Source organism: Colwellia sp. BRX10-9 (assembly GCF_014077405.1).
Lineage (GTDB): Bacteria > Pseudomonadota > Gammaproteobacteria > Enterobacterales > Alteromonadaceae > Colwellia_A.
Window position 1 is genome coordinate 57,672 of record NZ_JACGVV010000014.1, and the last position, 47,932, is coordinate 105,603.

Below are 47,932 nucleotides of genomic sequence, written 5' to 3' on the forward strand. Positions count from 1 at the left end.
ATATCGCCGGTTTGTTTTCGCTCGACTAAATTTATTTGATGTTTAATTGTACAGCTTGAGCTGTCAATATGACCACTGAGTGCACCAATTTTTAATAGATGATAACCAAAAAATTTTGGCCACCACGGCGCTAACACTTGTTCAATTTCTTTAACAATGACCTCGCCGTTTGGTAAAGCTTGCCAAGATTTTGGGTAATGGGGTTGTCGATAGCCCAAAGCAGGTTTCATCAGTTAGATACGCCTTTTTAGTTCGTTTACGGGTATACTACTTACTCTACCTTCATTGAGGACGATTTAACGTGCAAAGTCAAACACTAAAGCCAATTTTGATTACGGCAATCCCCGCTTTTACCGACAATTATTTTTGGGCAATAACCTCTCATGAAGTAAACGTGACCGATAATAAAACGCTAAAACCCATTGCTCTGGTCGATCCCGGAGATGCTAAACCTTGCATTACTTATTTAGAGGAAAATAATTTACAGCTATGTGCTATTTTAATCACCCATCATCATGCTGATCATACCGGTGGTGTTGCTGAGTTAAAGAGCTACTGTAAAAATAAGAACTGGCCACTTACTGTTTACGCGCCTGAAAATGAAAAGATAACCAATGTTGATGTACGGGTAGTCGCTAAGCAAATCATCGATATTCCTGCGCTTGAAACTTCTTTTGAAGTCATTGATCTCGCTGGGCACACCTTAGATCATATTGGTTATTACACTGGTGATGCTGTTTTTTGTGGTGATACTTTATTCTCAGGCGGCTGTGGACGGATATTTGAAGGGTCACCAAAACAGATGTTGAGCGCTTTAACCCGTTTAACCGACTTACCCGATCGAACACATGTTTACTGCGCGCACGAATACACTTTAGCCAATTTAAAGTTTGCTTTAGCGGTTGAGCCAAATAACGCTGAACTCGTTCACTATTACAATCAAGTAGTAGAACGACGAGCAAAAAATATTCCCACCATTCCTAGTTCTATTTTACTTGAGAAAAAAATCAATCCGTTTTTACGTTGCCAACAACAAGAAATCATCGAAAGCGCTGTTGATTATAGTGGTAAAAACTCAATAAATACCTTAGCAACCTTCACCGTTATTAGGCAGTGGAAGAATGAATTCTAAGCCGAGAACACTTTGACTAATGTATTAGCCACGCTTGAATAAGCAGGCTAAATAAGTGAAACTAACCTTAAGTAAAATAATATAGTGCCTACATGAAATTTATCTTAAAAACATCAAACAAATCACCTGCTAAAAAATATACTTTTGCAAAAGCTCTACCGCTATCATTTTCTGTTGCTTTCTCGGTCATGCTAATGGGTTGTCAAGCGACGTCAGTGCAAAATAGTGATGGCGCTCAAGCAACAGATATTGACCAACGGATGATCGCTAGCACTGCTGAAATTAATCAGGCGATATTAGCCGATGAAAACATTGACATTATTCATCCGGTTGCGGATGTAGAATTTACCTTAACTGACCCAGAAATTGTTGATGATATTTATGTATCCGATGATATCTGGCAACGTATTCGCACTAAATTTACCTTTGAAATTCCAGAAGATAAACGCCTTACGCAGCAACGCAATTGGTTTGTAAAACATCCTGAATATCTTGACCGCGTAGCAAAACGTGCTGAGCCCTTTATTTTTTATATTGTGCAAGAACTTGAAAAAAATGATATGCCGCTAGAAATAGCGCTTTTACCTATAGTTGAAAGTGCTTTTGATCCCTTTGCATACTCTCATGGTCGTGCTTCAGGTATGTGGCAATTTGTTCCAGGAACCGGCAAGCGATTCAATATGAAGCAGAACTGGTGGTATGACGGACGCCGTGATGTCATTGCATCAACACAAGGTGCGATTCAATATTTAAAATATTTAAACAAATTTTTTGATGGTGATTGGTTATTAGCGCTCGCTGCGTATAATTCTGGTGAAGGTCGCGTAAAACGCGCAATGAAAAAAAATGCTCGTAAGAATTTACCAACAGATTTTTGGTCTTTAGATTTACCCAGAGAAACTAGAGCTTACGTACCAAAATTACTTGCGTTGGCCGATGTAATAAAACGTCCTGAAGATTTCAATATTAAACTTTACGAAATTGAAAACAAGAGTCAGATCACCAATATTGATATAGGATCGCAGTTAGATTTAGCAAAAGCGGCTAAGTTAGCTGATTTATCTTTGGCTGAATTACAGCGCTTAAACCCTGGATTTAATCGTTGGGCAACTGACCCTGATGGCCCTCACAGTTTATTGATACCTAACCATAAAGTCGCTAATTTTGTGAAGAAGCTTGCTGAACTTCCCCAAGAAGATCGTTTAGCATGGCAGCGTTATAAAATTAAAGAAGGTGATAACTTAGGTGAAATTGCCCATAAATTTAATACTGATATCAAGTTAATTAAACAGGTTAATAATATTAGAGGCACACAAATTCGTGCGGGCAAACATTTATTAATTCCTGTAGCGACGCAGTCGCTCGACAGTTATGTCTTTTCTCAAAAGCAACGGACGGCGACAACTAAAAACCGTCAACGAAGTGGAGAGAAAACAACACACCTTGTCGTAGCAGGCGATACTTTATGGGATATAGGACAAACCTATAAGGTCAGTAGCCGAAGTATTGCAAAATGGAACGGTATGGCGCCACGCGATGTTTTAAAACTTGGCCAGAAACTGGTTATTTGGCAGAAAAGCGCTGTGGTTGAAGACAATTTAGCCAGCACAACGTCTTACCAGCCGCCAGAGCAGGCAATAATGCGAAATATCACCTACAAGGTAAGACGTGGTGACTCTTTCGCACGTATTGCCAATAAATTTAGGGTCTCAATTAGTGATATTGAACGCTGGAACAGTTTAAATCGCAAAAAATATTTACAACCTGGTCAAATGATAAGATTGTCGGTTGATGTGACTAACAATATTTAATCAATAACATTTGATGGTTAATAAAACGCTATTGACTGCAGTCTTTAGCGTTTTTTTACATTAAAAACGGCTCTTTATAACCATATATAAGTTATTCAGCAAAATAGCACTTGATAATATTTTTATAGCTGTCACAGTGGCCCTATCGTATAAACGATTAATTTTATACGTACCTCACAATTTGTTAATAATTTAAAGGAGTAGCGCTTCAATGTGTTCGATCTTTGGTATATTAGATATAAAAACAGGTGCAGACGCACTTCGTCCGAAAGCCCTAGAATATTCTCGTTTATTACGTCACCGTGGTCCTGATTGGTCCGGTATTTACAGCAGCGAACATGCTATTTTAGTGCATGAACGTTTATCAATTGTTGATACTGAGCATGGTGCTCAACCATTATATAACGAAGACAAAACAAACATTCTCGCTGTAAATGGTGAAATTTATAACCATAAAGCCCTAGCAGCAAACTTAACGGTAGATTACCAATTTCAAACTGGCTCAGATTGTGAAATTATTCTGCCACTATATAAAGAATTTGGCGTCGAATTTATTGATAAACTTCAAGGCATGTTTGCTTTTTGTTTATACAACGAAACTGATAACTCTTACCTTATAGCACGCGATCATATCGGCATTATCCCACTTTACACTGGCTATGATGAAGACGGTAATTTTTATGTTGCCTCTGAAATGAAAGCATTGATGCCTATTTGTAAAACAGTGAGTGAGTTTCCTCCTGGCCATATTCTTGACAGTCGTGTTGGCAAGTTACAAAAGTATTATAAACGTAACTGGCAACAATATTCTGCGATTAAAGATAATACCACCAGTAAAACAAAAATTCGTGAAGCGCTAGAAGAGTCGGTTAAAAGTCATTTAATGACTGATGTACCTTATGGTGTTTTATTATCGGGTGGTTTAGATTCATCGCTAATATCGGCTATTACGCAAAAATTTGCCGCTCGCCGTATTGAAGATAATGACTTAGCTGAAGCTTGGTGGCCAAAGGTTCACTCCTTTGCTTGTGGTCTTGAAGGCTCACCAGATTTAATTGCCGCGAAAACAGTAGCAGACAGCATAGGCACTATTCATCACAGCGTAGTGTTTACTGAGCAAGAAGGTATAGATGCCTTACAAGAAGTTATCTATCACTTAGAGACTTATGACGTCACTACTATTCGAGCTTCTACCCCTATGTACTTAATGGCGCGTAAAATTAAAGCCATGGGTATAAAAATGGTACTTTCAGGTGAAGGCGCTGATGAAATTTTTGGTGGTTACTTATATTTCCATAAGGCGCCTAACGCACAAGAGTTTCATGAAGAACTTAACCGCAAGTTAGACAGATTACATAAGTTTGATTGCTTACGTGCCAATAAATCTATGTCAGCTTGGGGTATTGAAGCCCGAGTGCCATTTTTAGATAAAAACTTTATGGATGTTGCCATGCGCATCAACCCAGAAGATAAAATGTGTGGCAATGGAAAAATGGAAAAAGCGATTTTACGTGAGTCGTTTGAAGGTTATTTGCCTAAAGAGATCTTGTGGCGTCAAAAAGAGCAGTTTTCTGATGGCGTTGGTTATTCTTGGATTGACGGCTTAAAAGCGCATGTTGAGTCTCAAGTGACCGATCAGCAACTTGCAACGGCTAACTTTAAATTTCCAGTGAATACACCAGACAGTAAAGAAGCCTACTTTTATCGTACTGTTTTTGAAGGTAAGTTTCCACTTTCCTCAGCAGCCGACTGTGTTATTGGTGGCAAATCTGTTGCCTGTAGTACTGAAGAAGCATTAGCATGGGATGAAAGTTTTCAAAATAATGCTGACCCTTCAGGTCGAGCGGTAATGAGTGTTCATAACGATAGTTACTAGCATTTATCCTTAAAATATTATAAAACCGATAAGTTTGACTTATTGGTTTTTTTTTCAATTTTTTATCTCATTAAAATAATGATATTAATTTGAATACATAGAATTATAATTGTGTAGAATAACCAATAAGATAAAAATGATATAAATAGTACTAACAGGAAAATATTTTGACCAAGCAAATCGACCATAACATGCCGAGTATCACGCCTGATAAAGATCAGGTCGAGGCATTCAAAAATACTCGAACTTATTCTCCCGCTTCAGCTAATTCGGTTGATAATACATCACCTCAGCCTAAAATAGTAAAGCCACAAAAAACACCTAATTCGCCACCAATAAAAATAGCTAAAGCGGCTATTATTTTTATCTATTTATTTATTGCGGGTGCTGGCTATTGGCTTTATCAAGAAAATATTAAAACAAATGCCATTATAGCTTCAGCAGAGCAACGTATTGCCGACTTAGAGCACCAACTTTCCGCTACAGGCGAAGAAATGGGTGAATCTGCAGTAGAGATGAAAGTACGCATAGAAACACTCGGCAAGACCAGTGATAAACTGTGGGAAGAAATGGACAAGCTCTGGGCTTCTGCTTGGCGAAGAAACCAATCTCAAATTAAGACTTTACAAAAAGACAATAAATTATTGACTGATTTATCGGTAACTCAAGGTAAAACACTTGTGGCAACAAACACCACAGTAAACGAGGTCAATAATAAGCAAGTAGCTACTGAGTTCTCAATAGACGCGCTAAAAGAAAAGTTGACTGAAAATATTAAAAATTTATCGCTGGAGTTATCCGCTATAGAGTCAAACTCTCAACGTCGTGATAAACAGCAAATAGCCCTGGCGAGCCGTGTCACTCAACTCAGTGAGCAGAATAAAAAATTATTATTAAAAGTTGAAAGTTTAGAAGCACTAAGCAACATACCTGCGAGAACAGCACCTCCTTTCGTTGAAGGTTCTTAGCACCGTAATAATAAGCAAGAGTAGGTTAATTGCTATTTAATAACCTACTCTTACCTACCCCTTGTCGACTAAAATCTAAACTGACTCTCTAGCTCGCTTACACCTAAGCCACTGCATTTTTTAACTTTTATTTGCACAGGAATACGTTCTTTAAGCGTATCTACATGACTTATGACACCAATCATTTTGCCACTAGCATTTAAACTGTCTAACGCATCAAGTGCCACTTCGAGTGTATCGTTATCAAGTGTGCCAAAACCTTCATCAAGAAAAAGAGAGTCGATACTGGTTTTGGCGCTGACCAAATCAGACAAAGCTAACGCCAACGCCAAACTCACTAAAAAACTCTCACCGCCAGAAAGTGTTTTGGTGTCCCGTACGCTATCTGCTTGCCATGTATCAAGGACTTCAAGGGTTAATGCCTCCGATTGTTGGCACTTAAGTTGATAACGAGCATGTAAGCGCTCGAGCTGTTGATTCGCTAAATAAACGAGATGAGCGAGCGTTAATCCTTGAGCAAACTTTCTAAATTTCGCGCCATCTGCCGAACCAATTAAGCCGTTTAAATGGGCTAAATCATCAACATCTTTTTGTAAAGCCGTTATTTTTTCAAGTAAACCTTGTTGTTGTTGGCGTTGAATGTCGTCTTGTTTTAATGTTTGCCCTAATTGTCCTAGTTGTATCTGCGCTTGTTTCAATTGCTCTTTACATGCTGCCAATTTTTCCGTGATCGCCAAGGTGCTAAAATCAGTCACACCTGCTTGTTGAATCGCAGCTTGCTCAATAGTCAATTGTTGAAGTTGTTGCTGATATTGTTCAAGTAATGTTTGTGAACGCTGTTTTTCAAGGGTAATACTGTCTGACACTTGCTGAAACACATCTTGTTTATCAGGGGGTAATAACGCATTGATAAAATCAACTTCTTGAGAAAAATCACTTTTAGATAAGGCGTTTTGCCACGCTGAAGTCAATAATTCAACTTCTTCATTAAGCTGTGTTAATTGCTGTTCAGCGCTTTTTAAAAGACCTTGTTGGTGTTGGTGCGTTTGCATGCATTGCTGAAAAGTTTGTTGTAATTTATCAAGCTCATCAGCTACCGCATTACGCTTAGTGGTGATATCCGCTCTGACTTGGCTAATGGTTTTTTCTTCAAAAAGAGTAAAGCGTTGCTGTTGAGCTTGTTTAAGTTCACTGATAACTTGCTCGTGAGTTTGACTAACTTGCGCGTGGTCGTCATTGAGGCCATTGTGGTGTATTTGTGCAACAGCCAACTGTTGCTTTAAGCCGGTAATGACCTGCAAGAACTGTTCTTGTTGTTGCAACGTCTGATGATAGTGTTTTACTTGTTCGCTTATTTCAGTAAACCAAGTAGAAAAAATTTCATTACTGGTTAGCGTTTCAGTGTTTTCGTTAAACAACGCTGCAAATGATACGCTACTTTGCTCGGTATTTACCTGCTTGGCGATGGCGGTAATATCGGCTTTAAAAGCAGTAAGCCCTTCGGCCTTAATTTTTTGCTTTTGTGTGAGAAGAACCGTTAATTGTTGCAAACTTATTTGGACATTTTCTTGATTATTTATCAGCAGTAAAGCTTGGTTTTCAAGCGTTGATATATCTTTTTCAGCAGCGACTAATTGCTGCTGGCACTGCTGTAAATGTTGTTCAGCCTTTTGAAGCCTAACGTTTGTGTTAACAAAATTTTCTAGCTTATTTTCTCGCTCGCCAATAAAAGACTCAATAAAGGCCAAGTCTGCTATTGGACAATCTAGATCGAGTGGCTGTGCTTTTGAGTGCCATTGACTGAATAAAACTTGTTGCTCTGTTAATTTTTCTTCTTGTTGTTTATCGGCAACGCCAAGTTCCGCCTTAAGCTGAGCTTGTATTTCTGCTTGAGCCTTGCCTTGCTGCTCTAATTGTTTTAATTGTTGCGTTAACTGCTCAAACCTTTGCTGGTACTCAGACGATTCCCCCTCGGCTAATGATGAATATTCGTCAATAGCCGGATGCTCATTTGAACCACATAATGGACACGCTTGCTCGGGCTGAAGATTTTTACGATGTTCATTTAACGATAAAATAGTTTTTTGTTGATCGACAATAAGCATGACATCATCACGCCTTATCTGCACTTGTCGATATTGGTTTCTTAATTCAAGTACTTGTTCAGAAACGCGTTGATATTGCTGTTTTTTTTCTGCGTTATCGGCACTAGCATTAGCGACTTCGTTTGTTAAAAAGTTAAAGCGACGAGCGCTTTCAAGGGCAGTTATTTGCTCAGCAATTTGCCCCTGTCGTTGTTGTATCTTGTTTTGTAATGCTGATCGGTCATTCATCGACACTTGCGCTAAGACGTCGGCTATTTCTTGTTGATATTGTTCAAATCGCTCAATAAGACCATCTTGCACACTTTGCTGTTTATTGATCAGATTTTGTTGGGTTTCTTGTTGAACATTTAATTGTTGACGTTGTAAATGTAAGCTTTTTTGGTCACTCAGGATTTGCTGTACTTCATCTTCAGTGAGCGATAAATATTGATACTGACTTTGCCATAATGGCAGCTTCTCGGGCAAAAGTTTCAATATCTGATTATTGCTAATAAAGCCTTCATTCTTAATAAACTGTACTTGATGTTGTTCTTGCTCGTTAGCTAACTTGTCACAATTATTTTTTGATAATTGTTGAGCACTAGCTAACTCAACTAATTTATTGGCTGATTCTTCTTTTTGTTTAACCCAATGAAATATTTTGTTATCCAGGGGGATCACTTCTTCAATGATCAAATTTTCAATGCGTTGATCGGCTAAATATTGAATGCCCTGCTCTTTCGTTAAGGCTTCATAGGCTTGCTGAGCGATAGTTGTTTGCTGTTCGATATTTTTACAACTAATTAAAAGTTCATTGTTACTGACCACTAATGATTTTTGTAATTGTATTTTTTGCTGATATTGCTCGAAAACAGGTCGCAATTTCTCAGCCAGCTTAGCTAAAGCCAATAAGCGTAAGTCATCTTCGGCGTCGCGCTCTTTTTGTGCTACACACTCAAGTTGGTTGTTAACCACATTAATACTGTTATGGTTTTCAAGCGACTTTTGTTGCCAAAGATGTGCTTTTTGCCACAAATCATGTTCAGTGGCCACTCGTTGTTCATCATCACCAAGCGTTGCAAGTTGTTGAGTCAACGAGGTTAATTCTTCTGCCGATAATATAACGGTACCTTGACTCTGTGCTTGTAATATTTTTAAGTCGTTACTGGCATTTTTATGGTTCAAATAGACTTGCTGTGAAACCTGCCCATAAATTTCAGTACCGGTTAACTCTTCTAAAAGTTCAGCTCGTTCGTTGCTGGGGGCATTTAAAAAAGCGGCAAACTGTCCCTGTGAAAGCATCATAGATTTGGTAAAACGAGAAAAGTCTAAACCGGTTAAACTGGCTATTTCATTGCGCACTTGTGATACTTTTGTTGCTATTATTTGATCATTATCTGCTGTAGACATTGAAATCTCGGCAAGTTCCGCAATCGGTTTCTGTAAATTCCCTTCGACACTATTTTTAGCGCGTCGTTGACTCCAAAAAGCTCGATAAGCTTTACCTTTTACTTCAAATTCAACTTCAGCTAAACAACTCGCCGTATGGCGGGTCATTAATTGGTTTTGCTTATCTGAAATATTTAAACGGGGTGTTTGATGGTAGAGCGCCAAGCAAATAGCATCTAATATGGTGGTTTTTCCAGCGCCTGTTGGTCCTGTAATGGCGAACAAACCACTATTGTCAAAAGGTGCTTGGCTAAAATCAATTTTCCACGCACCTTTAAGTGAGTTGATATTTTCAAATCGTAAACTTAATATTCTCACTTAATTTCACCTGCAACTTGAGATTTTTCACTGTGTTTTTCGCCTGTGATATTTTGCTGTTGCACTTGCTCTAGTGTTTGCGCAAACATTTTTTCAAGTCGATCTTTTTGGCTTATCTCTGTGTCTGTTTGCCAATTTTCTTGCCGTAATCGCGTTGAGAACACCTCGGCTAAAGATAATTCATTTAAGGTAATTTTCTTTTGGCTTTCTGGCATCGACTGCCTAGATGTTTTACTGCGTCGCACCAACAAGACCTCTACCGGTAGTTCTTTAACAAGCGCTTCAATGCGAGGGGTTAAATCTTGTAAATATTCAGCACTGTTAATCTCAATATCAAGCCAAATTTTTTGTTCTTTCTCTAATGAGGTCTTCGAACTATTGAGCTCGCTAACCAGCTTATTAATATCTTCACTGAGCTGTTCTAATTTACTTTTTACCATCAATAAAGGTTGAAAACAGGGAATATCTTGTTCAATAACCTGACTCAGTTTTGCTTGTTCAAATTCTGCGATTAAGACTTTTTTAGTTTGACTTGCTTCATCAAAGCTTAAGGCTATTGGCGATCCGCAATAACGAATATGCTCAGATTTAGCAACCCGTTGACTGCGATGGATATGGCCAAGCGCTATGTAATCGGCTTGCGGAAAAGCATTGGCAGGGAAAGCTTCCAAGGTGCCAATATAAATATCGCGCACCGACTCACTACTGGTCACACCAACGGTGGTTAGATGCCCAGTGGCAATAACCGGTAATTTTTTTTCATCATTTACTGAAGAAATAACTTCTGCTTGGGTAAATAGTGTTTGATAGTGTTCACTAATCGCTTGCTGCAATGACTGTTGTTTATCTTTAACAGATTGCCCCGCACTGCTGCTAATAATATCGCGCGGGCGGATAAAAGGAATAGCACACAATATCGCCCCTGGTTGACCTTGTTTATTGTTAAGCGTAATGACTTGCTGATTTATCTTATCGCTAACACTGGTGATCACCTGACATGATAGATGTGACAATAACTGCTTCGACTCACCAAGCATGGCAACAGAGTCATGGTTACCGGCCAGAATTATTAATTGGCAGTTTTTTTCATGCATATTAACAATAAAATCAAAATACATTTCTCGGGCATAGCTAGGTGGCGTGCCGGTATCAAAAATATCACCCGCAACAATCACTGCATCAATGTCATGTTCACTAACTTGTGTGAGTAACCAATTTAAAAAATTTTGATGCTCTGCAGCACGACTTTTACCGTAAAAATTTTGGCCTAGATGCCAGTCAGAAGTATGGAGAATACGAAATTTCATAAAGTTATCTTAAGGTTTTAAACCTAGGTGTGAGTTATTTTTCATGGGTTTTTATGGTTTTTTTCTTACCGACAAAGCGAGTATAAAGTTGCTGGTGAGCTAGCTTTGAAAAAGTATCGGTGCGTGTATCATAAGCCTTTATCCAATCGATTAGCATGGCTAAATTATCATCCTGAGCTTGCTTTGATGGATATTTATGCGCTTCCCACGGACGATTTTCAGCATGGGTAATGCATGTATTAATCGTTATATCTAAGTAGATAATTTCGTTAGCAAACGCTTTCTTGTTAACGTTGTCATGGTCTACTGCATTATTATTAATCAGTAGCTCTAGTAAGTCACTGTAGCATCCTTCTATTACCCAATTTTCATGTTGTTGAGTAAATGTGTCAATTGCAATGGCTGAATCTGACAGGCATTTTCTTTGCGGTGGAGATGTTGCCAGCCAGGCGAGCGTATCAAGATCTAAATGTGCTAAGCCTTGTTTTGCCGCTATTTTTTTAGCTAAAGTCGACTTACCTGCTGCAGCATTGCCAAAAATAAGGATTTTTTGCAAGTAGCTCACCTTTTGTCATATTATTATCAAAGGTAGTGTACCTGAACCGATGATAAAAAATTAGCGTTTTAATGCAAAAAAAACAAGTTGATAGCGTTTATCCTTACTAACAACTAGCCATGATTTAAATGCGAATAAAGCTTAAGATTATAGGCTTAGGCAATAACAAAGGTTATCTGCTTAACTTGATTCGTAGCAAACAAGTGCCTGAATAAAAAGAGCGGTACTCTCGTATCGCCCTTTATCGACTTGCTTAAATATGACTACTTAAATGACTAAAAGCGATACGAAGCATTTAAGAAAAAGCTACGTCCATATAAATCATATCCCGATGAAGTCACCATGTTGCCACGGTTCGAGCCAGCAGTTAAATCAACTAACTCTGGCGCTTTATCAAAGACATTTTTCATACCTGCTGTCACTAAAAAGTCATCACCGGTATAAGTGACTGATGTATTAACATAAACCGCACTATCGGCAGAACAAACAGGTACCGTTTGCGGCTTACCAACTAAGTCTTCATTTTTAATAAAGACATCACATTTAGCCGTATCTCTGACATCATCAGCTGATTGAGTACCCGACATATAATTTGCCATGATCATCCAGTTCCATTCATCCATTGAAAAATTCAAGGTTGACACTAAACGATGCTCTGGCGTACCAAAATCTTCTAACAAGTCCTCAGATGATTCGCCTTTGAATATAGTGACTTCTCGTTCAGTTTGTAAGGTATATTGGTTGTCCCATGTCATTCTTACATTATCAAAGTTAGTCACGAACCGTGTATTAACATCAACACCTTTCGAGGTCTCTTCACCAATATTAATAAACGAGGTATCAATTAAATTTGGAAAATTAATCACGGGTGCATTACCACTGTTTCTTGAAATACGAGGGCAAAATGAGCTTTCCATATTAGGAGAATCAAAACAACGCTTTAAAATAGTCGCCGCACTAATTGTTCGAATAGTATCTTCAACCACTAAGCTGAAGTAAGTAACCCCAAAGTTAAACTCGTAATCCCCTTCAAACACCGGTGTCCACTTAAATGTTGCCGTAATATTTTCTGATGTTTCAGGTTTTAGGTCTTTAGCATTACCGCTTGAAGAGGTTGGGATACTGGGTACGCCACTCAAACCAATTTGAGTAAAGTCAGCACCTTGAGCACTACAGTTATCTAAAATTGTTTGTGAGCGATTTTCTTTAGAGGGATCATATTGGCTATTTGTCGTTAAAGATTCAGAGACCATACAAGGATCAGCACTACCACTTACACCTCCAAATTGGTTAGCAAGAAATTGCTCTCGTAAATTTGGTGCTCGAAAAGAGGTACCATACGAGGTGCTAAATAGTAAAGTTTCAGAAGGCTTGTAGGTAACACGTGCACGATTGGTTAATTCACTGCCAAAGTTAGACTCATCGGTATAACGAAGTGCCGCTTCAACTTCAAATAAATTTGCCCAGTTTTGATCGACCGCAATCGGTAATGATATCTCCGCAAAAACATCACTCACATCACGAGAGCCAACGGTTGCTCCTTCTGTTAAAGGATTCTCTGCCGCGACTAACCCTGTTGAACCTAGCATATCACCCGCAGAATCTATGCGATCTTTTCTGTACTCAAGTCCCATGGCAACGGTTGCAGCCGCACCTTTTTCAAAGTCAAAGACGTCACCGGTAACAAAACCTGAGAGCATTGATTGCTGAACAGTTGTTGTATTAATACGCGTACCGATTAAAAAGTCTTTTTCTGCTTGTGTAGCGAATGTACCGCCACCGTAGCTGCCGCCATTAAAGATAGATTCTGCAAAAAAGTCGACAGGAACACATTCATTGGCAGTAATAAAACCAATACCAGCTGGGGCATTAATTCCACAAATAGGGTTACCGGCATTGTCTAGACGCAATGTCCCTAAACTTAATGCTAGGTTAGTTTCATTCATTACGGGTTGAGTTTGATCACCAACACCGCGGTCGTATGAAACAAACACCTCATAACTCCAGCCCTTATTAGATAGCCAGTCACTGGTAAAGTCACCACGTAAACCAGTAACAAAGCGGAAGTGATTTAATTCAACCTCTCGTTTTTGTGGTAAGTCTTCTAAAGTCATGATGTGAGAAACATCATAATCTGGAAATGGGTTTAGTGGGTTATCAACTAAATTTAATGAGCCATCGGGGTTAGTGACTAAATTACCATTAGCATCTTCATGGGGGATATTAGCAGCTATTGTTGGATAAATTTGTTCAGTAGAAGCTAAGCTGGTTAGGTTACGATGGAAATAATAACCTTCGTAAAATATTTCTTCATCACCACCAAAAAAATCAGGTGAGTAGCTACCATTTACCGCCAGAGTAAAACGAGTTACTGGTTGAATTAAATCGGCTTCCATACGGTCAACAGCATCAGAATGTGCCGGTGAGTATATACGGCGGTTAAATTGATCTGAACTGGTAATATCAATGTTAGGATCATTTGGAATGGGTAAACCAAAAGCCGAACTAAAACCCGGAATACCAACATCAGATGAGCCAGGGGTGGTAAAAAAACCAATACCTGATGGATGCGGATAGGTCATCACTGGCGCGTTTGGATCATCAGCATTGTAACCGGTAATATCTAAGATAGAATTATCCCAAAAGCGGCTTGAGCACACCGAGGTTCTTTTGCCGTTGTCGTCTTCAAATATTTTACGAATACAATCGGTACGGTCTTTTACGGCGATGCGATCGCGTTCATAATAAGATGCAGAGAGGGTGAATTTTGATTTTTTACCTTCAAAACCAGTAATAAATGAGAAATCTTTTGTAGCGCCCCCACCGTGTTGCGTATCAGAAATATTTGCTGAAACTTCAAAACCATCAAAACTTTCTTTGAGAATAATATTAATAACACCCGCAACAGCATCGGCGCCGTAGATAGATGAAGCTCCTTCGGTGATCACTTCAATACGCTGCACCATATTAACCGGGATCAAACTTAAATCAGGTTGTGATGGAGCACCTCGCACACCTGATGAGCCCAATCGTCGACCATTAATAAGAATAAGAGTTCGCTCTGGGCCTAAACCACGTAAACCAACATTAGATGAACCGACACCACCACTTGGCGGTGCCTCTGATGCATTAGAGCCACCAGAGTTAGAGTTATATGAACCATCAAATTGTTGACCATTTGCCATTGATGTATTTTGTAATAAATCAGCGACTGTTCTAACGCCAGCTTTCATTGCATCTTCAGCCGTGATGACATGGATAGGTGAAGCATTTGAAAATTCTGCTTTTTTTAAGCGTGAACCCGTAACGGAAATTCGTTCAACTTCTTTTTCTGCGCCAACTTCTTCAGCAAAAACAGGCATTGATAACATTGAAGTAGATACACCAGCAAGCAGTGCGTATTTGATAGCTTTCGCTATTGGAGATGCTTTTGTCATAATATTATCCTTTAGTTAATTATATTTATTTTTATAATTATTCAGCTAATTCCTTAACACTGATCACTCAAGTACAACTTCGTAATATCCTTAACTAAACGTAACTTAAGTTAAACTGAACAAACTAACATTAGCCTAAACGTATAGAATTCATACCAAAAATAGTAAACAAATTTAAAAGGTTTACTTTTTCTGTAAACTTTTAGCAACACATTGATAAATAAAGTCACTCTAAAAATGAGTTGTAATTTAATTGATAGCTTCACCACTGATTTATATTAAAAATTCACGGGTAAAGTTTTAATAAATAATTAAAGAAATTCTTATATCTAACTGATCTCTATCTGGTTACTTTAAGATGTTAACTTTTTATTTTTTCTCCTGATCATATTTATTGAAAACAAACTTGACTGATTATTCCCCAAGCGTTATGTATAGTTAAAACAATAAAAGAAAATAATATAATGAAAATTATCCCTTTGCTGCTTATGCCAGCTTTTTTAATCAATTGTGCTTACGCGACCTCTATTTTTAATAGCGACATTGAGAACTTAATTGCCACATTAAAGGCGCCCACCCCAGTTATTTCAGACTTGAAGCAACTAACGGATGAAATAGGCGCTCGCTTAACAGGTACTCAGGCAAATAAAAAATCGGTTAACTGGGCGCTGAAAAAATTTCATGAAGCGGGTGTTACCGCTAAAAAAGAAAGTTTTACTATGCCAAGAGCTTGGTCTGAGAAAACGATTAGCGCTAAAGTCTTTAATAGCCAAATAAATTTTTCACCTCGTATTGTTGCTATGCCTTTTACTAAAAAAACCCATTATCGAGGCCTGAGCGCTAAAATCGTCAATCTGAATAAAGGTAGCGTGGCAGATTTTGAAAAAATGAATATTGACCATTACTTAGCAGATAAGTGGTTACTTATTGAAACCGATATTTTGGATGATGAACGCGGCATCTCAGGCCTTTTTCAAGAGTATAACAATGCGGTCATCATCGAAGAACAAGCGTTAGCGGTCAAAGCCACAGGTATTATTTATATGTCTTCTCGGCCAAAAAACCTCTTGTACCGCCACTTACCTAGCTCAGGGGTTGATAATAAATTAGCCATTGTTGTTATGGAAAGGGAAAGTGCCCTTCGCACTCAACGCCTACTGAACTCAGGTGAATCACTAAAATTAACAGCGAAAATAAATATATTAGGTGAAAAGCCTTATCAAGCTAATAATGTTGTTGCTGAAATAAAAGGTGACACCTATCCCGATGAGATTGTCTTAATTGGTGCTCATATTGATTCTTTTGATTTGGGTACTGGCGCTCTTGATAATGGTGCTAATGTTAGTCTAGTGATAGATCTTGCTCGTCAAATCACTAAGCTTGCTATAACACCTAAGCGTACTATTCGCTTTGTACTATTTAACGGCGAAGAACAAGGTATGTACGGTTCTTGGGGGTACACTCAAACACATAGAGACGAGTTAGATAATCATGTCTTAGCCGCAACCATAGACATTGGCACCGGTGCTATTACTGGTTTTTTTATTAATGGTCGTGAAGAAATTAGAGCAACCATCGACAGTGTTTTGCATCCCGACGCAGAATTGGGTTCATTTAGCCAAATAATCGATCCAGTTGTTGGCACTGACAATTATGACTTTATGATGCAAGGTATCGCAAACCTTGTGGCTAACCAAGCAGACGCTAACTATGCATCTAATTATCATGCTCAATCAGACACCTTTGAAAAAGTAGACCAACAACAATTAAAATTGAACGCCGCTATTATGGGGGCAACTATTTTAGGTATTGCTAACCTTGACCAGATCCCTTGGCAACGTCAAACCTCAGAGCAAGTGGTAAAAATGGTTGAAAAATATAACCTTGAACAAGCGATGAAAACCTTTGGTTTACAACAAAGCTGGCAAGAAAACAAACGTGGTATTCAACACTAAAAGCTCGTCAACTTGTTTTAAATACTTTTCGCCGCTCGATAGCAATATCTAGCGGTTTTTTGTTGATAGAGGAAAAAAACTCATTCTACGACAGTAGAAAGCGGCTATATCGATGATATTGTCTCTTATTAAGGAAGGGGATAAATACCCATCTATTTAGTTATTAACTTGATAAACGGCCAAGTACTTTACTACAAGCTAAAACTTCTTTATCTACTCTAGCGTGCTTTAAGCGCCTTTTTCTAAAATAAAGGTCGTTTTTTTATTAATATTATCTATACTCCATCAAAATGTTATTAATGGAGTAATAATATGAAAAGAATGCCAACTGCTCTGGTAAAAACTTGGTTATTTCTGCTTAAAAGTAAAGACCCCAAACTCGCAAGACAAAAATTCATTGCTTATCAAAAAATAAAAAAATCATTCGGCAGTGCTGACCTAGCACAGTTATATCTTGAACAAGATAGAGATAATGACATCGAAGTCGTTATCATTTAAACAAAAAAAATGAGCAGGTGCTAACACCAACTCACTTTTTATCAAGCCTGATATATTTATTTGAATATTTACATTTGTTTATCAAGCCGTACAGAGCCATTTTCCAAATAAATGAGGCGGATAGCGTCATTACGTTGAAAAATCATTCTTGAGTCTAAGTATTGTATGACCATAAACTCCTTACCCTGGTCAGTTTTTATCATTAATTCAACTAAATGAAGCGTCTTACGGTGGTATTGTGGGTTTTTATTATTGGCCATAGAACCGCCTAATAAAGCACCAAGGACAGTAGCTACATCTCGGCCACTACCACTACCAAATTGATTGCCAACCGCACCACCAATAAGCGCACCACCAAAAACTTTCCAGCCTTTGTCTTTATCTTCGATAAGTTCTACTTCAGTAATATTTCTAACCGATTGTACTTTTCCAAAGAGAACTTTTTCGACAGGTACGGCTTTGCTTCTGTCATATTGCGCATTCACTATTGGACTTAATAAAATCGTTAATAGGCACAAACAAGAAAATAGCTTTGTTTTCATGATCTCCCCCTAAATATTGAATATCAGCTCTTACCAACCCACTGATGCTTTAACTTTAGTTTTGCGAATTTCAGTTTCGTCAGCCCATTCAACTAAGCCACTTTCTAAATCCATTAAACGTAGTGTAAATTTATAATAGACATCAGACTTGTCTTTGTTGGATTTTACAATACTTGATAAGTTCCCATAAAGCATATACTCAGCGCCAACTTGCTTACCAAATTGCACAGCTTTATTGGTGTCAACCATACCACTGTCTTGTTGAAATTTTATTTGTTCACGAGCCGCTTCTACTCGCGCCATATCAACAAAGCGAAACTTGCCTGAACGTAGTAACTTTGTGGAAATTGAATCAGTAATTGATTCAGTATCAATATGTTCGCTGGTTTTATTTTTTAGGCGCTCAACGAACATGATCGGACGTTTATTTTGCGTTAACGTACCTACAACTGGCGACAATAATAGCGAGTCAGTCATTTCTCCAGCAACTTTTTGTAAGTCAGTAGAGCCAAAGTTAATATCGGTCGTCTCAACCGCTGTCGCATCACCGTAGCGAACAACTGACTTTTGTGCACAACCCGCCACAAGGGTAATAGCTAAACCAACAGTAGTGGCAATCATTAATTTTTTCATAAGTACTTCCTTAATATATAACGTAATAAATTTTAATATTTAATATCTATAAGCTTTTTCTGGGATTTCTCTCACATAAACAGTGAACGAAGCAACCTGTTCATTCGGTGCGAGTCCACTTAAGCTTGTTGACTGAAAACCATGTAATTCAAGTGGCTTCCAGGGTGTTTTTCGTGATTCAATCACAAATCCTTGCGCATCAAACCAGTTAAAGTGGTATTGCAATTTTAATGACTTTTTATAGGTACTGTTAAGCTGTAGGTTTATTTCTAGTAAACCATTGGTTTTTCTTGATTTTACATCAATAATTTTTAGCTGTTGTGCTAATTTAGGGTTATGGACCTCTAAATGCTTCGAAAACTCATCACCTTGTGTCATCGCACTGGTGCCGATCCCCGAGGTTATTGGCGCAGCGCAACCCAGAAAAAATATTGAGCTGAACACGGTAATAGCTGAAATTCTTATAAAATAATGCATATTTTTATCCTTACAAATTTATAGTTTGATAACCGGTAAAGTTACCCAGAGCGGTAAAATTAATGAGCGTTGTTCTATTTTCTGCTACGTCAATGTCAACGACCTGCTTTTTACCAGCATATGAAATCATCAATTTTTTCTGACCTACCACAACATTATCCAACCTCATTATTTGCACATTATCGGGCAAACTTGACCAACTGCGAGTATCGGCTTTTTCTGAAGCAATATTATAAAGGCTGGCTAAAATATTACCGACATCGCCACCCGACTTGCTCAAATTCTGACGTATCTGCTCTTTGGCGACTAAACGTATCGCTTGTCTTGTTACCAAACCCGGCAATTTTTCTTTTAAGTCTTTGCTTGCTAAAGACTGAAGCCTGACAATTTCTTGCGAAAGGTAACTTTTTTCATCAATACTGATACTCAAAGGTATTAATGCTGGTAAGCGCCCTCGATAAACAGGTAAAGCAAAAGTGAAAAATTTAAAATCTGAGCGAGTATTAAAGACAGGTAAATTTAAACTTGCCTCTTCTTTTGCACTAACAATTCCTTGTTCAAAAATAACAACTATTTGACCTGTGTTTATTTTATTTTGCCCTTGATAGCGACCAAACCTTTGCTCAAAGCGGGCAAGTTCTTCATTCATATTTAGCTTATTAGCTAATCGCAAGACATCTTGTTGCAGAAACGTATTATTGGGATATATTTCTAGCGCTCGCTTATAGTCAATATAGGCATCATCAAACTTTTTAGCTGTTTCATACAATAAACCCGAAAGATAAAAAGTATAAGCATTTTGAAAACTGTTTTTTAGATCACCAATTAAGTTATCCATTGATGGGAAGTTCTCATATAATTTATTACTGTTGATGCCTTTTTCGGCCATTTCTTCTTCAGCTTTGTAGAGTTCAGCTTGATTAGTTTTTAATGCACGTTCTTGCACTAAATTAGCTCTGCGCACTTCAACCAAAGCGCCCTCTAAACTGCCTTGATATAAATAATTTAACGCTTGATAAGAATGCAACATACCTTGCTCGTATGAAGGTATTTCATAGCCAATGGCATTGTCATTAGTCACCACCGCACTGACTTTTTTCAAGCCACTGCTTATTTGTATTTTCGCTGCTTGCTCTTCAGCCTGAACTTGTTGGTAGGCTAATTCAAAACTTTTTTGACTCGCCATCCAATCATGAGAAAGAAACTGTAAACGGGCTTTTTCTAGTTGGCTCAAGGCATAATTATTATGCTGGCGATTAACCGAGATAACTGATGTAGTAGCAACAACGAAATCACCTCTTAACTGAGCTGAACGAGATTCTTGCATCTGTTGACTGTAACCAAAAAACAAATCACTCATGCCTATAGATGTACAGCCAACAAGCGTCGCTACTGAAAACATAAGACAAAATTTTATTAATAACTGTTTACACATAAAATTTTCAAGTAACCCTTAATGATGAAGACATTATAACACTTTAATAGCTAAACCTGCGCTTGATTTGCTAGATGTAAAATTAATACGAAACAGCCCAATAGGCAATACAATAATTGTGAGTAAATTGTAAGAATTTTGTAATGTTCTGAGAGTGTTAACCGTTAGCAAAGCTTGATTGCCCTATTATTGACATATTTGGTCAGTACTTTGCCCTAATACCGCCCCCGCTAACGCTCAATGCTTTGCTTTAATATCATCTACTACTTACACAAAAGAGCAAGTGATGTTTACTTCTAGAAAAAACCGACAATTTATAGATTACCAAGACTCATACTATTACCGACAACAGAATAAAAAACGTCGAAATAAATGGTTAAAGTTATCACTGCTAGTGTTTCTTATCCTATTGTCTTCTTTGGCTTTAGTGCGTTATGCGCAAAGTAGTGAAATGGCTTTGACTGAAAATACAGCCAATAACAATACGCTTATTTATGGTCCACAATTATTATTTGATCACCCAAATCCAGCAAAGCAAGCCAATTTACCCCTTGATATTCAGACCAATGTTGAGATTAATGGTTTAATTGCTTATGTAGAAATAAAACAAACCTTCGTTAATCCTCATGCGATTGCTTTAGAAGGAACCTATCAATTTCCCTTACCTGAAGATGCTGCAATAAAACGGTTAATGATAAAGGTTGGCGATAATGAGATAGTTGGCGAGATAATGGCAAAAAACACCGCTAAGGTTGTATATCAACAAGCGAAAAGCCAAGGCAGAAAAGCGAGCTTACTCGAGCAACAACAAGCTAATTTGTTTATCAATAAAATTGCTAATATTCCACCACAAGCAAGCGTTATTGTTACGCTAACTTTTATGATGCCAGTCTCTTTTTCACAGGGTAATTTTGATCTACGATTACCACTAGCAATGACTCAAAGGTACCAACCCAAATTATCCCAGCCATTATCTGAAAATCCACAAGTAGCAAAAGCTTCTGAGCTTACAGAGCAACGAATAGCCTACTCTGCAGATAAATTACCTGCACAGCTGCACGCATCAACCACAAAAGCGCCTAGCCACTTACCTTCAATTGCCAGCAGTCAATCATCTATTAATATTTCCTTAAATTCGGGTATTGCGATTACTGCGATTAGTAGTGCTAGTCATAAAATAGTGATGCGCGCGTTAAACTCCCATCAAAATGCTTACTTTATTACCTTAAATCAGGCCAAAGTGGTCGCTCATAAAAGTTTCGTTCTAAGCTGGCGATTATTAGCCAGTGAGCAAGCTAAAATCAGCAGTTTTACTGAACAAGTAGCAGATGAATATTATACGCTGCTGACCTTTTTCCCGCCAAAGACAGACCTTGCACAAGTGATCGCACGAGATATCATTTTTATCATTGATACCTCAGGTTCTATGCAAGGTTCGGCTATGGAACAAGCAAAAGCGAGTCTCTCGTTAGCTATATTACAACTTAACGATAAAGATAGTTTTAATATTATCGCTTTCAATGACACTACCGAATTACTCTTTTCCGGCACCAAAATGGCTGCAGGTCATCATATTAAAAAAGCGCAACAATTTATTAGTCACTTAATGGCCGATGGTGGCACTGAAATGTACCGTCCCTTGAGTAACGCTTTGATGATGAAAAAAAGTGCTGTGCAAGCAGCGCAGGCTATTCGCCAAATAGTTTTTATTACCGACGGAGCTGTCGCTAACGAATTTGAACTTATGCAACTGCTTGAAAATGCCCAAGGTGATTTTCGTTTATACACCGTTGGCATAGGCGCTGCGCCCAATGGTTACTTTATGAAGAAAGCCGCTCAATTTGGTAGGGGTCGTTATGTTTTTATTCAAAGCCAAAGTGATGTTCAACAAAAGATGAGCGACTTTATGACTAAAATAAGTCAACCCGCAATCACTAATATCGACTTAATCATCGACAGCCGAGTTCATCAACACCTCGAGGTTTATCCTAAAAGCATCCCTGATTTATATTTCGACGAGCCCTTGCAGATAGCGATAAAATCTCAGTTTCCTATCACGAGTTTGCAATTAACAGGTGATACCGTCACTGCGCCCTGGTACCAAGAATTAATTATTGATAGCGAGCAATCTTCAACCGGTATTTCATCCCTTTGGGCGCGTAGAAAAATAGAAACCTTACTCGATAGCTTAGTCAGCGGAGCAGATAAAGCTAAGGTGAAGTTTCAGGTTATTACTACCTCACTCAAGCATCAAATCATATCGCCCTACACCAGTTTTATAGCCTTAGAGAAACAGCAAAAAGACGGATTATTACTCGCTAAGAATACCGTTTTTCAAGCCCATGAAAGTTTAATGGTCGCTATGCCTAAAACAGCATTAGGGTGGAAATTACAATTTCTGCTTGGCATGGCACTCTTGTTATTGGTAACTATGAGCGAGGCTATTATATTGCGGGGTTATCAGTGTATTAAATTAAGGGGTGGTCAACCTTGAAAAAATTAATTAAAACATCCTTATTGATCATCGGTAGCTTGCTGTGTTTACAAGCCAGTTGGTTGCCTACTAAAGCTTGGTTATCTCAGCAATTAATTAATTATAGCTGGCATCAGACACTGGCTTTACAGCAAAGAATAAAACCTTGGCCATGGGCTGATACCTACCCTACTGCCGAGCTTTCATTTAAACGCTTAGCAAAGTCTTTGGTGATACTTAATGGCGGCGACCCAACCACACTCGCTTTTTCAGCCGGGGCTATTGCTCCTTTCAACCAGGTCAGCCGTGCTCAACCTTTTGTGGTTGCTGGCCATAGAGATAGCCACTTTTCATTTTTAGACGAGGTAGATATGAAGGATATTATTTCATTAACTGACCGATATGGTCAAAGCCAGCTTTATCAAGTTGAAGCGATTAACATTGTTGACGCTTCAACAGGTCAAATGCCCCTGCTAGCTGATGATTCATCATTAATATTAATCACTTGCTACCCTTTTAATAACTCGAGCAGTAATAGCAATGAAAGATATGTGATAACCGCAAAGTTACTTTAAGGGGATAAGTGGTTACGGGTCATTAAGCCAATAACCCTATTATTACGGTATTTAACCTTATAAAATCTATCAAGAAGTACCGACGGCTATTTAAAGTTTATCCCGTTAACATTAATTGCCTGAGGGGGTTGGTAAAATGATTATCTAAGCTATAGTTTAAAATATGATGGATGAAATTATAAAATTTATGAAAGGACTAAAGAAAAATTTAGCTTTTGGCTTAGTATTGTTATTGGTATTTTACTGCGGCCAAGTATCTGCAACTAAGATCAGCATTCTTACTGAACATTTGGCTCCTTTTCAAATTGTCACGACCAATGCAATAGAAGGCTTGTCAACAGAAATAGTCGAAGCGACGTTAGCACAAGCTCAGTATGAATACGCCATCAGTGCTCACCCATGGGCGTTGTCTTATAGAAGAGCACAGCATGGAAAAAACACCTGTATATATTCACTTGCTCGTATCCCAGAGCGTGAGCCTTTGTTTAAGTGGGTTGGACATATTGCTTCAAGTACCATCTCTCTTTATTCCCTTAATAATAGTCAGATAACTATCTCTGCTATAGAAGAAGCTAAAAAATATAACATTGCGGTGATACGTGATGATGTTACCCACCATTTTTTATTATCAAAAAAATTTATTGAAAACCAAAACCTTTATGTGGTTGACAATTATGATGCCTTATTAAAATTATTAGACCTATCTAGTCGCCATATTGATTTAGTTGTTCTCAATGATGATTTACTTAGAAATAGAGTAAAAGACTTGGGAGAAACAACAAAATATAAAAATGTATTTCAGTTCAAGGCGTTAACACTAAACTTTCATTTTGCTTGCAGTTTAAACACAGAGCAAGTCATTGTAGATAACCTTATTAATGCAATGATGCTACTTGAGCAACGTGGTGTATTGTTAACTATCAGGAAGAAGTGGCAAAAAAACATGGTGAGTTTAATTAATTAAATACACATTCCAGTAAAATTGGTGGTTAGCTGTGTGCTATTAACACTATTCTCGTAAAGCGTTTAATCGCAAGTTGAACAGTTATCTTTTCATAATAAGAGAGCCGTAATGAAACAACGTAATAAAAATATGCTAGTAAAATTTATTACCTTGATGACGTTAATAGGCAATGTTTTTCCACTTTCCGGGCAAACACTCCAGATTGAAACAATCAATGTCGCTCCCTTTGGCTTTATTGGGGACAATAGTAAGCCAACTGGAATGATGTTCGAAATAAGTAATAGAATTGCCGAAGTAGCAGGGCTTAACTATACCAATAAGATAATTCCTTATGCTCGTACTATTATTCACCTGAAACAAGGCAAATCAGATTTTGTGCTACGTTTCAATAATGATCAGTTGCCCGTGGTCTCCATCCCATTAGTCTCAGTGATCACTATGCCAATTATTATCCTGTCTAGGGCGGGAACTCACTATCGAAGCCTAAAAGATCTCCATGGAAAAACAGTGGGAGTGGTGCGAGGCGGTGAATTTGATGTCAATTTTGATAATGACACCGCCATTAATAAAGTTGAAGTCAATAATTACACACAAATGCTAAAACTGTTAATCAGTGGTCGAATTGACGGCTGTATTGGTACCAATGTTGGATTATATTACAACGCTAAGCAACTTGGCATAAAACCTGAGGTATTGAATTCACCATTACAACTAAGTTTCAAAGATTTTGTACTTCATTTTTCTAAAAAGAAGATAAATACCCAGACAATGAAAATATTAAAAAAATCAGTAGAAAAGCTTAAAAGTAATGGGGAGATCCAGACAATCGTCAACAAATACATCGGCGATTTCAAATAGCGGCTTTCATCAAGCCATTAATCAATTTTTGTTAATCGCTTGAAATCGAGAGCGGCGTTAAATATTGACGATATTGAATTTTTATATTTTAGAAAAAACTAATAGCCGATTATTCGCGGGCATTGGATGATCGTCAATTAACTCAAGTCCTGCTCCCGTTGCCAATAATAAGACTGCCTCAATATCTCTAATACCGCTATTCTTATCTCTTTCTTTAAGCCACACATCGAAGTCTGCGTTACTCTCACTAGAGAACTGCCCTTGATAGTTAAAAGGTCCGTATATACAAATACTTGCTGAAGATGATAAGTTTTGCGCAAGCCCCTCAAAAAACTTAACCACTAATGGCCAGCTAATGATATGCAGTGTATTAGCGGTATATACGCCATCAAGGGGGGCATTTTGATTAAGCTTAGGCCAAGTTCTATTTAAATCAACGACGACCGGCCTTTTTACATTCAACCACTTGCTTTCATCGAGCCAGGCATTAATACCCTGGTGGTTTATTAGTAAATCACTGGTTTGCCAGGTTAGATGGGGTAAATTTGGACCAAAAAAGGCCGCGTGCTGCCCTGTTCCTGAGCCGATTTCAAGGACATGCTTAGCACTTGCAAACACTTTCGTTAAAACATTCAAAATAGGTGATTTATTGTTTTCACATGCTTGGGAAAAAGGTTTATTCATTATTTTTCTTAAGTTGATTCATTGTTAGCTAACGTTTTGAAAGGTAACGCCTGCTGGCATTGCTGCTGGTACGTTAGCATATGCTGTTGCTCTTGATGACAAAAATTTTTAATTGCTGCCTTAAAAGCTGGGTGTTTTATCCAGTGGTAAGAGTAGGTTAATATTGGTTCAAAGCCCCGTTGAATTTTGTGTTCACCTTGAGTACCCGGGTTAAAAACTTGCAAGTTGTGTTCAATACAAAACTCGATACCTCGATAATAACAAAGCTCAAAATGTAAATTATTATAATGTTTAGTACAGCCCCAATATCGCCCATATAAGTGAGTATCATCATAAAAAAAGAGCGCACAGGCGATGTCTTCTTGCTGATGACTGGCGATGATCAATAAAATATTATCAGTCATACTAAGCACTATTTGCTTAAAAAAATCATAGCTCAAGTGGGGTTGATGACCCCGTTTTAAATAAGTTAATTGATAAGTTAGATAGAAAAAATCAAGTTCTTGTCGGCTAATTTCGCTATTTTTCAGTTGACGAATTTTAATCTCTTGTTGAGTAATAGACAGCCTTTCTTTGCGAGTGTTTTTTCTTTTGCGCGAAGTAAACGTACCTAGAAAGTCGTCAAAGGTTTTATAATCACGATTAAACCAGTGAAATTGCACCGTATTACGTTGATAAATATCCGCTGGTAAAACTGTTTTTATTTCATCACAGTATAATATATGCCAACTATTAATATTTTCTTGCTGGCAATGTTCAATGAGCGGTGCAAACAACTCATTTATTTGGAATTTTTCTGAAAGTAATTTATTACTGGTTACGGGGGTAAAGGGAATAGTTGCGACTAATTTAGGGTAATAATTTATCTCATTGCGTTGATAAGCCTCGGCCCAATCCCAATCAAAAACATACTCCCCCCAAGAGTGGCTTTTCAAGTACATCGGCATCACACCTGTGACATCACCGTTTGTTGATGTCACTAAATGATGAGCTTGCCAACCTTGTTTAACACTAACTGAGTCACTTTTTTCAAGCGCGCTAAAAAACTCATAAGCAAGAAAAGGGCTAGGTGAATTATTTAACGCCTGCCAATCAATAGCACTTATTTTGTCAATATGATTAAGAAAATTAATATTTATATTTATATCAGCATTCAATCGCGTTTTACTCAACAGCCAATGGCTGTTTATCTAGCAATAGTGACTTAATTTTACTGTCAAAATAGCATTATTAAAGGATGTTGCGTCAATGATAGCGCTATTTTTTCTCGAAATGTATCACTAAGCCATATTTTTAAGTTATCAGGGGTGGCAAAATAAAAAATAGCCAACAATAAAAAGAGTTCTAATACTAAGTAACGCAAGCTGATATTTCGCTGAAATATAGAGAGTATCTAGTACTAGAATTTATTTAACAGCACTTATACAATACATCTTTATAGTAAATAAAGGTGAATTTCCGGTGTCTGAGAAAGTGATTAACTTCGAGTTTGAAAAGCACAATAAAAACAGTGTTCGATATAAAGAAGTACCTGAGAATGGAATGCCCCCCGTTTTAGGGTCTATCTATGTGCAAAAATGGTTTGCCGGTGACAATAAAAACATTGAAATAACCATTAAAACAAAAGATTAAACAACTAAAGTCCGCTCCCTACTCTATCGCGCATATAGGCGGTGCTGTATTAAGGCAACGTGCAGTTGAGGTTGAGGTTGAGGTTGAGGTTTAAAATATTTAAGATGAGAAGTACCAGCAACGGCCATGATCAATCCTGAAGTATTGACCTTATCAGCTTAAAGAAAAAAAGGTTGAGAAGACTGTTTAAGTGTACCTAAGATGCGCAGTTTTGTGCCATGGTACAGTGACATCAGATTCCGATATTATCACTGACAAGGTATTGAACAACAAAAAGAATTAGCCAGTTTTTCAGCATGAATTTGAACGGTTTAACTTTTATTGACAAAGTAAAGTCGACAACAGACTTTGTCAGTGAAAATAAATGGTATAAACAGATAATTGGTGAAAACGTTAAGAACTAATCATGTTCTTTACTGGCTTTAAGTTGACTATCAATAGTTGCTAGATAAATAAAAATAAAGCTTTATACTGCCTATAATGATGAAATTTATAAAAATAATACCTTTACTTTTCCTTTACTCATTAAGTGCATTAGCACAATCGAGCGCAAAGCCAGATTTGGCGTTATTGGAAAAGGGCAACATAATTCTAACCGTAGCTACGGAAAATATTGGTTACTACCCATTTTACTATCCAGAAAATGGTGAAATAAAAGGTTTTTCGGTTGAGGTTCTTAATTATATTGAAGCGCATTCAAACTATGATTTTGAGTTTATTATTCTCCCTTGGCCAAGGGCCGTTCACTTGGTTGCAGAAGGCAGGATCGATTTAATACTGACCTTATTTAAAACACCGAAGCGCGAACAAATGTATCATTTTATTGAGCCTTCTTATGCTAATGAAATTAATCAATTATTCACTTTAAAAGATAATAATTTTGAGTTTGATGGAAAATTAAAACAACTAACATCCTACTCTGTCGGCACTATTAGAGAATATTCCTACGGCGAATATTTTGATGGTGCCAGCTACCTAAATAAATTGCCCGCATTAACAGAAGAAGTACTTTTAAAACTGTTGCTCGGCAAACAAATAGACATGTTAATCAGTAACCCATTAGTGTTTAATCAATTAATTTTAAAAGAAAAGGTTGGCGCCCATGTTAAGGCTATAGAGCCACATATATCAATGACTCCTGTCTATATGGCGCTAACCAAGAAGAGAAAAGACTCGCTAGCAATAAATACCACACTTGGGCAACTCACTGAGCAGTTAAAAGCGTCTCCTTACTATCAAGAATTACTCAAAAAATATCAGTTGAATTTTAAATAATGGAGTTAAATTAAAGACACTAAGGGGTTAGCTTACTAACACCATTATTTTTCAGCAGACTAAGCTGATATTATGGGTTTATAATTTGCTATTACTTAGTTAAAAATCCCACTATCATTCAATGATAGTCTCAATCATAATTACGGAGTCTACAATGTCTACAGATACCTATGTACCACCAAAGATATGGGAATGGAATAAAGAGTCTGGTGGTAAATTTGCCAGTATTAATCGCCCTATTGCAGGAGAAACGCATCAAGGCGACTTGCCCGTAGGTAAGCACCCTTTCCAGCTATACTCGCTGGCTACCCCTAACGGTGTCAAAATTACCATTTTATTAGAAGAGCTATTAGCGTTAAATATAGCTGAAGCCGAATACGATGCGCACTTGATTGATATAATGGCCGGTGATCAATTTAGCTCAGGCTTTGTTGATATCAATCCCAACTCTAAAATACCGGCTTTAGTTGATAATAGTGGCGATAATAAACTGCCCATTTTTGAATCTGGCGCGATACTTCTGCATTTGGCTGAAAAGTTTGCTGCCTTCATACCCAAAGAGCCGTTACTTAAAGCACAATGCTTATCATGGCTATTTTGGCAAGTGGGTAGTGGCCCTTATTTAGGCGGTGGGTTTGGTCATTTTTTTGCTTACGCACCCGAAAAATTTGAATATCCAATAGAACGTTTTACTATGGAAGTTAAACGACAACTCGATGTACTCGACCGTCATTTAGCCAATAATAAATATATGTGTGGCGAGCAATACACTATTGCAGATATCGCTATATGGCCATGGTATGGAGCATTAGTACAAAATAAAGTCTATGAAGCTGCAGAGTTTTTACAAACGCAATCCTATACAAACTTATTGCGATGGACCGAAGAAGTTGGCAATCGAGCAGCTGTTAAGCGTGGTTTAATGGTCAATCGTACTTGGGGAGAGTTAGAAGAACAATTACATGAACGCCATGATGCCAGTGATTTTGAACTTAAAACTCAAGACAAGCTAGTCGATTCTCAATAATCAACTCGGGTCTTTAGCCTGATAGTTGTGCTGCCAAAATTTTTACCCGCAGGCTCATTGACTAATGAGCCATGACCCCCTTTGGCGGTTACAGGGGAAAAAATGTTAAAAGACAAAAACATCATGACTCACTGCTTATTCCTTAGCAGGAGTCTTGATTTATTATCGGATTTATTTAATGTAGATTCGAATATACTAGGTGTTTAATTCGTATTTATCGAAGTATTAAGGCTAACTTATACGCTGAATTTAGCCTTAATAACTTATACTAACAAGTAGATAAACCGCATAAGAAAACGTTAAATTTAACATTAAAATTAATGTTTTCATTGGGGTAAACGGACACTGCAACTCAAAATTATATGTAAGAAGTCAATAAATTATGATTCTGGCTTAATTATCTCGTTAGCCTGCGTACTTTTCTTTTTTATTAACCAGTACGTTACTCCAAGAGAAATAGTCACCAAAGCAAGACCAACAATTTGATCTGCAGAAACAAGTTTAAGATCTAACACAATAACTTTACGGGCAACTGCCATCAATGCTGTGGCAACAACCAATTCTACCGGGATAACGTTTGAGCCAAGGTACAAACGAATATTGATAAAGATTTCAACCGCGATTAACACCACCATAAAAGCGCCAAAAGTTTGTAAAATATCATCAATATCTAAAAGAAAATAAGGCGGCATCGATAGTTTCAAATAGAGTACATAAACCACATCAGCGATACTCCAATAGATCACTAATACCATTAACAAGGCCAGTATTCTTATCGCAAATCGAATCGAGCGATGCAGTACCTTTAACAATGGATCTGAATGATTTTCAGGTAATTCTTCGTGTCTCATGGATCTTCCTATATGAAAAGCAGGGTAAATATATCGATATATCTATGTTCATAAAGCCATAACGTTATGATCATAGAAAATATCAATATTGAAAATACGGCTCGAAACTAGCAAATATTCGCTATCATAGCCCGCCCAAGGTCAATATAAGCGTTAACATCTTCATTCATCCCCTTGGTTTTAATATGATCAGCAAAACCAAGTCGCGCCGTCATAGCTAGCCAAAATATGGCACTAATTAAGCCAGCAATACGCCACAAATTAGTCTTAGCCCACTTAAGCGCCAACGTAATAGAGAGGACATAGATAACAAAACCCGCAAGTTTAGATGATGCCCAACCATTAACGAAAGGATACAAATTAAGCGGGTTAACGATCACCAAATAAATAAAAGTAACAGCAAATAACGTATATAAAATATGTGGTCCAATTTTTAACAGTTTGTTGTTAGCTTTTTCAGACCCTTTCATCATTAACACAAAGTTAATGAGAAAAAGAACAAAAGTAAGTGTAATTATGGTTATGTGTAGATGCTTAATTATCATGTACATGTGGTTGTTCCCTAAAAATTCATTATTTATTTAATACTTAGGCTGTCAGTATATCGTTTATTTACCTAAGCAACTGCTATCTTTTATATTATTTTAATAAGTTCAGCCAAGATAAGCTGAGCATATTCATTGCACAAGTTTCTCTGTTGATAAGTTTTTGTGTCATGCAAGCATTTAGTCAAGCTTACTGTGCTTTTTTTCTAGATAAGTTAGCGAGGCTTCTAAAGCTTCATAGCGCAATGAATAGATATTATCATTGGCGACTAAATCCAATACATTACACTTTTCGAGCTGTTGATGTGTTTGCTTATTTGGGCACAATAAAAAAACTTCACATTGACCATCTTGAGCATCTTTTACTGCGTTTTCTAGCGCAAGTCCTACCGTTTCATCAATCATAGGGACATCCGTTAAATCGAGGATCATGACCTCAAAATCTGCAACACTGGTATGCTGACGAGAAATAGCTTTTGATACACTAAAAATCATCGGCCCTGATAAGTAAAAAAATAACACTTTACCATTCGCTTTATCGAGTAAGCCTCGTTCAAGCACAGTTAATGGCACATCATTGCCATCAGCATCACTAATTGCTTTAACCTTTCTGGCCTGCTCTCGACTTAAACGCTCAATAACAATGATATTAGAAATGAAGACACCAAGACCTACAGCGACAATTAAATCAACAAAAATAGTTAATAACATAACACCATACATAATGGCCATGCCCTGAACACTGACTTTATGAGCACGTTGAATAAAGCTCCAGTCAAGGATATTAAAACCTACATAAACGGCAATCCCCGCTAACACAGCCATGGGGATAGGCTCAGTTAGACCTGCAGCCACTAACACCACTAATGCAAGTACCAAGGCGCGAATGATACCTGACACAGGTGAGCGTGCACCCACTTGAATATTAGTCACGGTACCCATAGTTGCGCCAGCGCCTGGTAAAGCACCGAACAAGCCAGAGATCATATTAGCGATACCTTGTCCGCGTAACTCCCGGTCGGGATCATGTTCTTTTCGTGTTAATGAATCACCAATCACAGCAGTCAATAAGGTATCAATGCAGCCAAGTGTGCCCAGGACCAAAGCATCTATCACCATAGTAGTAAAGATGTCGACGTTGAAATGAGGAATAACTAAAGAAGGTAAACCTGCCGGTATCTCACCAATTCTGCGGATGTCATCGCTGTTGAAAAAAATTAAAGAAAGTACAGTAACAACAACTAATGCGACCAGTTGAGCCGGAACATATTTGCGGTAATGTTTAGGTAAGTAAAATAAAATACCTAAAGTAAGTGCCCCTAAAAATAATTCACTGAACTTAATATTTGCGAGTATATTAGGCAGTGCTGATAAGCTTCCCGTAACGCCACCAGAAGGTGTCTGATGTCCTAACAACGGAGCTAACTGCAAGATAATTAAAATAACACCTATGCCTGACATAAAGCCAGAAATCACACTATAAGGCATTAACGTAATATATTTTCCGAGCTTTAGTGTGCCAAGTAACATCTGAAATGCACCGGCCATCATCACAATAGTAAATGAAATTGCCATGCCTGTTTCTGGATATTTTGCCATCATGCTGGTTAATATGGCTGTCATAATAACGGTCATTGGACCGGTAGGCTCTGATATCAAACTAGATGAACCACCAAACAATGCGGCAAAAAAGCCAACCATTATCGCGCCCCAAAGCCCAGCTTCAGCGCCAGCTCCTGACGCAACACCAAAAGCAAGTGCTAAAGGCAAAGAAATAATTGCGGTAGTTACACCACCAAACATATCTCCTTTGAGATTGAACTCTTTAAAACGATTTCCAAACACCGCGCAAATCCTTACTAAAAAAGATGATCAGGCCAGATAACATTTTATCTGACCCGTAAACAGAAAAACATAGAACCTAACGAATATGATTCAACTTAAGATCGCACTCAAAATTATCCATTTGTTGAACAAGATTTACTCGGTCTTTGTCGAAAAAATTAACATGACCCAATTTTCGTTGCGGTTTTACTGATTTATTGTACCAATGCAATGTTGATAAAGCTGAAAGCGAAGTCATTGGCGGTTTTTCATTACCGATTAAATTAATCATACCCGCTGTGCCAAGTAACTCTGTGCTACCTAGCACTAAGCCAGCAACCGCTCTTATATGATTTTCAAATTGGCAGGTTATACTCCCTGCTTGTGTCCAATGTCCACTATTGTGAACACGAGGTGCTAATTCATTGATCATTAATTCACCATCAACGACAAAGCACTCCATCGCCAGAACACCAACATAGTCGAGGGCATTTAATACGCTTTCCATATAAGCTTGAGTTTTAAGCGCTAGCGTATTATTTTGATCTATAGCGGGTGCAATAGATTGCAGCAAAATACCGTTTTTATGGGTATTCTCTGTTAAAGCATAATGTTCGATATTGCCATTTTTTGAGCGAACCGAGACGAGAGATATTTCTCGTTCAAACTTTATCCAAGCTTCAATAATATAATCTTCGATGTTTAAACGGTCAAAGTCTTCAATATCTGCCAAGGTTTTTAGAACCCATTGGTTTTTACCATCGTAGCCATCACTACAAGATTTAACCACCATAGGTAGCTGTAAGACTTTCAATGCTTCACTAGCTGGCAACGAATAAGCAAAGGGTGAAGTGGGTATTGATAATTTTTCTAATAATTGCTTTTCTCGATAACGATGCTGACAGGCAGAAATTGCTTCAATGTTTGGCAAAACATCACAATATGCTTGCAGAGCTTTAAGCAATTCTATATCTACTTGTTCTTTTTCTACGGTAATTACATCAGGCTTTCCAAGGAGGTTATAAAGCTTATGAATATTTTGCTCTTCCTGCCAATTTTTAGTCAGTGTAACCACTCGACCTAAACCGTCAACACAATCAGTTACTTGCTGGAGATTATCATTAATAAAGCTGAATTTTATCCCTAGTGGCAGTCCTGCAAGTGCCAACATACGAGAAAGTTGTCCACAACCTACAATGGCTATGCGCATTATTCTACCTCCCATGAGACACTTTCACTTTGCTGTGAACGCCATATTTGTAGCTTGCCTTGCAGTACCGTATCATTAATAGCAAGGATTTGTGAGGCCATTAACCCCGCATTAAATGCGCCTGCTTCGCCAATACCTTGGGTGGCAACTGCAACGCCTTTAGGCATTTGTACGATAGATAATAGACTGTCAATTCCTTTGAGTGCTTTGCTCATTACCGGCACACCAATAACAGGTAACCAAGTTAATGCGGCAGCCATACCGGGTAAATGTGCGGCGCCACCAGCACCCGCTATAATCACGCTGTACTCTTTATCGGCATTCTCAGCAAAGTCATATAAACGTTTAGGGGTACGATGGGCTGAAACAACCATAGCTTTATACTCAATGCCCAGTGCTTCAAGAACTGTAACCGCATTTTTCATCACTGGCCAATCTGACTGTGATCCCATGATAATTGCGACTTTAATTTTTTTCATTGTAAATGGCCTTATTTTTAATGGTTAAGCGCTGGCTTGAGTTAAACATCAATCCGCTAATTAAATATTCTGACAGTTATATTATGACAAAAAAGATAAATAGATAAAAATTGATATTACCTATAGTATAAATAGATAAAAATCTATTTGATGGGGTGTAATTATGAAATCAAGGCTTCATGCTCATGTTGGCACAATCAGACAGCTGGAAATATTATTGTCAGTTCATGATAAAGGTAGTATTAAAGAAGCGTCAAAAGCACTTTTTCTAACGCAACCAACGGTATCAATACAAATGAAAAAGCTTGCAGAGGCAATGGGAGCTCCTCTATATAACTATACCAATAGACAAATATTATTTACGGATATAGGCCTAGAGTTAGTAAAAACCGCGGTAGAGGTACTTGATAGTTTTTCACGACTTGATATGGCGATAGGCAATATTAAAGGTTTTAAGTCTGGCACCTTAAGGTTGGCTGTTGTCACCACTTCTAAATATTTTATTCCCCATTTGTTGGGACCTTTTTTAGAAAAATATCCAGATATAGATATACAGTTAAATATTGGTAATCGACAACAAACCATTGATCGCCTAAAGCAAGGTATTGACGACTTCTATGTGTTTAGTCATCCGCCATCTGATATTGAAACTGAGTCGATTGAATTTTTAACCAATCCGCTGGTAGCCATAGCACATCAAGACCACCCCATTGCTAAAAAGAAAAACCTCACTTTAAAAGATTTAAGCAAGGAACCTTTCATTATGCGTGAAAAAGGTTCAGGTACAAGGTATGCCATTGAGGAATTTTTAAAGCATCATAACACTAAGCTAAATGTAAAAATGACCATTGAAAGTAATGAAGCAATTAAACATCTGGTGATGTCAAAGCTTGGCATCTCAATATTATCAGCGCATACCTTAATGTATGGTGGACAAAGTGGACTAGTGCGTTTACCAATAAGTGAACTGCCAATAAATGCTCATTGGTTTTTTGTTTGGTCTAAATCAAAACGTCAAACCTTATTAGCGGCTGAATTTCTTGCTCATATTGAAACTAATGGCCGTTCATTATTACAAAAAGAAATGATATCAAACGATATTTTATCTCGCTAAATCACTGTTAAGTTAGCCTGCTGAGTAAAGTGGGTTAAACGATTGGCCAATTAAATCAATATTTTCATAAGGTTGATACCGGTTGAACAGCCAGGTATTTCACCTTTTGATAAAATAGCGCATGCACCACATTATTAGCGAATAGAAGCAATTAAACACCAAGTACTTGTATTACCTACCAATGATAATCGTTCCTTTCACCATACCTTAGCTTACTGTCGTATAAAAGCACCGCTGAACAGCATGGTTAAACTGAGCCATAATACCCCTTTACTCCCTAACGGCTTATCAGTAATTCATACGACTAAAAAAAACAGTTGTCCACTTTTAGTTGATAATAAAACAATTACAATCGACTTTAATTGCAGTAAATAGTTAGTTATAAATAACACAGCTAAGCAGTTAACAACGATGTTGTCTAAGCGATAACATCGCTGTTAACACTTTGGCGCTGAGTCATAGTAAATAATCATTTTTAAAATTAAACGAGGCACTTATGGAATTAACAATTACCGATCTGAAAATTGAACTTTCGTCAGAAAACTTGTCGCACATCCGAGATAAAGCACGTCACATGTTTAATAAATTTTATGATCGTGTTCAAGTAATAAAAGTGACCGTTGATGATATTAACGGCCCCAAAGGTGGTAAAGATAAGCACTGTAGAGTGGTTATTTACAGTAAAGGTATGCCTGATATTGTTGTTACTGATAATCAAAGCTCTGTAATGTCAGCGGTGAATATTGCCCTATCAAGAGCAAGAGCAAGTTTTTTAAAAAAGGTAAAGCGCCAGCAAAAAAATTATCCGACTTGGTCTCCTAAAAGTGATATTGAACTCTCTAAAAGGGTCGAACTAGAGCGTATTGAATTAATGGTGAACTAACAATGCTAACCCCTGTGTTCACCCATTACCGATAAAATAACGAGTAAATAACACAACTTATTTACTCATTTATTTAATGGCTGGGTTAGTGAACACCATAACGCTAGAAACTTAAATAATAATAGTTATATTGGCGCATGGGGCATTCAATAAACACATTATGTAAAAGGAGATAATCATGTTCGCAATATACACGCCAAATGGACGAAGCTTTTCAGGCCCACTGGAAGAGCTCTATCATATTCAAAAAACACAATTGACGGAGCAATCACGAAGTTTTCAGGAACTCGATGAGTTTTCACCTTTGCTAAAAAAAGGTTATTCGCCGCCCCCAAAAGCCATTGATGCTTATAAAGATGCTATCAGTAAAACTGAGACAAAAGAGTTGATATGTCACGCTTATCAAATTATGACTTACCCCGTTGCCGTAATATCAGCCAGTGATACTTTAACGACGGTTATTAAGATATTTACCGAGCGGGCATATCAAGAATTTCCAATTGTAAATAGCCAGCAACAACTTATGGGGAGCTTATCTAGACAACAACTTTACGAATATCTTTTAAAGCATGGCACGGATGTTGATAAAAGTGCAAAATCAAAAAGCGTCGCTGATTTATTTCTCAATGAGCATTCTAAAATTTATACCGCAGAACCAGTTACAGACATCCGACGTATTGCGGTCCTGCAAGTAAAAAATCGTTTGCACACAATTCCTATTTTAGAAAACAATGGCAAAGTAGTGGGCATTATTTCACGTACCGATATTATAAAAGCAGTAGCTATCGACCCTCCGTTATCATTGTGGTGTTAACGAAGAGAGGATAAAAGAATGCTTTAAAAAGATGGCCGTTTGCCGTTAACACAATAATAGCGGGGTAATTGTCGAGCTGTTAAATTAACTTCCCAGTATTTTCAGCGGTAATGACAACGCACTGTTGCCGGTTTGACCAACAAACCAAATAATGCCACTTAGCCCGCCTAATGTAATGACATACCATAATACTGAGACAATTTGAGCATAACGGTTTAGGGGTAATAGGTCACTCAAATGTCGACGTTTATATTCAAAGAAAATTTCTATACTACCAATAGCAAGTAAAAAGCCTAATAGCGCTAAACCAAAGTGATAACTAATATAAACACCTAATGCAGCACCTAATACACAAGCAACTAAACCAACTCGGGTATTAATTGAAAAGGCAATACTCTTGAGTATGTGTCCACCATCTAAGGGTAATACCGGCAACAAATTAAATAGATTAAGTAAGGCATTAAAAACCGCTAAACCGGCCAGTATTTCTAAATCGGTTAGCCAGTAACCTACCAAGCAAACAATAGAGAGTATTAGGCCAAAGAAAGGGCCCATTATCGAAATAACAACATCTTGCCAGCGGGTATTAATTTTATCGTCGCTCAATGCTAAGCCTCCGACAAAGGGAATAAGGTAAATACCTTTGGTTTTCAAACCAAAGTATTTCATCGCCTTAATATGTCCATATTCATGAAAGACGAGACAAAGAATAAGTGCTATGGCAAATTCAATAGAAAATAACCAGCTATATGCGGCTAAACTACCCGCAGCAAATAGCACTTTGATGACTTTGGCACTTTTTAATAATTTCAAGCCAAGTCCAGCCATGCCAATGAAACTAAATTTCATCGGCTGCTTGCTAGCTTTGCTAACTTGGCGTTGTTCTATATCTTTTTCAATGAGGGTATCTTCTTGTTGAAGTTTATTATCAACAAAAAGTTGGTATTTAAGCGCAAATGGCTGCCAATGCAGTGTGCCCTTAAGTTCTATATGTAATTCACCTTGCTCACTTTGTAGAGAGAATTGATGGGTAAAGGTATCGTTGCCATCGACTGCGTCGATTTGTGAGACACACTGGTCGTCCCAAAAAAGTTGTTGCCATCCCGCCATTGAACCTTCTAATCGTAGTGTTTTATTCAAACACGTTACTGCTAATAGTTGCACTTTATAAACTCAGTAAATAGAACCTTGCCCGATTATCACTATATTTGGAGGGGCAGCAAGGTTTATTGCCACTATTATTGATTTATCGGCAAACAGATAAGCGGGTAAAAAGTTTTTTATTCGCATCGCGATAGAAAAAGCCAGCTAAAGCTGGCTTAATAGTAAACAATTGATTAAGTATCAGTAGTTAAAGCAATACTTTACAATAACTTTACTTAGGCATTAACACTGTATCAATGACATGTATGACACCGTTACTTGCTTTAACGTCAGCAATAATCACTTTCGCATTGTTTATCATTACATTACCGCCATCTACTTTCACCATCAACATTTGGCCTTGTACTGTAGTAGCACTGTCTACTTTAACAACATCTGTAGACATCACTTTTCCAGCAACGACGTGATAAGTTAAAATCGATACTAATTTATCTTTGTTTTCTGGTTTTAATAGCATTTCAACCGTGCCTGCAGGTAACTTTGCAAAAGCTTCATCCGTTGGTGCAAATACAGTAAAAGGCCCTTTGCCTTTGAGTGTATCGACAAGTCCACCGGCTTTAACTGCAGCAACAAGAGTATTGAAAGAACCATTTGCAGCAGCTACATCAACAATGTCTTTTTTCATACCATGGTGTTCTGCATGAGAAGTCGGCATAAAAGCTAAGCTGGCAACTACGAGTAAACCTGTTGTAATAAATTTATTGAACATGTTAATTCCTATTTAATGGATAATATTTAGTTTCAGCCAATATTTACGTACTGTTAAACAATTAAGATCAGTTTACTTAACATCTTTATAATAAAAACGGATGAAATATAACCACACCTACCCTATCTACTAAAAAATCCATCCCTAAGGCTACAAGTATATCGTCACCTTATTCTTGAGTAATAGCCTCGTCTCAGCAATGAACTATGGCAAAAACTATAAAATTTTATTATCGAAGTTCAAGGATAACGTCTAAGTAATCAAGACTAAATTACCTTAATAAATTTGCGAAAATACTTAAATAAATATATTTTATAAGGTGTTTATGAAGGGTTAGATTATTTAAATTAATAAGTGAGATAAATAAATGTCAAAAAAATCAGCTAGTGATATCCCTCAAGAAGCATTTGACTGGTACGACGAATACGCTCATGGCGGTATGGATCGCAGAAGCTTTATGGCAAAATTAGCGACTTTAGTTGCAGTGGGATACTCAATGACAGTGCTCACATCAGCATTGCTTCCAAATTATGCCCTAGCCGAACAAGTTTCTTTTAATGATGATGAAATAAAAGCTACCTATGAAACTTTCGATTCACCCGAAGGTTACGGTAAAGGTGCCGGCTACTTAGTAACACCAACCAACAAAACAGGAACCTTGCCTGTTGTTTTAGTTATTCATGAAAACAGGGGCCTAAACCCCTACGTAAAAGATGTTGCTCGACGTTTAGCTAAAGCCGGGTATCTTGCCTTTGCTCCAGATGCTTTGTTCCCCTTAGGTGGATATCCTGGTAATGATGATGAAGGCAGATCTATGCAAAAGTCGATGGATGCTGAAAAAATACAGCATGACTTTGTTGCAGCAGCAAAATTCATCAAAAAACATCACAGAAGTAATGGAAAGCTTGGTGCTGTTGGCTTTTGTTTTGGTGGTTACATAGTCAATTACTTAGCCGCAGTGGAGTCTGATTTGATTATTGCAGGCGTACCTTTTTATGGCACACCAGCCAAAAAAGAATTACGTAAAAATATTAAGGCTTCGTTACTGATTCAATTGGCTGAACTCGATGAAAGGGTTAATAACTCTTGGCCTGACTATGAAAGTGACTTGAAAATTGTTCAAGCCCCCTATCAAATGCAGATCTATAAAAATGCCAAACATGGCTTTCATAATGACTCAACCAGCCGTTATGATAAAGAAAATGCCGAGCTTGCCTGGCATCGCACCCTAGCCTTTTTTACTGAGAAGCTGGTATAAAAATCATCTAAAAACACTTTATTAACGAGTTAAGCGAGCAAAGTCATCAATAAAGTAGACTTGTACTCGCTTAGCTATATTTAGCGTTTAGCGTTTAAACTCTGATGCTTTACTCCATTGTGGCCACACATTTTCTTTGGAAAGCTGATAACCAATGTCAAAAAATGCTTGCATATCTTCTTCGGCGCCAGAAAGATCCCATGTATCATTATATTCATCACAAAGGTTGTGATAACACTTACCAAGACTTTCCTTTAATTGAGTTCGCAACACTTTAGTCGCTTCATCAACGGCAGTTTCTCCCGTTTTAGCATATAACGCCGGAATGCCGATATTTGCAAAGGCAAAGTGATCAGAGCGGTAATAGATACCCGCAGCAGGACGAGGATCCCCGGCTATAGTGCGGTTTTGCTTCTTCGCTGCATCACTAAGAAAGTTATCAAGTTCTGACTGCCCTAATCCATAGACAGAGACATCACTACTTCGACCATTCACCCCTAAAGCATCCATATTAATATTTGCAACTGTCTTAGCCGCTGGAATAATAGGATTAGCCGCATAAAACTTAGAACCTAACAACCCTTGTTCTTCTGCAGTTACTGCCATGATGGTAATGGAACGCGCTGGTGCAACAGGCAATTTAGCAAAGGCTTCAGCGACTTCAATAAGTGCCCCAGTACCCGATGCATTATCGACAGCGCCATTATAAATTTGGTCGCCAATTAAGCTGGTATCTTTGCCTAAATGATCCCAATGTGCGGTATATAAAATATGCTCATCAGGCTTAACGCTTCCAGGTAAAGTGGCGATAAAGTTATAAGACACTGATTCTTTCACGGTGTTATTTACGGTAACAGAGGCTGTTAAGTCACCCATATCAAGATGATAACTTCCCTTGGCAGCCTCAACTTTAGCCTGTTCGAAGTTGACACCGGCTTGAGTAAATAATTCTTTGGCAACATCGCTATTTATCCAACCTTCAACCGCAACACGGTCTTTATTTTTGTCTTCACGCACAAAGCCAAATTGAGGACCAGACCACGAGTGTTCTACTACCGACCAATCGTATGATGCCGGAGCGGTTTCATGAATGATGATCGCACCTTCAGCACCTTGTCGGCTAGCTTCTTCATATTTATAGGTCCAGCGCCCGTAATAGGTCATCGCATTACCGTTGAAAAGTTTAGCGTCTTGAGTTGCAAAACCCGGATCATTAACTAAAATAACAACGGTTTTACCTTTAACATCTAAATCTTGGTAATCATTCCAGTTGTACTCTGGCGCGTTAATACCGTAACCAACAAAGACTAATTCTGAGTCTTTAAGTTGTTCAAGGTTACTTATGCGAGCAGAGCCCATTACCATATCCGTTCCGTATTGATAGTCTTTATCACCAATTGACAATGTCATGTCTGGTGATGCCTCAATTGATACCATAGGTACAGCCTGCAGGAAACTATTACCATTGCCTGGCTTAAAACCGATTGCCGTTAATTGTTTAGTTAAGTAATCAAGCGTAAGCGCTTCACCTTTACTTGACGGTGCGCGCCCTTCAAACTCATCTGAAGCAAGTACTTTGATATGCTCAATAAGTTGTTCTTTGTTAATGCTTTGATAACTCGCCGCAACATCTACTTCGGTATTTTTTGAAACATTACTTTCTTTGCCACAGCCACTTACCAGCGCTAAAGTAAATAAGGTTAAACCTATTTTATTTTTCATTTTTTATACTTTTATTAAGAATGACACTTGGATTATAAACGAGTATTGGCGGCGTTTGATAGACTTAGTTGAAAAGTTATAGTCAGCAAAGAGTTAACTAGTTAATAAAGTATTAAGTCAGTAAATAAACGCATAGTATAAGCAAGGTCATCATATGAATAATCTTAAAATGATGACCTTGTGTACAAGCGCATAATGTTTGAGATTACCAATCACTAAATGAGATTGGCTTCTAATGATCATTTTTGCCACTTTTGAGACATTAGCACTAATGCGATAAAACTGAATTCGGATTAGTATTAATAACACTCCATTAATAGCCAATTGCTATTTGTCATGCTTAGATGTCTTTTTATTTTTTTATCAGAAAATAATAATGAGAAGTCGCCGTAATAGCCCAAACTTAAAATCAATTTAACTATTATTTAAACAAAACCTAACGCATAAATTAACCGGTAGTTGTGTTTCACTGAAGAGTATCCGTAACATGATAGAAATAATGCATTAAAAATTATATGAAGGCTAATGTCAGGAAGGTACAAAGCCGAACTAATATTGAAACTAAAAAGCAGTCTATAGAAGACTGCTTATAGCCCAAACTCTCAGCTTACAATTTTTATGCAACGCTATGTAAATTCAAAGGTAGTTTGACACTAAACTTATTACAGATTTAAATCTACAGAGCACTTTTTCGTTGATATTTCCAAATTACGCAAGTTCAAAATAGTTTTCACACAGCCTGAGCCAAAAGCTGACATTAACTTTTGAGTTACTAACGGCTGTTCAGAGCCTATTGCGGTCCTTCTAATTTAAATGCTTTTGTTTATTTGTACCCAAAATCTTACTAAATATTTAGCATCCGATTACGTACACAATCTCAAAAGCGGACATTAGAATCATCTAAGGTCCAGATAAAGTAGAGTTGTTAAATCTAAGGCGCTAATGAGATAGTGCTAACCGTCACTATTGCCACAAAGACGACCTAATTTAGATTTGAATTTATCACAATAACTAGTCCGCTTTGTACCAATATAGTCATTCAATAATAAGCTGGTAACGCTAACTTTATGCGAATAGTTTGTGTTCTATTAAACCTTTATTTTCACTTAATTGTGCCCAAAAATAGAAAGTCGTCTATTTGTATTTAAGTAAGCAATTCTCATTTATAATATTTTTATGGCGATATAATATAAAAATGCAGCCAAGGATGAAAATAAAGTATGTCGGTGGTTCAGGAACAGTAATAAGCTCAGCATTATCAATTATTTTCGCTTTCCCTTCTCCTTTAGTATTCCATACATATAAGTTTTGACTAAAATCACCATTTACTAAGTTAGTAAATTTAATATTATCAAGCAGTAAGTTAGAGCCAGAGACAATGTCGTCAAATTTAAATTGAAGATTTAATAAATCACCGGGGTTTAAATCTAAGTCCAACCAGATTTCTTCATAATTCCAGCCGTTTGACGCCGTATCACCGTCTATAGAAAAAATAGTTTCTCCATTAGCAAATACATCAAAAACTCCTTTTTCATCTTCAAAAAGGTAGTCGAATGACAGAAAAGCAGAATCCTCCCATGCAAAATACTGATCTATGCTTACGGGGCTTCCTGTAATAAGGTTAAGTGTTTCATTTTCAAAGTCAGAAGACCCCTGAATGAATAAAGAGTCATTATTCAGAGAAAAGTTCATCGAACCTGAATGAGAACTTGTGAACCAGTTACTTGTAAAACTAGATTCAAAGTCTAAACCTAATAAACCAGATGTTGAGAAATTTGCATCATCAAACACTTGAGTATAATCAAAAGGTAGGGAGGTTTGAGACAATGGATTAAGTACCATTCCATTATCCACAAGAAGTTGAATTTGTTCTAATAATTCAGAAAAATCAAGACCATTTCCCGCGGTGTAGCCTTCAGCTTCCAACATTTCTTTCGCTTCTTTAGATAAGACAACTGTAAACTCACCAGTGCCATAATTATAAATAGTATTAAACTCGATATTTTTGATAGAACCCTCTGGTGAAGAACCAGAAATCACTCCACTCTCCTCCTCAATATTTCCAGTAAATTCATAACCTCTATTTATAAAAGTAGATGTCGCTATTAATTTCTCTAACGCCGATACAACTAGATTGGGCAATTCTAGTGGGGCTAAATTAATTGCGAGTGTAGGTATATTTAACTTTAATGTTTGATTTATTGTTAACAATGTTTCTGTTATTACGGTATAAATTGTACTTCTATTAATAAAACTAGCTCCTATATTACCTATTAAAACTAATAGCTCTGCATTTGTTTGGTTACTCGCATACTTTAAAATATTTAATCCGGCTTCTGCAGTGTTATATCGTCCTTTCGCATCTTGAAAGAAGTCTTCTAAAATTAAAGCGCTTTCAATTGATTTTGAATGCTCGCTTTTCATATCTTGATACATATTATAGCTAGCAGTGTAAATTTGCGATTCACTAACTGCTGCGGCATAAGCTGTTGCAATTTGTACTTCTCTGACGGTTGAAAAATCATTGGAAATAATCGTGGAGGCTACAGTGTCAGCAAAAGATTTTAGGCCATCTCCTATGCCGTCAAGCACGACAGAATTTACATCAAGAATTAATGATGCATTTATATTGATTTGTTTTAGTGTCTCTGAAATTTTATTATCATGAACAATACTTTCTTGAACATCAATTTTTAATGCTTCTAAAGTGTCTGGGGATTCTAAGCTTAAGTTGCTACTCATCACTTTATTGTATGATTGAAGGCCAACATAAAGTTCTGTTGCTAACTGTACATTTTCTACTAATACATTATTTTCTTTATCTAATGCAGAAAAATCTTGAGGGTTATTTACATTTGTTAATGTGTACTCCTTACCTTCATAACTTAACGTAATAAAACTATTTGCAACAGAGTCAATCGTAAAAAGCATTAAAATGCAGAACAAAAATCCCTTTATCATTATATAAATCCATTTTAACCGAAAACAATCAATATACAAATATTGCACCAAGTATCATAACCACCTAATAAACAATGTATTTTCATATTTAGCATTATCAACAATAATAAAGATGTAAAAGAACCTGACATTAGTTTTCTTGTTAATAAAAGAGTGGACTTGGTTTAAAATGGTTCGGGTTTCACTAATTTAGTCTGCTCCTTTCACCAAAAAAATGCTCCCATGATTTGCCGTCTCTAGTGAGGATGTATGGCAAAAGTTAACGTTCTGAGATGAAATCTCACTACCTGTAATTAACTTGGAAGCGGACGTTAGTTATAACGATGTTGTAGCTTCCGCTTTGCGCACTTACTTGTCGTTAGGATATCTTTTGAAATAGCCATTTTTTAAAGCAAAACTAAAAATTTATACAACGGACTACTCTAAGGTCAGTAGCTGCTACAAAAGAGACCTTTCCTAACACCCTAAATCAGCAGCCAAAAGGTCTTCTCTGATACGAATATAGTTAACATCAATAGTTTCTTAGGTTGTTTTAGACATCACATAAACAGAGGTTTACCTTTATTCTGACAGGCAACTAAGCCACCATTGCAGACACTCGACAGGAATAATATTATAGTTAAAATCATGAATTAGGCTCAAGTAGTGTTAATTCTTTAGAGGTAATCGTCAGAAGTCTTTATTCATATGGCATAACAAAGGATTACTAATCCTATGCTGCTACTTTAAGTGGAAACAACCTAAACTACCAATCATCAGAAACAAAAAAACACTGATTACTACAACCAGTGTTTTCTAGAATCGAATCTTAAAAAACTATATTAAGATTGTTTCTTAAATCGACGTGATGCTAATCCAATTAAACCTAAAGCAAATATAGCCAATGTAGTAGGTTCTGGAACACTTGTAGAAGATGCTGTATATAATACCGCAGTATTACTCAATGCTAGGATTTCAGCACTATTATTTGAACGGAAATGCTGATGGCCTTCAGAACCATCATAGTTCTCAATTCCTACCGTAGAATAAGAACCATCTCCCATTACAGCGCCAAACTGAATTTCTATGTTGTTGCTCATTTCATGTAAAATAATTTCAAAGGTATTACTTCCACCACTTCCAAAATGAGGAGCATTATAAAAACCAAAAACAAACTCCTGGCTACCCGCTACGCCCATTGTTTGATAGTATAAGTTACCACCATTTAAATCATTCCAAAACCCAGCCACTATACCGTTAACAGAGTCATTTGAAGGAATTGTTCCGCCGCTACAACATCCACTACTACTCGCTGAACCGCCAAGATAGATAAATCCGTTTGAAGAAGCATTAATTGAATTTTGTAAAATATCGTAGAAATTAAAATCAAATCCTATAGCAATATCACTTGAAACTTGGTCATCACCTAAAAAGACTTCAGTACCTGTAGAAGAAATATTTCTTAGGTCAGAGCTTACGGCACTAGACGAATAAATTATTCCAGCATTTGCTAAACTACAAACCGATAAGATAATAGCTGCAGAAGCTAGCTTTAAGAATTTAAATTTCATTTGATATTCCTTTCACTTTTTGAATGTTAATTTTAAGACGTTATCATAAAATTATATTAGTTCGACATATCCCCTTACAAAGCACAAAGCGAGCCACACTTTAAATTCCCTTACATTTCAATAAAATAAGTTTTAACGTGGGTTTTAAAATAATGGTGTTGTATAAAAACCTGACACATCAGCCTGCTGAATTAACTGAAAAATCCTTATAGACATAAATTTAGATTGGGTTTAGTACAAAATTGTCAATACGTTATTGAATTCACATACAGCTGTAGATAAATCTTCACATATTCATTTTAAATTACATGAAACACATATTTAAGTAGTGTAATAGATTAAAACTTTCTGGTGCTAATTATTGTAATCCATTACATCAACTACGAGAGAAACCAGTAAAGTAGTCACATACTATCCACCGAGCAACTGACTTGTAATCAGTTAGTATGATATATCATCCGTTCATATCAATATAAACTCAAGTTGTTGATTTTATATTATAAATCCAACTACCATAGATTAATTGATTTCGAATAAAGCAAGGGGCAAAGCTTAATAGATGCGTACTAACGGAGTTTTGTCCGTTGCTAGTGAATTGGAAATCCACAGTCGGCTCTGAGCTTAAACTTGCCCTACAAGTGAGCAGTAATTTTGGCTAATATTGCCCTAAATATGCTCCTGAATTTGTAAAGGCTTAATGTCCGCAATTGGCTAATCAGTGACCTTAAGAACAAACCAGAGTTAATGTCAGGAATGCGCCTTGAGTTCAAATGGTCAATGCAATGCTATCCTTAAACAAAGGAGCGCAGCTATGAAAAGAAGAACTCGTATTATCTATACTGCTCAGCAAAGAGCATTAATGTGGGAAAAATACCAACAAGG

General features: G+C 37.3%; 38 protein-coding genes (1 of these 38 running past the window's edge). 17 read left to right on the forward strand and 21 right to left on the reverse strand.

Annotated elements, in window-relative coordinates:
• A protein-coding gene (locus H4J69_RS10155; protein WP_182214329.1) for a class I SAM-dependent methyltransferase crosses the window boundary here: on the reverse strand, positions 1–230 show its 5' portion. It extends 517 nt beyond the left edge of the window; only the first 230 of its 747 coding nucleotides appear in the window; the start codon lies at positions 228–230; its stop codon lies off the left edge, out of view.
• A gap of 71 nt (positions 231–301) precedes the next feature.
• On the opposite strand from H4J69_RS10155, the gene gloB reads away from it, so the two are divergent.
• The 4 genes from gloB to H4J69_RS10175 all read left to right on the forward strand — a co-directional run bounded on the left by gloB (position 302) and on the right by H4J69_RS10175 (position 5,787).
• Positions 302–1,132 carry a hydroxyacylglutathione hydrolase gene (gene gloB / locus H4J69_RS10160; protein ID WP_310733601.1) on the forward strand — a complete coding sequence of 277 codons (831 nt, stop codon included), beginning with the start codon at positions 302–304 and terminating at the stop codon, positions 1,130–1,132.
• Between the two features lie 92 nt (positions 1,133–1,224).
• Positions 1,225–2,943, forward strand: coding sequence for a LysM peptidoglycan-binding domain-containing protein (locus H4J69_RS10165; RefSeq protein WP_182244446.1), 1,719 nt, complete (start codon positions 1,225–1,227; stop codon positions 2,941–2,943).
• 211 nt (positions 2,944–3,154) lie between these two features.
• Positions 3,155–4,819, forward strand: a complete 1,665-nt coding sequence (gene asnB / locus H4J69_RS10170) for an asparagine synthase B (protein ID WP_182244445.1) — start codon at positions 3,155–3,157, stop codon at positions 4,817–4,819.
• Between the two features lie 167 nt (positions 4,820–4,986).
• Positions 4,987–5,787, forward strand: a complete 801-nt coding sequence (locus H4J69_RS10175; protein ID WP_182244444.1) for a hypothetical protein — start codon at positions 4,987–4,989, stop codon at positions 5,785–5,787.
• Positions 5,788–5,855: 68 nt separating this feature from the next.
• Here the strand turns inward: H4J69_RS10175 and H4J69_RS20365 are convergent, their stop codons facing one another.
• The 4 genes from H4J69_RS20365 to H4J69_RS10195 form a co-directional block, all read right to left on the reverse strand.
• Positions 5,856–9,638, reverse strand: a complete 3,783-nt coding sequence (locus tag H4J69_RS20365) for an AAA family ATPase (protein ID WP_182244443.1) — start codon at positions 9,636–9,638, stop codon at positions 5,856–5,858.
• Entirely contained in the window at positions 9,635–10,945 is a 1,311-nt protein-coding gene (gene sbcD / locus H4J69_RS10185) for an exonuclease subunit SbcD (RefSeq protein WP_182244442.1), read from the reverse strand. The genes H4J69_RS20365 and sbcD overlap by 4 nt, the downstream gene beginning before the upstream one ends.
• Positions 10,946–10,979: 34 nt before the next feature.
• Positions 10,980–11,501: a shikimate kinase gene (locus H4J69_RS10190; RefSeq protein ID WP_182214319.1), complete on the reverse strand. Its 522-nt coding sequence runs from the start codon at positions 11,499–11,501 to the stop codon at positions 10,980–10,982.
• 275 nt (positions 11,502–11,776) lie between these two features.
• On the reverse strand, positions 11,777–14,938 hold the full coding sequence (locus tag H4J69_RS10195) for a TonB-dependent receptor domain-containing protein (RefSeq protein WP_182214317.1): 3,162 nt from the start codon (positions 14,936–14,938) through the stop codon (positions 11,777–11,779).
• A gap of 464 nt (positions 14,939–15,402) precedes the next feature.
• On the opposite strand from H4J69_RS10195, the gene H4J69_RS10200 reads away from it, so the two are divergent.
• Positions 15,403–16,893 (forward strand): M28 family peptidase, encoded by a 1,491-nt coding sequence (locus H4J69_RS10200; RefSeq protein ID WP_182214315.1) that lies wholly within the window; start codon positions 15,403–15,405, stop codon positions 16,891–16,893.
• A 312-nt stretch (positions 16,894–17,205) separates the two neighbouring features.
• Positions 17,206–17,391 carry a hypothetical protein gene (locus H4J69_RS10205; protein WP_182214313.1) on the forward strand — a complete coding sequence of 62 codons (186 nt, stop codon included), beginning with the start codon at positions 17,206–17,208 and terminating at the stop codon, positions 17,389–17,391.
• Positions 17,392–17,459: 68 nt separating this feature from the next.
• Here H4J69_RS10205 and H4J69_RS10210 read toward each other — a convergent pair whose 3' ends face one another.
• The 4 genes from H4J69_RS10210 to H4J69_RS10225 are packed head-to-tail and all read right to left on the reverse strand — an operon-like array spanning position 17,460 to position 20,445.
• Positions 17,460–17,933 (reverse strand): glycine zipper 2TM domain-containing protein, encoded by a 474-nt coding sequence (locus H4J69_RS10210; RefSeq protein WP_182244441.1) that lies wholly within the window; start codon positions 17,931–17,933, stop codon positions 17,460–17,462.
• 30 nt (positions 17,934–17,963) lie between these two features.
• On the reverse strand, positions 17,964–18,566 hold the full coding sequence (lpoB, locus tag H4J69_RS10215) for a penicillin-binding protein activator LpoB (protein ID WP_070376678.1): 603 nt from the start codon (positions 18,564–18,566) through the stop codon (positions 17,964–17,966).
• A 39-nt stretch (positions 18,567–18,605) separates the two neighbouring features.
• Complete coding sequence (locus H4J69_RS10220; RefSeq protein WP_182203657.1) at positions 18,606–19,043, reverse strand: YcfL family protein; 438 nt, start codon at positions 19,041–19,043, stop codon at positions 18,606–18,608.
• A gap of 10 nt (positions 19,044–19,053) precedes the next feature.
• A complete protein-coding gene (locus H4J69_RS10225) occupies positions 19,054–20,445 on the reverse strand; it encodes a COG3014 family protein (RefSeq protein ID WP_220467869.1) in 1,392 nt (463 codons plus the stop codon).
• A 319-nt stretch (positions 20,446–20,764) separates the two neighbouring features.
• On the opposite strand from H4J69_RS10225, the gene H4J69_RS10230 reads away from it, so the two are divergent.
• From H4J69_RS10230 to H4J69_RS10245, 4 genes are all read left to right on the forward strand, one after another.
• On the forward strand, positions 20,765–22,972 hold the full coding sequence (locus H4J69_RS10230; protein ID WP_182244440.1) for a marine proteobacterial sortase target protein: 2,208 nt from the start codon (positions 20,765–20,767) through the stop codon (positions 22,970–22,972).
• Complete coding sequence (locus tag H4J69_RS10235; protein WP_182244439.1) at positions 22,969–23,526, forward strand: class GN sortase; 558 nt, start codon at positions 22,969–22,971, stop codon at positions 23,524–23,526. The genes H4J69_RS10230 and H4J69_RS10235 overlap by 4 nt, the downstream gene beginning before the upstream one ends.
• Before the next feature lie 163 nt (positions 23,527–23,689).
• A complete protein-coding gene (locus H4J69_RS10240) occupies positions 23,690–24,490 on the forward strand; it encodes an ABC transporter substrate-binding protein (RefSeq protein ID WP_182244438.1) in 801 nt (266 codons plus the stop codon).
• A 108-nt stretch (positions 24,491–24,598) separates the two neighbouring features.
• A complete protein-coding gene (locus H4J69_RS10245) occupies positions 24,599–25,348 on the forward strand; it encodes an ABC transporter substrate-binding protein (protein WP_182214303.1) in 750 nt (249 codons plus the stop codon).
• 81 nt (positions 25,349–25,429) lie between these two features.
• On the opposite strand, the gene H4J69_RS10250 is transcribed toward H4J69_RS10245, so the two are convergent.
• A complete protein-coding gene (locus tag H4J69_RS10250) occupies positions 25,430–26,032 on the reverse strand; it encodes a DUF938 domain-containing protein (protein WP_182244437.1) in 603 nt (200 codons plus the stop codon).
• Between the two features lie 8 nt (positions 26,033–26,040).
• Complete coding sequence (locus H4J69_RS10255; protein ID WP_182244436.1) at positions 26,041–27,189, reverse strand: GNAT family N-acetyltransferase; 1,149 nt, start codon at positions 27,187–27,189, stop codon at positions 26,041–26,043.
• Positions 27,190–27,493: 304 nt separating this feature from the next.
• Between H4J69_RS10255 and H4J69_RS10260 the strand changes: the two genes are divergently transcribed.
• The 3 genes from H4J69_RS10260 to yghU all read left to right on the forward strand — a co-directional run bounded on the left by H4J69_RS10260 (position 27,494) and on the right by yghU (position 29,966).
• A complete protein-coding gene (locus H4J69_RS10260; protein ID WP_182244435.1) occupies positions 27,494–27,664 on the forward strand; it encodes a hypothetical protein in 171 nt (56 codons plus the stop codon).
• A gap of 480 nt (positions 27,665–28,144) precedes the next feature.
• Positions 28,145–28,939 carry an ABC transporter substrate-binding protein gene (locus H4J69_RS10265; protein WP_182244434.1) on the forward strand — a complete coding sequence of 265 codons (795 nt, stop codon included), beginning with the start codon at positions 28,145–28,147 and terminating at the stop codon, positions 28,937–28,939.
• A gap of 154 nt (positions 28,940–29,093) precedes the next feature.
• Entirely contained in the window at positions 29,094–29,966 is an 873-nt protein-coding gene (gene yghU, locus H4J69_RS10270) for a glutathione-dependent disulfide-bond oxidoreductase (protein WP_182230393.1), read from the forward strand.
• A 380-nt stretch (positions 29,967–30,346) separates the two neighbouring features.
• Here the strand turns inward: yghU and H4J69_RS10275 are convergent, their stop codons facing one another.
• The 5 genes from H4J69_RS10275 to purE form a co-directional block, all read right to left on the reverse strand.
• Positions 30,347–30,817 carry a phosphate-starvation-inducible PsiE family protein gene (locus H4J69_RS10275; RefSeq protein WP_182170271.1) on the reverse strand — a complete coding sequence of 157 codons (471 nt, stop codon included), beginning with the start codon at positions 30,815–30,817 and terminating at the stop codon, positions 30,347–30,349.
• 107 nt (positions 30,818–30,924) lie between these two features.
• Positions 30,925–31,368 carry a SirB2 family protein gene (locus H4J69_RS10280; RefSeq protein WP_182214292.1) on the reverse strand — a complete coding sequence of 148 codons (444 nt, stop codon included), beginning with the start codon at positions 31,366–31,368 and terminating at the stop codon, positions 30,925–30,927.
• Between the two features lie 174 nt (positions 31,369–31,542).
• Positions 31,543–33,165, reverse strand: coding sequence for a SulP family inorganic anion transporter (locus H4J69_RS10285; protein ID WP_220465297.1), 1,623 nt, complete (start codon positions 33,163–33,165; stop codon positions 31,543–31,545).
• A gap of 118 nt (positions 33,166–33,283) precedes the next feature.
• Positions 33,284–34,396: a 5-(carboxyamino)imidazole ribonucleotide synthase gene (locus H4J69_RS10290; protein ID WP_182245082.1), complete on the reverse strand. Its 1,113-nt coding sequence runs from the start codon at positions 34,394–34,396 to the stop codon at positions 33,284–33,286.
• Entirely contained in the window at positions 34,396–34,875 is a 480-nt protein-coding gene (purE, locus tag H4J69_RS10295) for a 5-(carboxyamino)imidazole ribonucleotide mutase (RefSeq protein ID WP_182245083.1), read from the reverse strand. Before purE ends, H4J69_RS10290 begins: the two co-directional genes overlap by 1 nt.
• 163 nt (positions 34,876–35,038) lie before the next feature.
• On the opposite strand from purE, the gene H4J69_RS10300 reads away from it, so the two are divergent.
• The 3 genes from H4J69_RS10300 (at position 35,039) to H4J69_RS10310 (ending at position 37,686) form a co-directional block, all read left to right on the forward strand.
• Entirely contained in the window at positions 35,039–35,989 is a 951-nt protein-coding gene (locus tag H4J69_RS10300; RefSeq protein WP_182214287.1) for a LysR family transcriptional regulator, read from the forward strand.
• Positions 35,990–36,485: 496 nt separating this feature from the next.
• Positions 36,486–36,872: a hypothetical protein gene (locus H4J69_RS10305; protein ID WP_182245084.1), complete on the forward strand. Its 387-nt coding sequence runs from the start codon at positions 36,486–36,488 to the stop codon at positions 36,870–36,872.
• Between the two features lie 178 nt (positions 36,873–37,050).
• Positions 37,051–37,686: an HPP family protein gene (locus H4J69_RS10310; protein ID WP_182214285.1), complete on the forward strand. Its 636-nt coding sequence runs from the start codon at positions 37,051–37,053 to the stop codon at positions 37,684–37,686.
• Between the two features lie 84 nt (positions 37,687–37,770).
• Here the strand turns inward: H4J69_RS10310 and H4J69_RS10315 are convergent, their stop codons facing one another.
• Positions 37,771–38,850 (reverse strand): site-2 protease family protein, encoded by a 1,080-nt coding sequence (locus H4J69_RS10315; protein WP_182245085.1) that lies wholly within the window; start codon positions 38,848–38,850, stop codon positions 37,771–37,773.
• A gap of 211 nt (positions 38,851–39,061) precedes the next feature.
• Positions 39,062–39,559: a fasciclin domain-containing protein gene (locus H4J69_RS10320; RefSeq protein ID WP_182245086.1), complete on the reverse strand. Its 498-nt coding sequence runs from the start codon at positions 39,557–39,559 to the stop codon at positions 39,062–39,064.
• A gap of 367 nt (positions 39,560–39,926) precedes the next feature.
• On the opposite strand from H4J69_RS10320, the gene H4J69_RS10325 reads away from it, so the two are divergent.
• Positions 39,927–40,817 (forward strand): dienelactone hydrolase family protein, encoded by an 891-nt coding sequence (locus tag H4J69_RS10325; protein WP_182222165.1) that lies wholly within the window; start codon positions 39,927–39,929, stop codon positions 40,815–40,817.
• An 87-nt stretch (positions 40,818–40,904) separates the two neighbouring features.
• On the opposite strand, the gene H4J69_RS10330 is transcribed toward H4J69_RS10325, so the two are convergent.
• The 3 genes from H4J69_RS10330 to H4J69_RS10340 all read right to left on the reverse strand — a co-directional run bounded on the left by H4J69_RS10330 (position 40,905) and on the right by H4J69_RS10340 (position 47,050).
• The gene (locus H4J69_RS10330) at positions 40,905–42,539 is read right to left on the reverse strand and encodes a M28 family metallopeptidase (protein ID WP_182245087.1); all 1,635 of its coding nucleotides are present in this window, start codon (positions 42,537–42,539) and stop codon (positions 40,905–40,907) included.
• 1,134 nt (positions 42,540–43,673) lie between these two features.
• A complete protein-coding gene (locus tag H4J69_RS10335) occupies positions 43,674–45,500 on the reverse strand; it encodes a hypothetical protein (RefSeq protein WP_182245088.1) in 1,827 nt (608 codons plus the stop codon).
• Positions 45,501–46,321: 821 nt separating this feature from the next.
• A complete protein-coding gene (locus H4J69_RS10340; protein ID WP_182245089.1) occupies positions 46,322–47,050 on the reverse strand; it encodes a PEP-CTERM sorting domain-containing protein in 729 nt (242 codons plus the stop codon).
• Between the last annotated feature and the right edge of the window lie 882 nt (positions 47,051–47,932).

Excerpts from the sequence above, each read along its gene's own strand:
- H4J69_RS10280 (WP_182214292.1), bottom strand. The coding sequence starts at position 31,368 with ATGTACATGATAATTAAGCATCTACACATAACCATAATTACACTTACT.
- H4J69_RS10335 (WP_182245088.1), bottom strand. The coding sequence starts at position 45,500 with ATGATAAAGGGATTTTTGTTCTGCATTTTAATGCTTTTTACGATTGAC.
- H4J69_RS10275 (WP_182170271.1), bottom strand. The coding sequence starts at position 30,817 with ATGAGACACGAAGAATTACCTGAAAATCATTCAGATCCATTGTTAAAG.
- H4J69_RS10220 (WP_182203657.1), bottom strand. The coding sequence starts at position 19,043 with ATGCATTATTTTATAAGAATTTCAGCTATTACCGTGTTCAGCTCAATA.
- H4J69_RS10340 (WP_182245089.1), bottom strand. The coding sequence starts at position 47,050 with ATGAAATTTAAATTCTTAAAGCTAGCTTCTGCAGCTATTATCTTATCG.
- H4J69_RS10330 (WP_182245087.1), bottom strand. The coding sequence starts at position 42,539 with ATGAAAAATAAAATAGGTTTAACCTTATTTACTTTAGCGCTGGTAAGT.
- H4J69_RS10250 (WP_182244437.1), bottom strand. The coding sequence starts at position 26,032 with ATGAATAAACCTTTTTCCCAAGCATGTGAAAACAATAAATCACCTATT.
- H4J69_RS10320 (WP_182245086.1), bottom strand. The coding sequence starts at position 39,559 with ATGTTCAATAAATTTATTACAACAGGTTTACTCGTAGTTGCCAGCTTA.
- lpoB (WP_070376678.1), bottom strand. The coding sequence starts at position 18,566 with ATGAAAAAATTAATGATTGCCACTACTGTTGGTTTAGCTATTACCCTT.
- H4J69_RS10240 (WP_182244438.1), top strand. The coding sequence starts at position 23,690 with ATGATGGATGAAATTATAAAATTTATGAAAGGACTAAAGAAAAATTTA.
- H4J69_RS10325 (WP_182222165.1), top strand. The coding sequence starts at position 39,927 with ATGTCAAAAAAATCAGCTAGTGATATCCCTCAAGAAGCATTTGACTGG.
- H4J69_RS10230 (WP_182244440.1), top strand. The coding sequence starts at position 20,765 with ATGTTTACTTCTAGAAAAAACCGACAATTTATAGATTACCAAGACTCA.
- H4J69_RS10285 (WP_220465297.1), bottom strand. The coding sequence starts at position 33,165 with ATGTTTGGTGGTGTAACTACCGCAATTATTTCTTTGCCTTTAGCACTT.
- H4J69_RS10210 (WP_182244441.1), bottom strand. The coding sequence starts at position 17,933 with ATGAAAACAAAGCTATTTTCTTGTTTGTGCCTATTAACGATTTTATTA.
- H4J69_RS10200 (WP_182214315.1), top strand. The coding sequence starts at position 15,403 with ATGAAAATTATCCCTTTGCTGCTTATGCCAGCTTTTTTAATCAATTGT.
- H4J69_RS10310 (WP_182214285.1), top strand. The coding sequence starts at position 37,051 with ATGTTCGCAATATACACGCCAAATGGACGAAGCTTTTCAGGCCCACTG.
- H4J69_RS10290 (WP_182245082.1), bottom strand. The coding sequence starts at position 34,396 with ATGCGCATAGCCATTGTAGGTTGTGGACAACTTTCTCGTATGTTGGCA.
- yghU (WP_182230393.1), top strand. The coding sequence starts at position 29,094 with ATGTCTACAGATACCTATGTACCACCAAAGATATGGGAATGGAATAAA.
- H4J69_RS10300 (WP_182214287.1), top strand. The coding sequence starts at position 35,039 with ATGAAATCAAGGCTTCATGCTCATGTTGGCACAATCAGACAGCTGGAA.
- purE (WP_182245083.1), bottom strand. The coding sequence starts at position 34,875 with ATGAAAAAAATTAAAGTCGCAATTATCATGGGATCACAGTCAGATTGG.
- H4J69_RS10165 (WP_182244446.1), top strand. The coding sequence starts at position 1,225 with ATGAAATTTATCTTAAAAACATCAAACAAATCACCTGCTAAAAAATAT.
- H4J69_RS10305 (WP_182245084.1), top strand. The coding sequence starts at position 36,486 with ATGGAATTAACAATTACCGATCTGAAAATTGAACTTTCGTCAGAAAAC.
- asnB (WP_182244445.1), top strand. The coding sequence starts at position 3,155 with ATGTGTTCGATCTTTGGTATATTAGATATAAAAACAGGTGCAGACGCA.
- H4J69_RS10225 (WP_220467869.1), bottom strand. The coding sequence starts at position 20,445 with ATGTTTTCAGTAGCGACGCTTGTTGGCTGTACATCTATAGGCATGAGT.
- H4J69_RS10205 (WP_182214313.1), top strand. The coding sequence starts at position 17,206 with ATGAAAAGAATGCCAACTGCTCTGGTAAAAACTTGGTTATTTCTGCTT.
- H4J69_RS10195 (WP_182214317.1), bottom strand. The coding sequence starts at position 14,938 with ATGACAAAAGCATCTCCAATAGCGAAAGCTATCAAATACGCACTGCTT.
- H4J69_RS10245 (WP_182214303.1), top strand. The coding sequence starts at position 24,599 with ATGAAACAACGTAATAAAAATATGCTAGTAAAATTTATTACCTTGATG.
- H4J69_RS10265 (WP_182244434.1), top strand. The coding sequence starts at position 28,145 with ATGATGAAATTTATAAAAATAATACCTTTACTTTTCCTTTACTCATTA.
- sbcD (WP_182244442.1), bottom strand. The coding sequence starts at position 10,945 with ATGAAATTTCGTATTCTCCATACTTCTGACTGGCATCTAGGCCAAAAT.